Source organism: Avibacterium sp. 21-594 (genome assembly GCF_026226815.1).
Classification (GTDB): Bacteria; Pseudomonadota; Gammaproteobacteria; order Enterobacterales; family Pasteurellaceae; genus Avibacterium; species Avibacterium avium.
Map to the genome: position 1 here is coordinate 2,224,154 of NZ_JAKKOC010000001.1, position 57,671 is coordinate 2,281,824.

At 41.1% G+C, this 57,671-nt stretch carries 50 protein-coding genes, 4 tRNA genes and 2 riboswitches (2 of these 56 running past the window's edge); of the genes, 24 read left to right on the forward strand and 30 right to left on the reverse strand.

Translation table 11 applies throughout. The annotated features are described in order from the left end of the window. The 4 genes from pflB to prfA form a co-directional block, all read left to right on the forward strand. Window positions 1-2,182: the 3' portion of a formate C-acetyltransferase gene (pflB, locus tag L5B76_RS10725; RefSeq protein WP_265755411.1), read on the forward strand. Its footprint begins 131 nt before the window's first position; 2,182 of the gene's 2,313 nt are visible here — the last part of the coding sequence; its start codon lies beyond the left edge, outside the window; it ends in the stop codon at window positions 2,180-2,182. A 136-nt stretch (window positions 2,183-2,318) separates the two neighbouring features. Further along, entirely contained in the window at window positions 2,319-3,131 is an 813-nt protein-coding gene (locus L5B76_RS10730) for a 5'-nucleotidase, lipoprotein e(P4) family (protein ID WP_115249420.1), read from the forward strand. A 153-nt stretch (window positions 3,132-3,284) separates the two neighbouring features. Continuing rightward, on the forward strand, window positions 3,285-4,025 hold the full coding sequence (gene pflA / locus L5B76_RS10735; protein ID WP_115249421.1) for a pyruvate formate lyase 1-activating protein: 741 nt from the start codon (window positions 3,285-3,287) through the stop codon (window positions 4,023-4,025). Between the two features lie 80 nt (window positions 4,026-4,105). Further along, entirely contained in the window at window positions 4,106-5,188 is a 1,083-nt protein-coding gene (gene prfA / locus L5B76_RS10740) for a peptide chain release factor 1 (RefSeq protein WP_115249422.1), read from the forward strand. 122 nt (window positions 5,189-5,310) lie between these two features. Here the strand turns inward: prfA and L5B76_RS10745 are convergent, their stop codons facing one another. From L5B76_RS10745 to L5B76_RS10765, 5 genes are all read right to left on the reverse strand, one after another. Continuing rightward, window positions 5,311-6,684 (reverse strand): Do family serine endopeptidase, encoded by a 1,374-nt coding sequence (locus tag L5B76_RS10745; protein WP_265755412.1) that lies wholly within the window; start codon window positions 6,682-6,684, stop codon window positions 5,311-5,313. 254 nt (window positions 6,685-6,938) lie between these two features. Beyond that, on the reverse strand, window positions 6,939-7,604 hold the full coding sequence (gene thiE / locus L5B76_RS10750; protein ID WP_265755413.1) for a thiamine phosphate synthase: 666 nt from the start codon (window positions 7,602-7,604) through the stop codon (window positions 6,939-6,941). Beyond that, window positions 7,597-8,415, reverse strand: a complete 819-nt coding sequence (thiD, locus tag L5B76_RS10755; RefSeq protein ID WP_265755414.1) for a bifunctional hydroxymethylpyrimidine kinase/phosphomethylpyrimidine kinase — start codon at window positions 8,413-8,415, stop codon at window positions 7,597-7,599. The genes thiE and thiD overlap by 8 nt, the downstream gene beginning before the upstream one ends. A 9-nt stretch (window positions 8,416-8,424) precedes the next feature. Next, on the reverse strand, window positions 8,425-9,225 hold the full coding sequence (gene thiM / locus L5B76_RS10760) for a hydroxyethylthiazole kinase (RefSeq protein WP_265755415.1): 801 nt from the start codon (window positions 9,223-9,225) through the stop codon (window positions 8,425-8,427). A 175-nt stretch (window positions 9,226-9,400) separates the two neighbouring features. After that, window positions 9,401-9,495: riboswitch (TPP riboswitch) on the reverse strand. Between the two features lie 144 nt (window positions 9,496-9,639). Next, a complete protein-coding gene (locus L5B76_RS10765; protein WP_265755416.1) occupies window positions 9,640-9,936 on the reverse strand; it encodes a helix-turn-helix domain-containing protein in 297 nt (98 codons plus the stop codon). Window positions 9,937-10,294: 358 nt separating this feature from the next. Here L5B76_RS10765 and L5B76_RS10770 point away from each other — a divergent pair, with 358 nt between their 5' ends. From L5B76_RS10770 to L5B76_RS10810, 9 genes are all read left to right on the forward strand, one after another. Continuing rightward, the gene (locus L5B76_RS10770; RefSeq protein ID WP_326938264.1) at window positions 10,295-10,813 is read left to right on the forward strand and encodes an REP-associated tyrosine transposase; all 519 of its coding nucleotides are present in this window, start codon (window positions 10,295-10,297) and stop codon (window positions 10,811-10,813) included. A 163-nt stretch (window positions 10,814-10,976) separates the two neighbouring features. Then, window positions 10,977-13,412, forward strand: a complete 2,436-nt coding sequence (locus L5B76_RS10775) for a DNA internalization-related competence protein ComEC/Rec2 (protein ID WP_265755417.1) — start codon at window positions 10,977-10,979, stop codon at window positions 13,410-13,412. A 60-nt stretch (window positions 13,413-13,472) separates the two neighbouring features. Beyond that, a complete protein-coding gene (msbA, locus tag L5B76_RS10780; RefSeq protein WP_265755418.1) occupies window positions 13,473-15,221 on the forward strand; it encodes a lipid A ABC transporter ATP-binding protein/permease MsbA in 1,749 nt (582 codons plus the stop codon). 60 nt (window positions 15,222-15,281) lie between these two features. After that, window positions 15,282-16,292 (forward strand): tetraacyldisaccharide 4'-kinase, encoded by a 1,011-nt coding sequence (lpxK, locus tag L5B76_RS10785; protein ID WP_265755419.1) that lies wholly within the window; start codon window positions 15,282-15,284, stop codon window positions 16,290-16,292. A gap of 71 nt (window positions 16,293-16,363) precedes the next feature. Then, a complete protein-coding gene (locus tag L5B76_RS10790; RefSeq protein WP_265755420.1) occupies window positions 16,364-16,558 on the forward strand; it encodes a Trm112 family protein in 195 nt (64 codons plus the stop codon). Between the two features lie 14 nt (window positions 16,559-16,572). Continuing rightward, window positions 16,573-17,340, forward strand: a complete 768-nt coding sequence (gene kdsB, locus L5B76_RS10795) for a 3-deoxy-manno-octulosonate cytidylyltransferase (protein ID WP_265755421.1) — start codon at window positions 16,573-16,575, stop codon at window positions 17,338-17,340. 69 nt (window positions 17,341-17,409) lie between these two features. Continuing rightward, window positions 17,410-19,242 carry an excinuclease ABC subunit UvrC gene (gene uvrC, locus L5B76_RS10800; RefSeq protein ID WP_265755422.1) on the forward strand — a complete coding sequence of 611 codons (1,833 nt, stop codon included), beginning with the start codon at window positions 17,410-17,412 and terminating at the stop codon, window positions 19,240-19,242. A 75-nt stretch (window positions 19,243-19,317) separates the two neighbouring features. Further along, on the forward strand, window positions 19,318-20,757 hold the full coding sequence (locus L5B76_RS10805; protein ID WP_265755423.1) for a phospholipase D-like domain-containing protein: 1,440 nt from the start codon (window positions 19,318-19,320) through the stop codon (window positions 20,755-20,757). A 60-nt stretch (window positions 20,758-20,817) separates the two neighbouring features. Beyond that, window positions 20,818-22,185 carry a hypothetical protein gene (locus L5B76_RS10810; RefSeq protein WP_265755424.1) on the forward strand — a complete coding sequence of 456 codons (1,368 nt, stop codon included), beginning with the start codon at window positions 20,818-20,820 and terminating at the stop codon, window positions 22,183-22,185. A 63-nt stretch (window positions 22,186-22,248) separates the two neighbouring features. On the opposite strand, the gene L5B76_RS10815 is transcribed toward L5B76_RS10810, so the two are convergent. The 6 genes from L5B76_RS10815 to mltA all read right to left on the reverse strand — a co-directional run bounded on the left by L5B76_RS10815 (window position 22,249) and on the right by mltA (window position 28,283). Beyond that, complete coding sequence (locus L5B76_RS10815) at window positions 22,249-22,653, reverse strand: type II toxin-antitoxin system VapC family toxin (protein ID WP_265755425.1); 405 nt, start codon at window positions 22,651-22,653, stop codon at window positions 22,249-22,251. Next, the gene (locus L5B76_RS10820) at window positions 22,650-22,889 is read right to left on the reverse strand and encodes an antitoxin (RefSeq protein ID WP_265755426.1); all 240 of its coding nucleotides are present in this window, start codon (window positions 22,887-22,889) and stop codon (window positions 22,650-22,652) included. The genes L5B76_RS10815 and L5B76_RS10820 overlap by 4 nt, the downstream gene beginning before the upstream one ends. 101 nt (window positions 22,890-22,990) lie before the next feature. Beyond that, the gene (gene rlmKL / locus L5B76_RS10825) at window positions 22,991-25,132 is read right to left on the reverse strand and encodes a bifunctional 23S rRNA (guanine(2069)-N(7))-methyltransferase RlmK/23S rRNA (guanine(2445)-N(2))-methyltransferase RlmL (RefSeq protein ID WP_265755427.1); all 2,142 of its coding nucleotides are present in this window, start codon (window positions 25,130-25,132) and stop codon (window positions 22,991-22,993) included. A 132-nt stretch (window positions 25,133-25,264) separates the two neighbouring features. Beyond that, on the reverse strand, window positions 25,265-26,290 hold the full coding sequence (gene znuA / locus L5B76_RS10830) for a zinc ABC transporter substrate-binding protein ZnuA (protein WP_265755428.1): 1,026 nt from the start codon (window positions 26,288-26,290) through the stop codon (window positions 25,265-25,267). Window positions 26,291-26,391: 101 nt separating this feature from the next. Then, on the reverse strand, window positions 26,392-27,165 hold the full coding sequence (tcdA, locus tag L5B76_RS10835) for a tRNA cyclic N6-threonylcarbamoyladenosine(37) synthase TcdA (RefSeq protein ID WP_265755429.1): 774 nt from the start codon (window positions 27,163-27,165) through the stop codon (window positions 26,392-26,394). Continuing rightward, complete coding sequence (mltA, locus tag L5B76_RS10840; RefSeq protein ID WP_265755430.1) at window positions 27,165-28,283, reverse strand: murein transglycosylase A; 1,119 nt, start codon at window positions 28,281-28,283, stop codon at window positions 27,165-27,167. The genes tcdA and mltA overlap by 1 nt, the downstream gene beginning before the upstream one ends. Window positions 28,284-28,519: 236 nt before the next feature. On the opposite strand from mltA, the gene L5B76_RS10845 reads away from it, so the two are divergent. Next, a tRNA-Met gene (locus L5B76_RS10845) sits at window positions 28,520-28,596 on the forward strand. 43 nt (window positions 28,597-28,639) lie between these two features. On the opposite strand, the gene L5B76_RS10850 is transcribed toward L5B76_RS10845, so the two are convergent. The 6 genes from L5B76_RS10850 to L5B76_RS10875 all read right to left on the reverse strand — a co-directional run bounded on the left by L5B76_RS10850 (window position 28,640) and on the right by L5B76_RS10875 (window position 34,893). After that, on the reverse strand, window positions 28,640-29,695 hold the full coding sequence (locus L5B76_RS10850; RefSeq protein ID WP_265755431.1) for an ABC transporter substrate-binding protein: 1,056 nt from the start codon (window positions 29,693-29,695) through the stop codon (window positions 28,640-28,642). Window positions 29,696-29,797: 102 nt separating this feature from the next. Beyond that, window positions 29,798-29,900: riboswitch (TPP riboswitch) on the reverse strand. A gap of 220 nt (window positions 29,901-30,120) precedes the next feature. Further along, window positions 30,121-32,727 (reverse strand): bifunctional aconitate hydratase 2/2-methylisocitrate dehydratase, encoded by a 2,607-nt coding sequence (gene acnB / locus L5B76_RS10855; protein WP_265755432.1) that lies wholly within the window; start codon window positions 32,725-32,727, stop codon window positions 30,121-30,123. 114 nt (window positions 32,728-32,841) lie between these two features. Further along, window positions 32,842-33,138: a YciI family protein gene (locus tag L5B76_RS10860; RefSeq protein WP_265755433.1), complete on the reverse strand. Its 297-nt coding sequence runs from the start codon at window positions 33,136-33,138 to the stop codon at window positions 32,842-32,844. Between the two features lie 13 nt (window positions 33,139-33,151). Further along, window positions 33,152-33,610, reverse strand: a complete 459-nt coding sequence (yciA, locus tag L5B76_RS10865; RefSeq protein ID WP_017806408.1) for an acyl-CoA thioester hydrolase YciA — start codon at window positions 33,608-33,610, stop codon at window positions 33,152-33,154. A 9-nt stretch (window positions 33,611-33,619) separates the two neighbouring features. Further along, entirely contained in the window at window positions 33,620-34,165 is a 546-nt protein-coding gene (locus tag L5B76_RS10870) for a septation protein A (protein ID WP_103853027.1), read from the reverse strand. Continuing rightward, window positions 34,165-34,893 (reverse strand): hypothetical protein, encoded by a 729-nt coding sequence (locus tag L5B76_RS10875; protein WP_265755434.1) that lies wholly within the window; start codon window positions 34,891-34,893, stop codon window positions 34,165-34,167. The genes L5B76_RS10870 and L5B76_RS10875 overlap by 1 nt, the downstream gene beginning before the upstream one ends. A gap of 377 nt (window positions 34,894-35,270) precedes the next feature. On the opposite strand from L5B76_RS10875, the gene L5B76_RS10880 reads away from it, so the two are divergent. Together L5B76_RS10880 and dld are read left to right on the forward strand one after the other, a co-directional pair. Next, entirely contained in the window at window positions 35,271-35,918 is a 648-nt protein-coding gene (locus L5B76_RS10880) for an OmpW/AlkL family protein (protein ID WP_265755435.1), read from the forward strand. A 138-nt stretch (window positions 35,919-36,056) separates the two neighbouring features. Beyond that, the gene (dld, locus tag L5B76_RS10885; protein ID WP_265755436.1) at window positions 36,057-37,748 is read left to right on the forward strand and encodes a D-lactate dehydrogenase; all 1,692 of its coding nucleotides are present in this window, start codon (window positions 36,057-36,059) and stop codon (window positions 37,746-37,748) included. A 103-nt stretch (window positions 37,749-37,851) separates the two neighbouring features. Here the strand turns inward: dld and fumC are convergent, their stop codons facing one another. Next, on the reverse strand, window positions 37,852-39,246 hold the full coding sequence (gene fumC / locus L5B76_RS10890) for a class II fumarate hydratase (RefSeq protein ID WP_265755437.1): 1,395 nt from the start codon (window positions 39,244-39,246) through the stop codon (window positions 37,852-37,854). 242 nt (window positions 39,247-39,488) lie between these two features. Here fumC and L5B76_RS10895 point away from each other — a divergent pair, with 242 nt between their 5' ends. The 5 genes from L5B76_RS10895 to pgsA all read left to right on the forward strand — a co-directional run bounded on the left by L5B76_RS10895 (window position 39,489) and on the right by pgsA (window position 44,201). Beyond that, a complete protein-coding gene (locus L5B76_RS10895) occupies window positions 39,489-39,932 on the forward strand; it encodes a DNA polymerase III subunit chi (protein WP_103853164.1) in 444 nt (147 codons plus the stop codon). Then, window positions 39,932-40,366 carry a GNAT family N-acetyltransferase gene (locus tag L5B76_RS10900; RefSeq protein ID WP_265755438.1) on the forward strand — a complete coding sequence of 145 codons (435 nt, stop codon included), beginning with the start codon at window positions 39,932-39,934 and terminating at the stop codon, window positions 40,364-40,366. The genes L5B76_RS10895 and L5B76_RS10900 overlap by 1 nt, the downstream gene beginning before the upstream one ends. Window positions 40,367-40,380: 14 nt before the next feature. Further along, the gene (locus L5B76_RS10905) at window positions 40,381-40,557 is read left to right on the forward strand and encodes a hypothetical protein (protein ID WP_017807246.1); all 177 of its coding nucleotides are present in this window, start codon (window positions 40,381-40,383) and stop codon (window positions 40,555-40,557) included. Between the two features lie 114 nt (window positions 40,558-40,671). Beyond that, on the forward strand, window positions 40,672-43,536 hold the full coding sequence (locus L5B76_RS10910) for a valine--tRNA ligase (protein WP_265755439.1): 2,865 nt from the start codon (window positions 40,672-40,674) through the stop codon (window positions 43,534-43,536). 116 nt (window positions 43,537-43,652) lie between these two features. Next, entirely contained in the window at window positions 43,653-44,201 is a 549-nt protein-coding gene (gene pgsA / locus L5B76_RS10915) for a CDP-diacylglycerol--glycerol-3-phosphate 3-phosphatidyltransferase (RefSeq protein WP_265755440.1), read from the forward strand. Between the two features lie 191 nt (window positions 44,202-44,392). Here pgsA and L5B76_RS10920 read toward each other — a convergent pair. From L5B76_RS10920 to lptF, 8 genes are all read right to left on the reverse strand, one after another. Next, a tRNA-Leu gene (locus L5B76_RS10920) sits at window positions 44,393-44,479 on the reverse strand. 2 nt (window positions 44,480-44,481) lie between these two features. After that, window positions 44,482-44,557, reverse strand: a tRNA-Gly gene (locus tag L5B76_RS10925). A 250-nt stretch (window positions 44,558-44,807) separates the two neighbouring features. Further along, window positions 44,808-44,981 (reverse strand): hypothetical protein, encoded by a 174-nt coding sequence (locus tag L5B76_RS10930; protein ID WP_265755441.1) that lies wholly within the window; start codon window positions 44,979-44,981, stop codon window positions 44,808-44,810. A 501-nt stretch (window positions 44,982-45,482) separates the two neighbouring features. Beyond that, window positions 45,483-45,767 carry a hypothetical protein gene (locus L5B76_RS10935; protein ID WP_265755442.1) on the reverse strand — a complete coding sequence of 95 codons (285 nt, stop codon included), beginning with the start codon at window positions 45,765-45,767 and terminating at the stop codon, window positions 45,483-45,485. A 102-nt stretch (window positions 45,768-45,869) separates the two neighbouring features. After that, window positions 45,870-45,956: transfer RNA gene (locus L5B76_RS10940), tRNA-Leu, on the reverse strand. Between the two features lie 239 nt (window positions 45,957-46,195). Then, complete coding sequence (locus L5B76_RS10945) at window positions 46,196-47,113, reverse strand: mechanosensitive ion channel family protein (RefSeq protein ID WP_265755443.1); 918 nt, start codon at window positions 47,111-47,113, stop codon at window positions 46,196-46,198. 76 nt (window positions 47,114-47,189) lie between these two features. Beyond that, entirely contained in the window at window positions 47,190-48,257 is a 1,068-nt protein-coding gene (gene lptG, locus L5B76_RS10950; RefSeq protein WP_265755444.1) for an LPS export ABC transporter permease LptG, read from the reverse strand. 12 nt (window positions 48,258-48,269) lie between these two features. Beyond that, window positions 48,270-49,367: an LPS export ABC transporter permease LptF gene (lptF, locus tag L5B76_RS10955; RefSeq protein ID WP_265755445.1), complete on the reverse strand. Its 1,098-nt coding sequence runs from the start codon at window positions 49,365-49,367 to the stop codon at window positions 48,270-48,272. Between the two features lie 108 nt (window positions 49,368-49,475). Between lptF and L5B76_RS10960 the strand changes: the two genes are divergently transcribed. Further along, window positions 49,476-50,954 carry a leucyl aminopeptidase gene (locus tag L5B76_RS10960; RefSeq protein ID WP_265755446.1) on the forward strand — a complete coding sequence of 493 codons (1,479 nt, stop codon included), beginning with the start codon at window positions 49,476-49,478 and terminating at the stop codon, window positions 50,952-50,954. A 68-nt stretch (window positions 50,955-51,022) separates the two neighbouring features. On the opposite strand, the gene L5B76_RS10965 is transcribed toward L5B76_RS10960, so the two are convergent. The 3 genes from L5B76_RS10965 to L5B76_RS10975 form a co-directional block, all read right to left on the reverse strand. After that, window positions 51,023-52,510: an aminoacyl-histidine dipeptidase gene (locus L5B76_RS10965; RefSeq protein WP_265755447.1), complete on the reverse strand. Its 1,488-nt coding sequence runs from the start codon at window positions 52,508-52,510 to the stop codon at window positions 51,023-51,025. 62 nt (window positions 52,511-52,572) lie between these two features. Continuing rightward, window positions 52,573-54,036 (reverse strand): peptide MFS transporter, encoded by a 1,464-nt coding sequence (locus L5B76_RS10970; RefSeq protein ID WP_265755448.1) that lies wholly within the window; start codon window positions 54,034-54,036, stop codon window positions 52,573-52,575. Between the two features lie 261 nt (window positions 54,037-54,297). After that, a complete protein-coding gene (locus L5B76_RS10975; RefSeq protein ID WP_265755449.1) occupies window positions 54,298-55,620 on the reverse strand; it encodes a cation:proton antiporter in 1,323 nt (440 codons plus the stop codon). Between the two features lie 162 nt (window positions 55,621-55,782). Here L5B76_RS10975 and L5B76_RS10980 point away from each other — a divergent pair, with 162 nt between their 5' ends. Further along, window positions 55,783-56,673 carry an endonuclease/exonuclease/phosphatase family protein gene (locus L5B76_RS10980; protein WP_265755450.1) on the forward strand — a complete coding sequence of 297 codons (891 nt, stop codon included), beginning with the start codon at window positions 55,783-55,785 and terminating at the stop codon, window positions 56,671-56,673. Here the strand turns inward: L5B76_RS10980 and L5B76_RS10985 are convergent. Further along, a complete protein-coding gene (locus L5B76_RS10985; RefSeq protein ID WP_265755451.1) occupies window positions 56,657-57,007 on the reverse strand; it encodes a RidA family protein in 351 nt (116 codons plus the stop codon). The genes L5B76_RS10980 and L5B76_RS10985 overlap by 17 nt on opposite strands. Before the next feature lie 105 nt (window positions 57,008-57,112). On the opposite strand from L5B76_RS10985, the gene L5B76_RS10990 reads away from it, so the two are divergent. Continuing rightward, on the forward strand, window positions 57,113-57,671 hold the 5' portion of the coding sequence (locus tag L5B76_RS10990; protein WP_265755452.1) for a YwiC-like family protein. 164 nt of this gene lie beyond the right edge of the window; 559 of the gene's 723 nt are visible here — the first part of the coding sequence; it begins with the start codon at window positions 57,113-57,115; the stop codon falls past the right edge of the window.

The following is a 57,671-nucleotide window of genomic DNA, read 5'->3' on the forward strand; positions in this document are numbered from 1 at the left end:
TGCTGGTGCGACTGAAGCAACAACCAAATTATGGAATGAAGTAATGGAAAAAATTAAGGTTGAGAACAAAACTCACGAACCTTATGACATTGATACAGATACTCCATCAACAATTACTTCACATAAACCGGGTTATATCGATCAAAATTTAGAAAAAATTGTGGGTTTACAAACAGATGCCCCATTAAAACGTGCCATTATGCCTTATGGCGGAATTAAAATGGTAAAAGGCTCTTGCCAAGTTTACCGTCGCGAATTAAAACCTGAAATTGAACATATCTTTACGGAATATCGTAAAACCCATAATCAAGGGGTATTTGATGTTTATACACCAGATATTTTACGTTGCCGTAAATCAGGTGTTATCACTGGATTACCAGATGCTTATGGTCGTGGTCGTATTATCGGGGATTATCGTCGCTTAGCACTTTATGGTGCCGATTTCTTGATGAAAGATAAATTTAAACAATTTAATTCATTACAAGAAAAATTAGAACGTGGTGAAGATATTCAAGCTACTATTCAATTACGTGAAGAAATTGCAGAACAACATCGTGCATTAGGTAAAATTAAAGAAATGGCGGCGTCTTACGGTTTTGATGTATCTAACCCAGCAACAAATGCACAAGAAGCCGTACAATGGACCTATTTTGCCTACCTTGCTGCAGTAAAATCACAAAATGGTGCAGCGATGTCTTTCGGTCGTGTATCAAGCTTCTTAGATATTTATATTGAACGTGATCTAAAAGCAGGAAAAATTACTGAACAAGAAGCACAAGAATTAATTGATCATCTTGTTATGAAATTACGTATGGTGCGTTTCTTACGTACACCAGAATACGATCAATTATTCTCTGGCGATCCAATGTGGGCAACCGAAACATTGGCAGGTATGGGCTTAGATGGTCGTACATTAGTAACCAAAAACAGCTTCCGTATCTTGCACACACTTTACACAATGGGACCTTCACCAGAACCAAACTTAACTATTCTTTGGTCTGAACAATTACCAGAAGCATTCAAACGCTATTGTGCTAAAGTGTCTATTGATACTTCTTCTGTCCAATACGAAAATGATGATCTGATGCGTCCAGACTTCAATAGTGATGATTATGCGATTGCTTGTTGTGTAAGCCCAATGGTCGTTGGTAAACAAATGCAATTCTTTGGTGCCCGTGCAAACCTTGCAAAAACCTTATTATACGCAATCAATGGTGGTATTGATGAAAAATCAGGTATGCAAGTTGGCCCTAAAACAGCACCAATTACAGATGAAGTGTTAGATTTCGATACCGTAATGGAACGTATGGACAGCTTTATGGATTGGTTAGCAACGCAATACGTTACCGCATTGAACATTATTCACTTTATGCACGATAAATATGCTTATGAAGCAGCCTTAATGGCGTTCCACGATCGTGATGTATTCCGTACAATGGCTTGTGGTATTGCAGGGCTTTCTGTTGCCGCAGACTCTTTAGCCGCGATTAAATATGCTAAAGTGAAACCTGTGCGTGGGGATATTAAAGATAAAGACGGTAATGTGGTTGCCTCTAATGTGGCGATTGATTTTGAAATTGAAGGCGAATATCCACAATTCGGTAACAACGATAGCCGCGTTGATGACTTAGCGGTTGATCTTGTTGAGCGCTTTATGAAAAAAATTCAAACGCATCATACTTACCGCAATGCAACTCCAACACAATCCGTGCTTACCATTACGTCTAACGTGGTTTATGGTAAGAAAACAGGTAATACACCTGATGGTCGTCGTGCAGGTGCGCCATTTGGACCAGGTGCAAACCCAATGCACGGACGCGATCAAAAAGGTGCAGTAGCGTCATTAACTTCTGTGGCGAAACTTCCATTTGCTTATGCGAAAGATGGTATTTCTTACACCTTCTCAATCGTACCAAATGCATTAGGTAAAGATTACGAAGCACAAAAACGTAATCTTGCAGGCTTAATGGATGGTTACTTCCACCACGAAGCCACTGTTGAAGGGGGACAACATTTAAACGTGAACGTAATGAACCGTGAAATGTTGTTAGACGCAATGGAAAATCCAGAAAAATATCCACAATTAACCATTCGTGTTTCTGGTTACGCCGTGCGTTTCAACTCTTTAACTAAAGAGCAACAACAAGACGTGATTACGCGTACTTTCACGCAAGCAATGTAATTATGTTGTAGCATAAAAAGAAATTAAGGGAACATAGAGGAAATCTATTGTTCCCTTAAATTTATCTGCCATATAATAAGTGCGGTAGTTTTTTACCAAGTTTTTTATCTCATTCCACTTTTCAACAGGAGATGTTATGAAACATACCAAATCCAAATTAGCCGTATTGACGCTTTCCGCTCTTTTTGTACTCACAGCTTGTACCTCAAATCAACAACATGCTGAACAGCAATTACAAGAGCAAGCCGTGCTAGGCTTAAACTGGGTACAACAATCTGGTGAATATCAAGCCTTAGCCTATCAAGCCTTTAATATGGCAAAAATTGCCTTTGACCAAGCGAAAGCTACCAAAGGTAAAAAGAAAGCGGTTGTAGTGGATCTTGATGAAACAATGATGGACAACAGTGCTTATGCGGGTTGGCAAGTGCAAACAGGTCGCAGTTTTAATGGTGATGACTGGACACGTTGGGTGAATGCACGGCAGACCGCGGCTGTACCGGGCGCAGTTGAATTTAATAACTATGTAAACAGCCACAACGGTAAAGTTTTCTATGTTTCTAATCGCAAAGATGCCATAGAGAAAGCGGCTACACTTGATGATTTAAAAACACTGGGTTTTGTTGGCGCAAGTGAAAACACGCTCTATTTGAAAAAAGACCAATCAAATAAATCCCCTCGCTTTGCAGAAATAGAGAAACTTGGCTATGACATCGTCCTTTATGTGGGTGATAATCTCAATGATTTCGGTGATGCGACTTATAAAAAATCCAATGCAGAACGCAGAACATTTGTGCAAGAAAATAACCAATTATTTGGTAAAAAATTTATTATGCTACCAAACCCTAACTATGGTGATTGGGAAGGGGGATTATCACAAGATTATTATAAAAGCGCTGAGCATCGGCTTAATATCCGCCACAACGCAATTAAAGCATGGGATGGAAAATAAATTTTTTCACCAAGATTAAGCGATAATATGAACAATCTGCCTATGTCCCAATAGGCAGATTAATTTCTATTTAATTCTCGCAGGGCGAGCTAAATGCTCAAGAGCATTAAATAGAAATTAACGAATTTACATTTTCTCTAACAAAGGAATATTATGTCGGTTTTAGCACGTTACCATTCTTATGAATCCTGTGGCACCGTTGATGGGCCAGGTATTCGCTTTATTTTATTTTTACAAGGCTGTTTAATGCGTTGTAAATATTGCCATAATCGTGATACTTGGGATTTACACGGTGGCAAAGAAATTTCCGTAGAAGAATTAATGAAAGAAGTGGTAACTTATCGCCATTTTATGAATGCAACTGGTGGTGGCGTAACCGCATCTGGTGGTGAAGCCGTATTGCAAGCAGAGTTCGTGCGTGATTGGTTCCGCGCTTGTAAAAAAGAAGGAATTCACACTTGCTTAGATACTAATGGCTTTGTACGCCATTATGATCATATTATTGATGAACTGCTTGATGTTACTGATTTAGTTTTGCTCGATCTAAAAGAACTCAATGATCGCGTTCACCAAAATTTGATCGGCGTGCCAAATAAACGTACGCTTGAATTTGCTAAATATTTACAAAAACGCAATAAGCCAGTTTGGATTCGTTATGTTGTTGTACCTGGTTGGACGGACAGTGATGAAGATGTGCATTTGCTCGGCCAATTTATTCAGCATATGGATAACATCGAAAAAGTTGAGCTGCTTCCTTACCACCGTTTAGGCGCGCACAAATGGGAAACAATGGGCGAAAAATACGAATTAGAAGATGTTAAACCGCCAACAAAAGAATCCCTTGAGCATATTAAACAGATTTTGGAAGGCTATGGTCAAACTGTAACCTATTAATTTATAAATTTTTGTGTAAACCGTGCTAGAATAGTGCGGTTTTTTTTCAGCAGATTTAACAAATAGAACAAAGGTAATCAATGAAACCCTCTATTATCAGTAAATTAGATAGTTTAAATGAACGCCACGAAGAGCTAGAAGCCTTGCTTGGTGATGCCTCAGTCATTAGCGATCAAGAAAAATTTCGTGCCTATTCAAAAGAATATGCCCAACTTGAAGATGTGGTGAAATGCTTTGCACGCTGGAAACAGTTAAATAGCAATATGGAAGAAGCTGAATTATTGCTCGATGATCCAAGTATGCGTGAAATGGCACAAGAAGAAATTGAAGAATGCAAAACCGAAATTGAGCAAGTAGAAGCGCAATTACAAATTTTATTACTGCCGAAAGATCCTAATGACGAATATAACTGCTATTTAGAAATCCGCGCAGGAACGGGCGGTGATGAAGCAGGGATCTTCGCAGGTGATTTATTCCGTATGTACAGCCGCTATGCGGAAAGTAAGCGTTGGCGTGTGGAAATGCTCAGTGCGAATGAAAGCGAGCAGGGCGGTTATAAAGAAGTGATCGTCAAAATCAGTGGTGAAAATGTGTATGGTCAGTTAAAATTTGAATCAGGCGGACACCGAGTTCAACGCGTGCCAAAAACGGAATCGCAAGGACGAATTCATACTTCCGCTTGTACCGTGGCGGTCATGCCAGAATTGCCAGAAAGCGAATTGCCAGAAATTAACCCAGCGGATTTGCGCATTGATACTTATCGTTCATCAGGTGCAGGCGGTCAGCACGTTAATACTACCGATTCAGCGGTGCGAATCACCCATATTCCAACAGGCATTGTAGTGGAATGTCAAGAAGAGCGTTCACAACATAAAAACAAAGCCAAAGCAATGTCAGTGCTAGCTTCTCGCATTGTGCAAGCAGAGCAAGAGCGCCAAGCCGCGGAGCAAGCCGACACACGCCGCAACTTGTTAGGCTCGGGCGATCGTTCGGATAAAATCCGTACCTATAACTATCCACAAGGCCGTGTTACCGATCACCGCATCAACCTAACAATCTATCGCTTAGATGAAGTGATGAACGGCAAAATGGACGAATTAATCCAACCAATCATCACCGAATACCAAGCTGATCAGCTTGCAGCGTTATCAGATCAAGGATAATTAGCCAGTTAATTCGCTAAGAAAAAAGAAAAGTGCGGTATAAAAACGAGAAAAAATACTGTAACTTAATATAATAAAAAAGGCTTGATTTTCACATCAAGCCTTTTGTTTTACCTTAATTTTTATTGCACCAACAAATAAAAGTTGGTTTTGCCACGCAAAATATTTAACGCGATAGTAGAAGGTTTATCTTTGAGTGATTTACGCAGTTGGTCTAGGCTCTCAACTGGAGAGCGGTTTATGCCGATAATCACATCACCGTCTTTTAAGCCTAAGCGTTGAGCCAGAGAGTTATCCTTAACTTTGCTGATCGCCACGCCTTTTTGCCCTTTTTCGTTGTAGTTACTTAGCTCAGCACCTTCTAAGGCTGGAAGAACATTGTCTGCACTGGCTTTGGCTTGCTCATCGGTTTGTAAGGTAACTTTAGCGGTTTTGCTATCACCATCACGCAAGTAAGTCAGCTCAATTTCTTTGCCTGCGCCAGTGGTTGCGATTTTAGCGCGCAATTCTGCAAAACTTGCTAATTTTTGACCATTCATTGCGGTAATGACATCGCCCGCTTGAATGCCAGCTTTTTCTGCGGCTGAATCAGGCAACACTTCACTCACAAATGCCCCTTGTTGAGTGCTAAGTTTTAAGGCTTTTGCCAGATCTGCATTTAATTCCGCGCCTTTAATACCTAATAAACCACGGCGAACTTCACCAAATTCCAAAATTTGGTTTACTAAGTTATTTGCCATATTACTTGGAATAGCAAAGGCGATCCCTGCATTACCACCACTTGGTGAAATAATTGCAGTATTAATACCAATTAATTCACCGTTTAAGTTGAGCAATGGGCCACCTGAATTACCACGGTTTACGGCGGCATCAGTCTGAATGTAATTTTCATAGCTACCACGTTCGGAACCAGTGGAACGCCCAAGCGCTGAAACAATGCCAGAAGTAACAGTTTGTCCTAATCCGAAAGGATTTCCAATCGCCACAGTAAAATCACCTACGCGTAATTGATCAGAGTTCGCCATCTTAACTGCGGTGAGATTTTTTGGATTTTCTAACTCCAATAATGCCACATCAGAAAGCTCATCTGCACCCACAAGTTTGGCTTTAAATTCACGCCCATCTTCAAGTTTTACGGTGATTTTATCCGCTTGATCAATAACGTGATTATTGGTTAGCACATAGCCTTTTTCCGCATTAATAATCACCCCAGAACCAATACCTTTAAAGTTACGCGGTGAATTATTACTAAAAACATCAGGGCCAAAGAAAAATTTAAATTCTTCTGGAATATCATCATTTTGGAAGCGTGATTTTTGTTTGCCCTCCACCGCAATAGATACTACCGCTGGCAGAACACGTTGCAACATTGGTGCTAAACTTGGTACAGCTTGGCCTTCCACTTGTGTTGGTAAGCTCGCTTGAGCCACCATTGACGTGCTTAATACACTTAAACCTAATGCAATACTGCTCAATAAAAAATGTTTTCTTTTCACTTAATTTCTCCATTTCGTTACTAAGTTGTCATTTTAAGATATGAACAAATTTTCGTTTTTAAAGAGAAAATGGCGCACTTTTGCTGATTATTTTTCGTAAGAAATTTGTTCATTGTTCAGCTTAAGACAAAGGAAATAGAAAATTGTTCGAAAACAAGGTGCAAAATTTTCTTTTTTAACAAAGAAAGATCCTAAGCACTAGATCTTAGCTAATTTGCACCCATCTAGTATTATTTTATGTAAAAAGTGCGGTGTTATTTTGCCAAAATTTTTTGTACCGTAGCGGCGACATCTTCTGCTTGCATAATGGTGGAAATCACCGCGACACCGTCAGCACCTGCTTGTAATAGAGCGGGAACCTGTTCTGTTTTTATTCCACCAATGGCAACCAAAGGCTTATTGATGCCTTGTTGGCGCAAGGTGGAAATAAAGTGAATGCCCACAACAGGGGACGGATCTTCTTTAGAAAATGTGGTAAAAATTGGCCCACAGCCATAGTAATTCACGCCGAGAAAGGCGTTATGGCGTTGAGCTTGTTGCAAGGTATTGACGGATAAGCCAATTAACATTTTGCCTTCAATTTGTTGGGCTAATTGTTCTACAGGCGTATCTTTTTGCCCAACGTGAATGCCGTCTGCGTGCAATTTTTCTGCGAGTTGAACATCATTATTCATAATAAAAGGCACATTATATTGTTTACATAAATCTTGGCATTGGCGGGCAAGTTGCTCAATTTGTTGCGGATCTTGCAAGGAAAATTGCCCTTTTTCACGAAATTGATAACAAGTAATGCCGGCCTTTAACGCCTGTTCTAAACGCTCTAACAGAGTTTGTTGTGGCTGGCTTGCATCATATTGTGGCAGATGACGGCAATCTTGCGTACCTGCCACTAAATAACAGCGTAAAATTGATTTATCCATTTTTTTGCTCCTGTGAATAAGCCCAGTGATTGGTTGGGCCGTGTCCGTGTCCGATATTTAAAGGATGAGTGATCGCACTTGTAATAAAGGCTTTGGCAGTTTTGCAGGCTTGCGCTAATGATTGTCCTTTGGCAAGTTCAGCGGTTAAGCAAGCGGAAAAGGTGCAGCCTGTGCCGTGGGTATGTGGCGTGTTAAAACGTGGGCTTTCCAAGACAAAAGATGTTGTCGGCGTGAAAATAAAATCTTGGCATACCGCACTTTTGCTATTTTGCTGATGGCCACCTTTTATAATCACGGTTTTTGCGCCCATTTGTTGTAAACGTTCAGCAATTTGCGTAATACTGCGCTGATCTTCAGCTTTCAATCCTGTTAAGGCTTCTGCTTCAGGCAGATTTGGCGTTAGTACATCGGCTAAAGGCAATAGTTGCTCACGCATCGCTTGAATTGCCGATTGCTCCAATAAACTCGCGCCCCCTTTGGCGATCATCACAGGATCGATAACCACATTCGTAAATGGGTGCTGACGCAAAAAAGCGGCCACGGTTTGGATAATTTCAGCCGTGCCGAGCATACCAATTTTTACCGCATTGGGCGTGAAATCTGCCACAATTGCCTTGAGTTGCGCTTCAATGGTGCTAAGGGGAATCAAATGAATATCCGTTACGCCTAAGGTGTTTTGTGCGGTAACGGCGGTAATTACGCTCATTCCAAATACATTACGCATTTGAAAGGTTTTCAGATCCGCTTGAATACCCGCACCGCCGCCGCTGTCTGAGCCAGCAATGGTCAGGGCTTGTGCAATATGAGTCATTGTTGATCCTTATTTTTCTATGAGAACCTGTGCGAATTGTGCCACTTGTTGATCACTTAGCTCGCCAAGCTGATCTAAAAGTGCGGTGTAAAATTGCCCATATTTTGTGCTTCCTAAGTCTTTCGCTGCCAGTTGCCCTGCCACCGCATAGGCCGTACTGGCTTGCACTACCGCATTAAAAGGTTGGTTTGGATCGACCGCTGAAAATGCCCCTAACACCGCGCCAAGCAAACAGCCTGACCCCGTGATTTTAGGAAACATTGGCGTGCCGTTATCAATGGCTGCAACTTGCACGCCATCACTGATGTAATCTATCGCACCGCTCACTGCCACAACACATTGATGACGTTGCGCAGCCAGTTTTGCAATTTGTTTTACATCGCCTTCGCCTTGCCCTGCGTCCACGCCTTTCGCCGCCCAATTCACTCCTGCTAGCTGGGCGATTTCCCCGGCATTGCCACGAATGGCGGTGAATTTTACCTTGCTCAGTAATTCGGCCACCACGTCCTTGCGGTATTGCGTTGCCCCCACGCCCACAGGATCAAGCACCACAGGAATACCGGCTTTATTCGCTGCTTTGCCAGCCGCCAACATTGCTTTTACTTTGAAAGGATCGAGCGTACCAATGTTAATTACCAAGGCTGAACTAAATTGGGAAAGATCCGCCATTTCTTCTTCGGCATCCGCCATAATTGGTGATGCACCCAAGGCTAACAACCCATTCGCTACATAGTTTGCCACCACAATGTTGGTGATGTTGTGGATTAAAGGATTGGTTTGGCGAATTTTCGTGATTAAATTAAAGTCCATTTTTTTCTCCTATGAATAAAAATCAAGCGTAAAAAAAGCCCAGTCCCATTGCCTTTATAATAAAAAATCATCTATAAAATCAATGTGATAGGGAATGATGTTGTGGAATGACGATTTGAAAATAGAAAAGGGAAGAATAAAGTGCGGTCAAAAATAGACAGATTTTTTACAAAAAGCGTTTTCATAATAAGTTTCCTACGTCAGTGCTAACTGGATCAGGTTCAACGGGTATTATCTCAGCTACACAAGGCAGCACCCCGACTATTAATGGCTTATAACATCGCAATTTCTCTGTAAGAGTCTAATAGTCTTTTGATAACTCTTGATTGTATCTCCTTGAAGATACTTATATAAAATTTTTTAGTAACTTTTCAAATGTGATTTAGTTATAGCTCTAATTAACTTTCTACTTATTTAAAAATAATTTACTCCATGTAGGATAAAATTTCTTATATCCTTTGATCTTCGTAATAAATCTAATAAACGCCTCTCTTCATTATTTATTGCTATAATCCCTCTTTCTCCAAAAAGTATATAATTAATATCAACTCCCTCTAATCCTAGCTTTATTAAATAGTCGACTCTAGGCATAATTCGATCATGCTCATATTTGAACTGAGCTTGTGATCTAACGCCTCCTAATTTTGCAAATGCTCTTTGAGTTAACCCCATTCTCTGTCTTTCTTCTTTTAAACGATGACCAATACACATAATACATCTCTATTCTATATAAAAACTTTGACAACTTTGATTAGCTGAGAATATATCTATCTAAAATATACTAAGCAATTAATTTACTTTACAAAGAAATAAACAGAAACACAATCTCACCACTCAGAATTTCCGCATTTTGCACAAAGTATTTTTTCGTTTTGCGAGCAAGATCGCAAAAATTGTTTAATAAGATTGCGAAAGTGCGGTGCTTTTTTCATCATATTTTTATTTTTAATTGTAGGCGTAGTAGGTGTAGGGTGGGCTTTAGCCCACCATTTTTATCAAGGTTGTCAATGCCAAAGTTATCCAATCCCAAATGGTGGGCTAAAGCCCACCCTACGTTTCTACGTTTCTTATGAGAGAGTCAGAAATAATGCCAAATTATCGGAGAGATTTTACAAAAGGCGCGTGTTATTTTTTTACATTAACATTGCAAGATCGTACAAAATGTTACCTTACTCAGCATATAGAAAAATTACGGCAAGCCTATCAAGAAACAGTGAGAAGGTATCCCTTTGAAACCATCGCAATTTGTGTGTTACCTGATCATCTGCATTTCATAATGCAATTACCACAGGATGATGATAATTATTCTAAGCGTATTGCTTTTTTTAAAACGATATTTACGAAATTATTACCAACGGCGTATCGCAATGAGAACCAAAGTCGCATAAAAAAGCGAGAAGCCGGAATATGGCAAAGACGATTTTGGGAGCATCGTATCCGTGATGAACGAGATTTGAACAATCATTTAGACTATATCTATTTCAATCCTGTTAAACACGGTTATGTTAATGCCCCCAAAGATTGGCCGTTTTCCTCATTTCGAAGAGATGTTGAAAGAGGATTTTTTCCATTGAATTGGGGTAGTTAATAAAAGGTGTAATCGGAGTGGCATAGAGGGTAGGGTGGGCTTTAGCCCACCGTTTTTTATGAATTGGGGACAAGGTTATTCAATCCAAAATGGTGGGCTGAAGCCCACCCTACGATTTACAACGATTTTTGTTTATAAAGGTAATTTTTAATCTTATATAGGAATGAAATTTTCGCTTAAATTAGATGTGATTTTATGGCTGGTGATTGGCGCAGGCTTGAGCTTGCTTTATGTGCCGAAAGCCTTGTTGCTTGGTGTTGAGTTAATACTTTGCACTGTGGGAATTGGGAGCTTAGCTGTTTTGATAGCTTATCTTTTCGCCTATTACAAAATCGCAAAAGGGCTGGTTTATGGCGTGATTTTTGTATTGAGTCTAGGGTATTTTCATCATCAAGCGCTGCAAATTTTGAGCCAAGCGGAGCAGAGCGCGAGTTTAAACAAGATCAGCATTCCAATTAAGATCGAGAAAATCTTACATCAGCAAGATTATCAAACTGTGATCGCCACTGGGAAATTGACAGAAAATTTACCTAGCCAGCGAATATATTTGCAATGGCAAAAAAACACAGTAGATAAGGAGAAAGAGCAAATTAAAACAGGGCAAGTTTGGCAGGTAGAATTATTGCTCAAACCCTTATCAAGCCGTTTAAATCAAGGGGGCTTTGATCGGCAAAAATGGTATTTTTCACAAGGCATCACGGCGTATGGCAGAGTAAAAAGTGCGGTGCAAATTTCGCAAGATTTTGCGTGGCGAGAGCGATTATTGCAGGCCAGTTTTCAGCAGACTCAAGGCTTACCAATGCAAGGCTTATTGTTGGCATTAGGCTTTGGCGAACGGGCGTGGCTTAATACTGAGCATTGGCAAATTTATCAGAAAACCAACACAGCACATTTAATTGCTATTTCTGGATTGCATATTGGTTTGGCAATGTTGCTTGGCTTTGCTATTACAAGAGCGACACAGTTTTTCTTGCCCACGCATCGAATCGGGGCAATTTTGCCATTATTGTGCGGCGCTTTTATTGCTTTAATTTATGCCCAGTTGGCTGGGTTTTCTATTCCTACATTAAGGGCGTTACTTGCCTTGGGGTTGGTATGTTTGATCCGAGTGCTACGCTGTTATTATACGCCTTGGCAATATTTTCAATGTGTGGTGGCATTGCTTATTTTATGGGATCCGCTGATGTTACTTTCCGTTAGTTTTTGGCTTTCTGCAGGGGCGGTGGCAAGCCTGATTTTGTGGTATCAACTTGTGCCGTTAGATTTAATCCAATGGCAAATTTATCCCATTAAAAATCAGTGGGCGAAAAAAATCCTACGCTGGATTTTTTCCTTGTTTCATCTACAACTCGGTTTGTTATGTTTATTTACCCCGATTCAGCTTTATTTTTTTCACGGAATGTCTTTATCTGGAATGATGACGAACCTGTTAGCCGTGCCAGTGTTCAGTTTATGTCTTGTGCCAATGGTGCTGTTTGCGGTGTTGAGCCAAGGGGCGTTTAATTCGTGGCAAGGGGCGAATTATTTAGCAGAAAAAATCACGGCGTTGCTCAGTCAATGGCAAGGGAATTGGATCGATTTGTCAGAAAATCAATCGCAATGGGTCGTCATTTTGTTGCTCATTTTGGGGCTGGGGTATGTGTTTTATTTGCAAAAATCTTCGCAAAAATTGCCGCAAAGAGTGGCGAAAAATCCGATCTTAGCGGGGAAAAAGACAATCTCACTCAATGCAGAAAAATTGCCTAGTCCGTTATTTTTAAAAAGAATGAAGCCTATTTTTGCTGGGTTGCTTGGAATAATGCTGATGAATTTGGCGTGGCAAGAGATAAATGCACCTAAATGGCGATTGGAAACCCTAGATGTCGGGCAGGGTTTGGCAACATTATTGGTGAAAAATCAGCGTGGCATTTTATATGATACGGGCGCAGCCTGGCCTGGGGGAAGTATGGCGGAGCTAGAGATTTTGCCTTATCTGCAACGACAGGGGATCGTGCTAGATAAGCTGATTTTAAGCCACGATGATAACGATCATTCAGGGGGCGCTAGTGCGATTTTACAGGCGTTCCCACAGGCAGAATTGATCACGCCATCAGAAAAAAATCACACAAAAAACCACCGCATTTTTTGTACTCAGGGGCGACGGTGGCAGTGGCAAGGATTGCACATTACCGCGCTTTCCCCACAAAAGATTCGCAAGCGTGCAGAAAATCCAGATTCTTGCGTGTTGTTGATTGATGATGGGCAGTATAAAGTGCTTTTAACTGGTGATGCTGATAGCCAAACAGAACGGCAATTTGCTGATTTAGCAGGAAAAATAGAGATATTGCAAGTGGGGCATCACGGCAGCAAAACCTCTAGCAGTGAATATTTGCTTAAAACAACGCAGCCTAAGATCGCATTGATTTCGAGTAGCCGTGGTAATCCTTGGCATTTCCCCCATTCCGTGGTGTTGGAACGCCTAAAGGCGCAACAAAGTGCGGTGTATAATACGGCAGATTTTGGGCAGATCAGCCTGTTATTTTTCCCCGAACAGATAAAAATTTATACCGCAAGATCGGAGTTTTCCCCTTGGTATCGGGGATTAAGTATAGGGGATTAATTGGCTTGTCGGCAAAATAAGGGTAAAATGGCAAAGTTTTTTAACTGAAATGAATCAATTATGCAAGATAAAGACTTAACAACGCTGCAAACTTTCAAACGCTTATGGCCGATTATTGCGCCTTTTAAAGCTGGCTTAATTGCCGCAGCAATTACCTTAGTATTCAATGCACTAGCAGATGCAACATTAATACAAATGCTAAAACCGTTGCTTGATGATGGCTTTGGCAAAGCAGACGTGGGTTTTTTACGTTTAATGGCGGTTGTGGTGGTATTGGTCATCATTATGCGCGGCGTAACAAGCTTTGTATCCACTTATTGTTTAGCTTGGGTGTCAGGTAAAGTGGTAATGGCTATGCGACGCCTTATATTTAGGCATTTAATGTATATGCCGGTGCCGTTTTTTGATCAAAATTCAACAGGAAAATTGCTTTCGCGCATTACTTACGATAGCGAACAGGTCGCCAATTCTTCATCAGGATCCTTGGTGACCATTGTGCGCGAGGGGGCTTATATTATCTCTTTACTTGGTGTGATGATTTATACCAGTTGGCAGCTTTCTTTGGTGCTTTTCGTGATTGGGCCGATTATTGCGGTGCTGATTCGTATGGTATCGAAAAAATTCCGTGAGTTAGGTAAAAATATGCAAAACTCAATGGGGGAGCTGACCTCTTCCGCAGAACAAATGCTGAAAGGGCATCGCGTGGTACTTTCTTTTGGTGGACAAAAAATTGAAGAAGAACGCTTTAATAAAGTGAGTAATGATATGCGCCGTAAGGGAATGAAAGTGATGGTAGCAGATGCCATTTCTGATCCTGTGGTGCAAATTATTGCGTCTTTCGCCTTGTCGGCGGTGTTGTATTTGGCAACAGTGCCAGAAATTATGAGCCAAAACTTAACGGCAGGCTCTTTCACGGTGGTGTTTTCTTCAATGTTGGCAATGATGCGACCATTGAAGTCTTTAACGAATGTGAATGCGCAATTCCAGCGTGGTATGGCAGCATGCCAAACCCTGTTTGCTATTTTGGATATGGCAACTGAGAAAGACAACGGCACTTATGAAGTGGAAAAAGCGAAAGGAAATATTGCTTTCAAAGACGTTACCTTTAGCTATTCAGGCAAAGATCATCCTGCGTTAAATCATATTTCCTTTGAAATTCCGCAAGGCAAAACCGTGGCGTTGGTTGGGCGTTCAGGCTCAGGAAAATCGACTATTGCCAATTTGGTTACGCGTTTTTATGAGATTGAACAAGGGGAAATCACCCTTGATGGCGTGAATATTCAAGATTATACGCTGAATAATCTGCGTGAAAACTGCGCGGTGGTATCACAGCAAGTGCATTTGTTTAATGATACCATTGCCAATAATATTGCCTATGCTGCGGCGGATAAATATAGCCGTGAAGATATTATTAAAGCGGCTAAAGCGGCGCACGCAATGGAATTTATTGAAAAATTAGAAGATGGCTTGGACACCGTGATTGGCGAAAATGGCGCAAGTTTATCAGGCGGACAACGTCAGCGCTTGGCGATTGCGCGTGCCTTGTTGCGTAATTCCCCTGTATTGATTTTAGATGAAGCGACCTCTGCGTTGGATACAGAATCTGAACGTGCAATTCAAGCAGCGCTTGAAGAATTGCAAAAAGAGCGTACGGTTTTAGTGATTGCCCATCGTTTATCCACCATTGAAAAAGCCGATGAAATTTTGGTGATTGAACACGGTGAAATTAAAGAACGTGGCACGCATCAAGAGTTGCTTGCATTAAATGGTGCTTACAAACAGCTACATCAAATGCAATTTAATCATTAATCCTATGTTGGTGTACGAATTTTCCGCGTACACCAATCTATCCATTTTGATGAGGTGATAATGAATTTGTGGTATCAATCCAACCTTTTAGCAAAGGCGCTGAAGTGGTTATTATCACCTTTTGCCCTGTTATTTTTACTCATCACCCGCCTGCGCGCGTGGCTATATCAGCGCGGCATTTTGGCTTCTTACAAAGCGCCAGTGCCAGTGGTGATCGTAGGCAATTTATCCGTTGGTGGAAATGGCAAAACCCCTGTGGTCATCTGGCTAGTGCAACAATTACAGCAACGAGGCATTCAGGTTGGCGTGATTTCGCGCGGTTATGGTAGTAAAGCAAAAAGTTATCCCCGTTTGGTGGCAAGCCACGATGATCCAGTGGAAACAGGCGATGAACCCTTATTAATTGCTAAACGCACTAATGCCCCTGTGTGTATTTCACCAAATCGTCAGCAGGCGATAGAACATTTACTCGCGCATTTTCCTTGCCAAGTGATTATTAGCGATGACGGCTTACAGTATTATAAATTGCAACGCGATAAAGAAATTGTGGTGCTTGATGCGCAGCGCCAATTTGGTAATGGTTTTGTGTTGCCCGCAGGGCCACTGCGCGAGCCAATTTGCCGTTTAAAATCTGTCGATTGGATTATCAATAACGGCGCAGAAACACCTTTTAGCCAAACGGTAATGACATTAACACCGCAGGTTGCCATTCATTTGCAAACGGGGGAAAAGCGTCCTTTGCAGGATTTTGCCCAACAAAACATCACCGCTATTGCAGGCATTGGCAACCCACAGCGTTTTTTCTCAATGTTGCAAAAGTTGGCGATAAATGTAGTGGAAAGCCAGGCTTTTCAAGATCATCAAGCTTATGAGCTAGCGCTATTTGAAAAATTTGATAAAAACCAACCGCTCTTTATGACCGAAAAAGATGCGGTTAAATGCCAAGATTTTGCCCAACCCAATTGGTGGTATGTGCCTGTTGAAGCAGAAATTAATGATGAACAAAGTGAACAATTTATTGCTGCGTTGATCCAACAAGTAAAAACTGCACCAAAAAGCACCGCACTTTAATTTATCTGTTTTATGCACCGCCAGATGAAGCGGTTAAACATAGCCTTCTGAAAAGAAGTGGAGAAACTTTAATGAACGAAAAATTACTCGATATTCTTGCTTGCCCGATTTGTCAAGGGCGTTTGAAATATGACAAAGAAAATGAACAGCTGATTTGCACCTTTGAACAACTGGCTTATCCCATTGAGCAGGGCATTCCTGTGTTGTTAGCGGAGCGTGCAATTTCCTTGCAATCAGAAAACCAGAAACAAGAAAAAGCGCAATAAGAAGGAGCAGAATAATGGCAACATTCACGGTAATTATCCCTGCACGTTTTGCTTCAAGCCGCTTACCTGGTAAGCCTTTGGCGGATATTGCAGGCAAACCAATGATCGCCCACGTTTGGCAAAAAGCACAGCAATCAGGCGCAAGCCGCGTGGTGGTGGCAACGGATAACCAAGCGGTGGCGCAAGCTGTGCAAGCCTTTGGCGGCGAAGTTTGTATGACGTCAGAACATCACAATTCAGGCACGGAGCGCTTGGCGGAAGTGGTGGAGAAATTAGCTCTTGCCGATGATGAAATTGTGGTGAATATTCAAGGTGATGAGCCCTTAATTCCCCCAGTGATCGTGCAGCAAGTGGCAGATAATCTAGCAAATAATGGGGTAAAAATGGCAACCCTTGCTGTGCCATTAAATGAGGCGGAAGAGTTGTTTAACCCGAACGTGGTGAAAGCGGTAGCGGATCAATCGGGCAATGTATTATATTTTTCTCGTGCGCCGATCCCTTGGAATCGCGACCAGTTTGCGGGCTTATCGGACGCAAAAAAAACGCAACTAACCTTGCAAACTCCGTATTTACGCCATATTGGGATCTATGCCTACCGAGCAGGGTTTATCAAACAATATACCCAATGGCAGCCTACCGCGTTGGAACATATCGAATCTTTAGAACAACTTCGCGTCTTGTGGTATGGCGAAAAAATTCATATTGATTTAGCCAAAGAAGTGCCTGCAGTAGGCGTGGATACACCAGAAGATTTAGAAAAAGTGCGGGCGATTTTAGCGTAATTTTTCGATTTATTCCTTGGGCGATTTTTCGCCCATTCTTTTTTATCAGCAGATCCTAATATTTTAGAAATGACCTTTGATGCCAAAAAGTTTCTCGCTAACGTAACCCACGATCCTGGTGTTTATCGTATGTATGACGATAAAGATCAGATTATTTATGTGGGCAAAGCCAAAGATTTAAAAAAACGCTTATCTAGTTATTTTCGGGCGAATTTATCCAGTAAAAAAACGGAAGCCTTAGTCGCCAGTATTCATCGCATTGAAACCACCATCACATCAAGCGAAACGGAAGCCTTGCTGTTAGAGCATAATTATATTAAAACCTACCAGCCACGCTATAACGTGCTATTGCGTGATGACAAATCGTACCCCTATATTTTGCTTACCAAAGAACGCCACCCGAGAATCACCGCCTATCGGGGAAGCAAAAAAATTCAAGGCGAATATTTTGGCCCTTATCCTAACGCAGGAGCAGTGCGCGAAACCCTTTCTTTATTGCAAAAATTATTCCCTGTACGGCAATGTGAAAATTCTGTTTATCGCAACCGCTCACGCCCTTGCTTGCAATATCAAATTGGACGCTGTTCCGCCCCTTGTGTGCCGGGCTATATTTCCGATGAAGATTACAATCAACAAGTGAATTTTGCGCGCCTTTTCTTGCAAGGCAAAGATCAGCAAGTGCTAGATCATCTTGTGGCAAAAATGGAGCAAGCGAGCCAAGCGTTGAATTTTGAAGAAGCAGCACGCATACGGGATCAAATCCAAGCGGTGCGTGCGGTGATCGAAAAACAATTTGTCAGCAATGATCGCCTTGATAATATTGATATTATCGCCATAGCCTACCAACTTGGCATTGCTTGCGTGCAGGTGCTGTTTATTCGACAAGGCAAGATTTTGGGCAACCGTAGTTATTTCCCGAAAGTGCCAGCCAATACGGATTTATCCGAACTCACCGCCACGTTTGTAGGGCAATTTTATTTGCAAGCCCACCAAGGGCGAACCGTGCCGAACACCATTATTGTGGATCATAAATTGGCAGAAAAAGCCCAATTAGAAACCTTGCTCGCTGAACAAGCAGGGCGTAAAGTACAAATTCAAGACAGCGCTAAAGGGGATAAAAGTAAATATTTACAGCTCGCACAAATGAATGCGAAAGCCGCGCTGGTTACGCAACTGAAACAATCCACGCTGATCCACGAACGCTACCAAGCGTTGCAAGCGTTGCTCGGCATTGAAAAAATCCAACGAATGGAATGTTTTGACATCAGCCACACAATGGGCGAACAGACCATTGCGTCTTGTGTCGTGTTCAATCAAGATGGGCCGCTGAAATCTGATTATCGCCGTTTTAATATCACAGGCATTACGGGCGGGGATGATTATGCCGCAATGGAGCAAGCCTTATTGAAACGTTACGATAAAGATCTGGACGCGGAAAAAATTCCTGATGTGATCTTTATTGACGGCGGTAAAGGGCAGCTTAACCGCGCCTTGCAAGTGTTCGATCAACTGAACGTAAAATGGGATAAAAAACGACCGCACTTAATCGGCGTAGCAAAAGGCGTCGATCGCCGTGCAGGCTTGGAAACGCTCATCATCAGCAAGCAAGATCGCGAAATCAACTTGCCGTCAGACAGCCTTGCCTTGCACCTAATCCAGCATATCCGTGATGAAAGCCATAACCACGCCATCAGCGGCCACCGCAAAAAACGCCAAAAAGCCTTCACCCAAAGCGGATTAGAAACCATTGAAGGGGTGGGGGCTAAACGCCGCCAAGCTCTATTAAAATACCTTGGTGGAATGCAAGGCGTGAAAAAAGCCACCCTTGATGAAATTGCATCTGTTCCTGGAATCTCTCAATCTCTTGCAGAGAAAATTTTTGAGGCGATGAAGGGGGAGTAGGACAACATCAGGTTAAAAATGGGTAATTTTTTGCTTATAATATTGTCAATTTAACGGAATAACACGGAGAAAAAAGTGGGCGTAAAAGCATATTTTGAAAATATTCATCAGGTGATTTTGCAACAAGTGAAATCAGCGAGCCAAGAAATTAACGTGGCGGTGGCGTGGTTTACCGATCGCCAGTTATTTGATGCCTTATGCGAAAGAGCAATGAAAGGGGTAAAAGTTAGTGTGGCGCTGATTAATGATGAAATCAACTGCGGCACAAACCGATTAAATTTTGCCAAATTGCAGAATTTAAAAGGCACGGTTACTTTTATTGAACCGAAAAAATACGCCCGAATGCACAATAAATTTTGTGTCATTGATAAAAATGTGGTGATCACGGGATCTTATAACTGGACAAGGCAGGCGCGCAGTAATGATGAAAATATTACCGTCATTACAGAATCGCCTGCTGTGGTTGAGGATTTCTTAGAAGTATTTGCCAAGCTCACATCTGCCAATGTTTCCCCTGATGCCTTACAAATTTCTTCTGATACCGTGCGCAGACGTTTAGAAATGATCAAAAATTTTATCTTGCTTGATGAAATTGAAGATATTAGCAGCCAAGTCAAACGCCTTAAACCCGCTGCTGAGGCCTATCAACTCAGCAATATTCTTCATTTGTTGGAACAAGGCAAATACCAACTGGCGATTGAAGAAATCAATGATTTTCTGAAAAAATTCACCGCACTTGTAGTCAGTGAAGATTACGAAGCCGTTGAATTGCGTTTTGAGCTAAAAATTCTCGAATTACGCCTTGAATCCCTAAGTAATGAACAAGCGGATTTAGAGCGTAATATTTTGTTGTTTAATCGTATGCAATATGAAATTTTAGGCGACATCACCCAACAAATTCTTGCATTGAAAAAACGTTATTATGAAGAAAAAGCAAGAAAAATGCGTGAACACCCTGAAATGAATGATGAAGAAGAATTAGCCAGCGCGCAAGAGCAAGCACAAGAAGCCAAGCAAACCTATGAAGACTATTCCGAAGAATTTGAAGAAACCAAACAAACAAAAGTGCAACAGCTCAACAAAGAACAACAGAAAAATTTAAAAAAACTGTTCCGCCAATGTTCTGCCTTGTGCCACCCAGACAAAGTGCCAGAAGCCTTAAAAGAGCAAGCCAGTCAAATGTTTATTGAAGTGAAAAATGCTTATGATAACAATGATATTGAACAGCTCACGCGCTTATATCAAGCGCTAAAAGCAGGTAATTTTTCCCAAACGCGCTCGTCCACCTTGAAGCAGTTAGATGTGTTGCGTTCCAGCGTGGCAGAAATGCGTTACAAAATTGATCAAGTTTTGCAGGAATTACAGGCATTTCAGCAAAACCCTGTGTTAAATGTGTTACAACGCATAGGCTCAGAACAAGCAGATTGGGAAACCTATCTCAACCAACAACGCCCCCATTTAGAAAATGAACGCCAACGTTGGGAAGAGTTGCTTGCCGAATTAATAGAAGCATAAGCAAATAAACAATTCCATTATTTAGTAACAGATAAGTGATAACGGACAGGAACAGCCACAATGAGCAAAAATGACATTATCCTACGCAATCCCAAACAAGGGGCATTAGTCAAAGCCACCCAACAAAGCCAAACCTTTCTCACATTATTGCAACAAAGCGATGAACAGCGTTTAATTGAACTGTTAAAAACTATTGATTTTAGCTCTGCTGCTACTTTGATTAGCAGTTTAGAGCATATAGAATGGACAGTGGAATTTATTGAAAAATATGCAGAGTATTGGGATTGGAAACGGCTTTCTTGGAATAAAGCCTTACTTTGGTCAATGGAATTAATTGAGCGTTTTGAAGATCGTTGGAATTGGGGATGGTTTGGGCTTTCTAATAATAAAGCTTTACCTTGGTCAATGGAATTAATTGAGCGTTTTGAAGAACATTGGGATTGGGAGAAGCTTTCTTGGAATAAAGCCTTACTTTGGTCAATGGAATTAATTGAGCGTTTTGAAGATCGTTGGAATTGGGGAAGGTTTGGGCTTTCTAATAATAAAGCTTTACCTTGGTCAATAGAGTTAATTGAACATTTTGAAGCTCGTTGGAGGTGGGGAGAAAATGGTCTTTCTAGTAATGAAGCTTTACCTTGGTCAATGGAATTAATTGAGCGTTTTGAAGATCGTTGGGATTGGAAGGCTCTTTCTGGAAATGAAGGCTTACCTTGGTCAATGGAGTTAATTGAACGTTTTGAAGAAAGGTGGGTTTGGGATGAGGATGAGTATGAGTTTTGGAATGGTGGGCTTTCTGGTAATGAAGCCTTACCTTGGTCAATCGATTTATTGGACAAATTTAAGCATAAATGGGATTGGAGTTCGCTTTCTAGTAATAAAGCCTTACCTTGGTCAATGGAGTTAATTGAGCGTTTTGAAGAAAGGTGGGTTTGGGATGAGTTTTGGTATGGTGGGCTTTCTGGTAATGAAGGCTTACCTTGGTCAATGGCGTTAATTGAGCGTTTTGAAGAACGTTGGTCTTGGTGGAAGCTTTCTGGTAATAAAGCCTTGCCCTGGTCAATGGAATTAATTGAGCGTTTTGAAGATCGTTGGGATTGGAGTTCGCTTTCTAGTAATAAAGCCTTACCTTGGTCAATGGAATTAATTGAGCGTTTTGAGGATCGTTGGGATTGGAAGGCTCTTTCTGGAAATGAAGCCATACCTTGGTCAATGGAGTTAATTGAACGTTTTGAAGCACGTTGGGATTGGGAAAGGCTTTCTAGTAATAAAGCCTTACCTTGGTCTATTGATTTATTGGACAAATTTAAACATAAATGGGATTGGCGGTGGTTAGCACACAATGAAAAAGCTCAACAAATTTTCACCGCACTTTCTGTGCAGGGCATTGAAGAAGTGATGGATTATCATATTAAAAATGAAAATTCATAGTTAAAAATAACTTAGATGATATTTTATTTTGAGATTCACACAAAAGGCTAACTCAGTTAGCCTTTAATTTACCCAATCTTGCCAATTCAACTCTTCAATTCGTTGGAACTCTTTTACATTATGAGTAACTAGCACTGCATTTACAGCCAGAGCGTGGCAAGCAATCCATAAATCATTATTACCAATTGGCGTGCCTTGCTTTTTTAGCCTATGCGACAACTTACCATAATATTCACAGATTCTTTCTGTGGGGTAAAGCACAGAAATACGCTGAGTGATTTGGCTGATTTTTTCTAATGCTTTTTGTGGGTTTAAACTTCCGTTTGCACCTTTGAGTAACTCGGCATAAGTGATAAAACTCATCACCAGTTGATCGGACGGAAGAAGTTGTCCTACGCGTTCCGCTACGGCAAGCGGTTTATTCTTCATTAAATAAATCAGAATGTTGGTATCGAGCATATAGATCATAATTCTTCTCGTTCTTGTGGCGGTGCAATATCCTGATTTTCTAATGCTTCAATAAAACTTTCATCAAAGCCTGAAAATAATTCAAGAAAGCTTAGATCCGCTTTAGGTTTAAAAGGGCGTAAAATAATATCACCATCTTCACCTTGTAGAATCTCTACGGTATCCACATCTAAACGAAAACTTGAAGGAATCCGTACGGCTTGACTATTTCCACTTTTAAAAACTTTTGTCATCATCTTGACGCTCCTTTTGTATATACATCTTATTTTTCGTAGATACAAGATAACATAGTTGATTTAAAAAGCAATGCTTAGTTTGTCTAATATTTCAATCAATCCTACAACCACCGCACCAACCAGCAATTATGAATATGCTTATTACGTTCAAAATCTAATGGCAAGGTTTTGGCGGAAATTTCTACCGCACTTAGGCCGAGGTTGGCGATGCCGTCAAAATCCATTTTGAATTTTTGTTTATTGTTGGAAAACACAATGGTGCCGTTGGGGCGTAAAATGCGTTTTAAATGGGTGAATAATTGAATATGATCGCGTTGCACATCCCAGCTGTTTTCCATTCGTTTTGAATTAGAAAAAGTAGGTGGATCAACAAAGATTAAATCAAATTGGCGATCACATTTTTCTAGCCATTGTAAGCAATCGCTTTGGATTAATTTGTGCTGTTTGCCTTCGATGTCATTTAAAATTAAATTTTGTTCTGCCCAGTTGAGATAAGTGTTTGACATATCCACGGTGGTGGTGGATTTCGCGCCACCTAGCGCAGCGTGAACGGTGGCAGAGCCAGTGTAAGCAAACAAATTCAGGAAATCTTTGCCTTGTGCCATTTCACCCAACATTTTGCGGGTTAAGCGGTGATCCAAAAATATCCCGGTGTCTAAATAATCGGTTAAATTTACCCAAAGTTTCGCGCCATATTCTTCCACATAGAAATAATCGCCTTTGTTGGCCAATTTTTCATACTGATTTGTGCCTTTTTGTTTTTGGCGAACTTTTAGCACCAATTTATTGGTTTCCACGCCTGTTACGGCAAGGGTGGCGGTTACCGCATCAAGCAAACGCTGACGGGCTTTGTTTTCATCAATATTTTTTGGTGCGGCGTATTCTTGCACCACAATATGATCTAAATAACGATCCACCGCCACGTTATATTCAGGCAAATCCGCATCATAGAGGCGGTACGCATTAATGCCTTGCTGTTTTGCCCATTTTTCGATTTTTTTACTATTTTTTTGCAAGCGGTTAGCGAAATCTTGCGCAACGGGCGGATTTTCTGCGGAAGAAATTTGCGAATTTTGCACCGCACTTTCAATTTGTGCGTGCTTGTTTTCGGCGATCTGATAATTTTTTTGTACGCAATCTAACGGCCCATTTTTCGCCTTAAATTGGCGGTGCGAACGCAATCGCAGGCAGTCTAACAACGCAGGTTCACCACTGAAAATAGACGCATTCCAACCACCGAATTGTTGTTTTAAACGTTGCCCCAACACAGAATAAAGGGCGATTAACGCGGGTGTTGTGCCTAAGCGTTCACCATAAGGCGGATTACAAATTAGCGTGCCTTTTTCTTCCGTTGGATTTTTCAGCGCTGCCACATCGCCTTGTTTCCATTGGATTAAATGGGCAACGCCTGCATTTTGTGCATTGCGTTTGGCTTTTTGTAACACGCGGTGATCTAAATCAACCCCATAAAAATGGGCTTGAAGTTGTGCTGAACCTTGTTTTGCGAGGGAGATAGCTTCCTCTTTCACTTTGTCCCAAGCCTGCGGATTATGCCCTTTCCAGAAATCAAATCCCCAATGTAAGCGGTGTAGCTGTGGTGCGATTCTCGCTTCCATTTGTGCCGCTTCAATCAACAATGTGCCTGAACCACACATAGGATCAACTAACGGTGTGCCTTGTTGCCAGCCAGAACGCAGCACAATGGCCGCCGCCAAGGTTTCACGCAATGGCGCAGCGCCTGTGTCTTCACGATAGCCACGCAAATGCAAAGCATCGCCACTTAAATCAAGGGAAAGAATGAAATCATCACGGTTTAAATAGGCGTGAATGCGAATATCAGGATTGTCTTTATCCACGCTCGGGCGCGCTTTGCCTTGGCGTTCAAAATAATCCACGATGCCGTCTTTTACACGCATTGCACCAAATTGGGTATGACGAATTTCACGGTTTGTGCCGTTAAAATCCACCACAAATTGGCAGCGTTCATCAAAAATATCCAGCCAATTTTGCCCGATGACGGTAGAGTAAAGATCCAAATCGCTATAAATTTTGCTTTGCACTAATGGCAATAAAATTCGTGAACTGAGCCTTGACCAAAGCAAACTGCGATACAAAGTTTCATCATCGGCTAAAAAATGCACTCCACCTTGGGAGATTTGGCATTCTTTCGCACCTAATTCAGTAAGTTCTGTTTTTAATAATTCTTCAAAGCCACGGGAAGTGGTGGCAAATAATTTTTTCATTGGCATCTCTTGTGCTTCATCAAAAAGAATGGCGGGATTATAACAGAGCCGTAAAGTGCGGTCGATTTTAATTCGATTTTTAGGCAAAAGAAAGAGCGAACAGTTAATGTTCGCTCTAAACACAAAACACTATTATTTCAAGCAGTTATAATAACTGTCCGCGGTATATTGTAGAAAGTTGGCGTAAGAATCTTTACCTAAGGCAACGGCATCGCCCATTGGGTCTAAACGCCCTACTTTCACGCCAGTTGATTTATGCAAGGTTTCAATCACTTTTGGGGTGAATTGTGGCTCGGCAAATAAACAACCGACTTTATGTTCCTCAATTTCCTCTTTGATGTGAGCCAATTTTTTCGCTCCTGGGGCAACCAATGGGTTAATGGTAAACGCGCCCACTTGGTTTAATCCATAAGCCTCGTTGAAATAGGTATAGGCATCGTGGAAGACATAGAAGCCTTTTTTCTGCACTGGAGCGAGCTGTTGCTTGATTTTCTCATTTTGTGCGTTCAAAGTGCGGTTAAATTCGGCTAAGTTTTTTTCAATCAGCGCTTTTTTCGCAGGGAATTGTTGAGTGAGCTTATCTGCCACCGCTTCAGCCACCACTTGGCTAATGCGTGGTGAATACCAAACGTGCCAGTTGGTTTCTAATTCATCGTGATCGTGGTCGTGAGCGTCATCTGTTCCGTGATTGTGCTGATGCTCGTGAGCCTCTGATTTTCCGTGATCGTGATGATGCTCGTGATCGTGGTCGTGATCTTCACCATCGTGGTGGTGATGGTCGTGATCGTGGTGGTGATGTTCGCCTTTGGCTAGCATATCAGGTGTGATGCCAGCCAATTTCGCGATCGTAACCACTTTGCTCGCGTCCACATTTTTTTGTAATGATGAGGCAAGAAACGCGTCCGCGTCTTCACCGACCCATAACACCAAATCCGCCGATTTCAATTTTTGCACATCGGAAGGTTTCAGATTATAGTCGTGTGGCGAAGCCCCCGCTGGCACAAGCACTTGCGTGTCCGTAACCCCGTCTGCGATGGAGGAGGCAATAAAACCAAGGGGTTTTATGGAGCTAACCACGCTCGCACTTGCCAAAGTAGAAAAAGAAAACACCGCTGCCGCGACAGCACTGTGCTTAAATAAACGATTTAAGGTTGTCATAAACGCTCCCATTTTTAAGAATGATTCTCAGAAATTGTCGGCTTAGCTTAGATCGTTTTGCAAAAAATTGCTATCTTTTTTTTTATTAAAAAATAAGAAAACTAGGTGGTTGTCATTAATAATTTTTCGATTACACGGGAAACGGCGAAGAAGCCAAAGGTTGCGGTAATCATCGTTGCCGCGCCAAAGCCATTAGCGCAGTTCATTGTGGCGGAAACAGCACAATTTCCTTCTTGCTGTGGGAAAATTAATGGCTGGGTTGAGAACACACAATCCACGCCAAACTTGCGTTTAGGATTTTGGCTAAAATGATAATCTTTGCGTAAAATTGACCGCACTTTAGCAGCCAAGGGATCTTGAATGGTGCGACTTAAATCGGCAATTTGAATTTGACTTGGATCGGTTTGACCGCCCGCCCCGCCCACGGTGATAACCTTTATCTTGTTGCGTTTGCAATAGGCGATCAGCGCAGCTTTGGTTTTGACACTATCAATGGCATCAATCACATAATCATAGCCACGATTGAGGTAATCCGCTAAATTTTCGCTGGAAAGAAAGTCATCAATAATATGCACCTTGCATTCGGGATTGATCAAGGCGATACGCTCTGCCATCACTTCCGTTTTCAACTTGCCCACATTGCCAGAAATGGCGTGGATTTGGCGATTGATGTTGGTTACGCAAATGTCGTCCATATCAATCATTGTAATCTCACCAATGCCAGAACGAGCAAGAGCTTCCACCGCCCAAGATCCCACTCCCCCGATGCCAATCACACAAATATGTGCTTGGTGTAGCCTTGCTAATCCCTCAGCAGAATATAGACGCGCAATGCCTCCAAAGCGCTGTTCATAATTATCAATACGCGCTGTCATTATTTTAACAACCAAACTCGTCCATAATGTTTTGATAAGCCAGCAATATGCCCCGCTTCATCACCAATTCCACGGTATAAATCAAAGTGATGGCCTTTTACCGCACCGCCCACATCTAAGGCAATCATCAAATGCAATTTGTGTTCGCCAGTCCAGTTACCTTTACGGTCAATTTGTGGCACTTCCACTAACACCACCGAGCCAGAAGGGATAAGTGAGCGATCGGAAGCAATCGATGCCATTGGCACGAGCGGCACGCCTGCCGAGCCTTTCACTTTGCCCGTTGGATCATTTTTGAAATACACATAGGACGGGTTGCGTTCAAGCAAGGCTTGCAAGCGAGAAGGGTTCGCCTTTGCCCAATCTTTAATGGCTTGGATAGACATTTTTTCTCTGGCAATTTCGCCATCTTCCACCAATAAACGTCCAACCGCCACATAATCTAAACCGTTTTGCCCTGCGTAGGCGAAATAGTTCAAGTCGCCGTTACCAAAATCCACATAGCCACTGCCTTGCACGCCGAGTAGGAAATTGTCGATCATTGAATCGCTGTAAGCTAGTTCTAAACCTTTGCCACGCAGCGCCCCTGCATAAATTTGCGCACGGCTCACGCGTTTTTGCGATGGGCTTGGCATTGCATAAATGGGTTGATTATATTTGCCTTGTGGCGTACGGCGCGCGTGGATAACTGGAGAATAATAGCCCGTCATCAACACGTTTTGATAGCCATCTTGCCCTTTCATAATCATTGGCTGAATCCCGAAATTGGATAATTCATTGACGTTTGCGCCCGATAAAACCCAGTTAGTGATTTTGCCGTAGCTCACCGCAAATTTATTGGTTAAGCGTGAAGAATATTGACGTACATTAGAAAGCTGGGTTAAAAAATCCCCTTGATTTATTACCGCACTTCGATTTTCTACGCGGGAAACTGGCATTAAGAATTGTTGCTGATAGGTGCGCCCATCATATTTTGCGCCGAAAATTTTGGTATCAGTAGTGGTATTTTTAACGCTCACTTTTTTGGTTGTTTTATGGGTTGAACTAGAGCAAGCAGAAAGCACCGCGATAGCTAAAAGTGCGGTGCAATTTTTGAAAAATTTTGCAGACATCGGCATTTGAAGTTCCTTAATAAAATCATTTGCAATTAAACGGCGTAAAATAACAAAAAACCGCTCAAAGTGATAGCAGTTTTTGCGTTCTTTTATTTTTTAGATCAAGAAAAGTGCGGTGGAAATTTTGTGCATTTTGCCTTGAAACTCAGCAAATTGCCGATTTTTCTATCAGTTAAATCATTTTTTTAGGATTAAGGCTTGCATTAAAAATAAAACAGCGTATAGTACGCCCCCACAGACGCGGGGTGGAGCAGCTTGGTAGCTCGTCGGGCTCATAACCCGAAGGTCGTTGGTTCAAATCCAGCCCCCGCAACCAGATTTCTAACCGCCGATTTTATCGGCGGTTTTTTATTGTCTGCTTAATTTGTCGCATTGAGCTTAATTTCTTCAATCCAACGCTTAATCAAGCGCTTGCCCTCTTCATCTGAACCAAAGCGTTCAAAATCAAAGTCAATGAGTTTTAAGGTTTTTGGATCAGTGGAGTTTGGTGAGGCTTTGGCGTGAATATTGGTTGGAATTTGATACATTTTTTCTTCGCGCCACGCAATTTCTTGCGCTTCAGGCGTTAATGCCCAATCCATAAATAATTTTGCATTTTGTAAATTTCTTGCCCCTTTTAAAATGCTGATGCCGCCAAGGGAATAGCTGTCGCCTTCGCAAGGTAAAATGGCTTCCACAGGCGCACCGTTTTCTTTCTCGGTTTGATAACCATTAATAAAACCAATGGTTACCGCCGCATCACCACGAGAGAGATTGGATTTCTCTGTACCACTTTTAGCATATTGAGAAATATTTTTATCTAAGGCTTTCAAGTAGCGGAAGGCTTCTTCTTCACCGAATAACTGTACTAGCGTTGCGATAAAGGTGTAGCCCGTGCCAGTATTGCGCGGATCAGGCATTTGGATTTGATCTTTAAATTTTGGATCGGTTAAATCTTTCCAGCATTTTGGATAGTCTTTAATGCCTAATTGTTTGAATTTCTCGGTGTTTACGCCAATGCCTAACACAATAATGTAGCCAATGGAGGTAACATCGCCGTGTTTGTCGAGCAGGGCTTTAAATTGTGGCATAGTTTCCGCTTGCAATGGTGAACGATAAGGCTCGAGTAAGCCTAATTGCGCGGCTTGAAAGTGCGGTTCAATTGTGCCGCCGTACCAAATATCCGCTTGAGGCAAGGCTTGCTCAGCTTTGATTTTGGCAAGGGTTGCCCCCGTGCTGTTACGCACAAATTTGGTGTCCACGTTATATTTCTTGGCAAAAACTTGTGCCATTTTTTCGCAGACAGAATGTTGCACACTGCAATAAATATTAAGCCGTCCTTGTGCTTGGGCGTTATGTATAGATAAGCTAGACAGCACAAAAAGGATAAAACCTAATTTTTGCCAAAATGATGAAAGAAAAGTATTAAATTGCATTGTCATTTCCTTATTAACAAAAAGTAAAAAGTGATATTGACGAGCAAGGAAGAAATTAGAAAGGTAAAGCAGAAAATTCCGCAAAATAAAGGCGTTTGCAAGAATATGATCTAATTAGTTTCCTACGTCAGCATTAACTGAATCAGGTTCACGGGTATTATCTCAGCTTGTTTGGATATTCCATCAAGCACCCCGACTAATTCTCGTTTAGTATAGAAAGGGCAGGCTAGGGCTGTCAATGAGAAAAAGGTCAAATGGCATTAATTAATGATGAAAAGATTTAATAAAAATAATGAAAAAAATTACCGCACTTTGCTTTTCATTTAGGAAAGAAAGTAACTGCATTTTTATTTTTAATAAACCGAGAAAAAAGAAAGTGCGGTGAAATTTTTTGAATTTTTCACCGCACTTTGTGATAGGCGTTATTAAGCTGGTGCTTGGAAGATTACTTGATCGGCTTTTTGTGTATATTGATTAAGTTGATCAAAATTCATATAGCGATAAGTGTCGTCTTTGTCTTGCTGTAAATCCGCCACATAGGCTTGGTATTCTTCTGGCGTTGGCAGTTTGCCGAGCAGTGCTGCTACGGCGGCGAGTTCTGCGGAAGCCAAATACACGTTTGCACCTTGTCCTAAGCGGTTCGGGAAGTTACGAGTGGAAGTGGACACCACGGTGGCGTTGTTTGCCACGCGCGCTTGGTTACCCATACAAAGTGAACAGCCTGGGATTTCAATACGCGCGCCACTTTTACCGTAAATGCTGTAATAGCCTTCTTCTGTTAATAGGCTGGCGTCCATTTTAGTTGGAGGCGCAAGCCATAGACGCGTTGGAATCACGTCTTTGAATTTGGCTAATAATTTTCCAGCGGCACGGAAATGCCCAATGTTGGTCATACAAGAGCCGATAAACACTTCGTCAATTTTATCCCCTTGCACTTCAGAAAGTAGGCGAGCATCATCAGGATCATTTGGCGCGCATAAAATCGGTTCTTTGATTTCGTTGAGATCGATTTCGATCACCGCGGCATATTCTGCATCAGGATCAGCGCTGAGCAATTCTGGGTTTTCTAACCATTTTTCCATTGCTTTGATACGGCGTTCAAGGGTGCGTGCATCGCCATAGCCTTCTGCAATCATCCATTTGAGCAACACGATATTGGAATTGAGATATTCAATGATCGGTTCTTTATCTAATTTGATAGTACAAGCCGCCGCGGAGCGTTCAGCAGAGGCATCAGAAAGCTCAAAGGCTTGTTCCACTTTAAGGTGTTCTAGACCTTCAATTTCTAAAATACGGCCTGAGAAAATATTTTTCTTGCCTTGTTTTTCTACGGTGAGTAAGCCTTGTTGGATCGCATAATAAGGAATAGCGTGTACTAAATCACGCAAGGTGATCCCCGGTTGCATTTCCCCTTTGAAACGCACTAGCACGCTTTCAGGCATATCCAACGGCATTACGCCTGTGGCAGCGGCGAACGCCACCAAACCTGACCCCGCAGGGAAAGAGATACCAATCGGGAAACGTGTGTGCGAATCGCCGCCAGTGCCTACGGTATCAGGCAATAACATACGGTTGAGCCAAGAGTGGATCACGCCGTCCCCTGGGCGCAGGGAAACACCGCCACGGTTCATAATAAAATCTGGCAGGGTGTGGTGAGTAACAACGTCCACCGGTTTTGGATAGGCGGCCGTATGACAGAAAGATTGCATCACCAAATCTGATGAAAAACCTAAACAAGCGAGATCTTTTAGCTCATCACGGGTCATTGGGCCGGTGGTATCTTGCGAGCCGACCGAAGTCATTCTTGGTTCGCAATATTGCCCCGGGCGAATGCCCTCTACACCACAAGCGCGGCCGACCATTTTTTGTGCAAGGGTAAAGCCTTTGTGGTTATCCGCCACCGCTTGTGGTTTCGCGAACACATCATTATCAGGTAAGCCAAGGGATTGACGCGCTTTATGGGTTAGCCCACGTCCGATAATTAATGGAATACGTCCGCCTGCGCGTACTTCATCTAATAACACATTGGTTTTTAAGCTAAATTCAGCCAAAACTTCATCGCTATCGTGTTTACAGATTTTGCCTTGGTATGGGTAAATATCAATCACATCGCCCATATTGAGCTTGCTGACATCTACTTCAATTGGCAATGCCCCCGCGTCTTCTAAGGTGTTGAAGAAAATAGGGGCAATTTTTCCGCCTAATACCACGCCACCTGCACGTTTATTCGGAATGTAAGGAATATCTTCCCCCATAAACCACAGCACTGAGTTAGTGGCAGATTTGCGTGATGAACCTGTGCCGACCACATCGCCTACATAAGCAAGCGGATAGCCTTTTTCTTTTAACGCATTAATTTGTTGAATTGGCCCAATATTGCCTACATCATCAGGTTGAATACCTTCTCGTTCATTTTTCAGCATTGCTAAGGCGTGCAAAGGAATATCAGGGCGCGACCACGCATCTTGCGCGGGGGAAAGATCGTCTGTGTTGGTTTCGCCCGACACTTTAAATACGGTAACGGTGATCTTTTCATCTAATTTTGGACGTGATAAATACCAGTCTGCATTCGCCCAAGATTCAAGAATTTGTTGCGCGTAAAGATTGCCTTGTTTGGCACGTTGTTCTACATCGTAAAAATTATCGAACATTAAAAGGGTGGAAGAAAGGGCGCTGACGGCATAAGGGGCAAGGGCTTCATTATCAAGGGCTTGCAGTAACGGTTCAATATTATAACCGCCTTGCATTGTGCCCAAAATTTGCACCGCACTTTCTGGGCTAATCAATGGCGAATGGGCCGTGCCATTGACAATTGCAGCAAGGAAGGACGCTTTGACATAAGCTGCTTCGTCTACTCCTGCTGGCACACGGGTTTTAAAAAGCTCAAGGAGATAATCGGCTTGCTCAGCAGGGGGATTTTTTAATAATTCGATAAGCTGTGCGGTTTGCTCGGCATCTAATGGTTTTGGTACAACACCTTGTGCCGCACGTTCATCAATATGTTTTTGGTAATTTTGTAGAAAGTTTGACATTGTGTTTCCTCTTATTGCTTTTATCGTTAGGGGTAGCACTTTTCTTGTTTTCACTTTCTTGCGTTAAACAAGAAAAGTGCGGTGTTTTTTGAGAGAATTTTTGCGATTTTTTGCTTAGAAAACTTTCTTAAATGGCTTAATAATCACCTCGCCATAAACGCCAGCTTCCACATAAGGATCTTGGCTTGCCCATTGTTGTGCTGCTTCAAGGCTGTCAAATTGGGCGATTACTGTTGAGCCAGTAAATCCAGATTCACCGGGGTTTTCGTCATCAATGGCAGGATTTGGGCCTGCGGTTAAAAGGCGGTTTTCTGCTTGTAATTGTTTTAAACGTGCAAGATGTTGTTCACGCACCGCAAGGCGTTGAGCAAGGGTATTGGGTTTGTCTTGAGCAAAAATAACGTAATACATAGTTTCTCCTTTCTTAGGCTTCATCAATTAACGCAAGGGCTTTTTCTAGCTCAGGGTTATTTTCTCTTGGAACCGCACGCGGTCGTCCGTTGCTATCTACCGCAACAAAGCTGAATACGGCTTCGGTTACGCAATAGCGTTCACCAATGGGTTCACTGGATACTTTTTTCGCCCACACTTCAATTTTAATTTGCAATGAAGTGCGTCCCACTTTCACGCAGCGGCCGTAGCAACATACCACATCGCCCACAGAAATCGGGCGGATAAAGGTCATACTATCCACCGCCACGGTAACCACTCGGCCGTGCGCAATTTCTTTGGCTAAAATTGCACCGCCCATATCCATTTGCGACATAATCCAACCACCGAAAATATCGCCGTTGGCATTGGTATCAGAAGGCATAGCAAGGGTGCGTAATAACAATGTGCCTTGTGATTGGCGGCCCGTTTTGGTTTCAATAAATGCAGACATAATGTTTTCCTATTGTTCTTTATTCTCTGTTTTTGGAAGATAACGATAAATATAAACGCCTGTTGCGACTGTTGCAACAAGGCTAAGCCCAATAATGCCGAAGGTTTTGAAATCTACCCAAAGATCATCGGAAAAATATTGGCTGATGATGATATTTAGGATCATACAAAACAGAAAAAATCCTGCCCAGCCCAGATTTAATTTATTCCAAACGGCATCAGGCAGTTGAATTTCTTTGCCTAATAATTGCTGAATGAGCGGTTTCTTAAAAATCACTTGGCTGATGATTAATGCCAAGGCAAACAAGGCATAAACTACCGTTACTTTCCATTTTAAAAATTCTAATTCGTTGAAATAAGCGGATAAAGCGCCAAAAAAAACCACCGCACTTCCCATAATGAGCTGTTGTTTTTCAATTTTGCCGTATTTCAGTTTCAGCACCACAAGCTGAATGATTGTCGCAATAATCAAGGCGATGGCCGCTTCACGAATACCAACCAGTTTATAAACAGCAAAAAAAACTAAGAGCGGTATAAATTCTAAAATTTGTTTCATTATTGTTGATCCTTGCGCATAAATAAGGTGTAAAAGCGATAAGTGAAAAGTAACGAAAACACGCCAACTGCAGCGCTTAAAAATAACATTACCACATCAAAAACTAGGTTATCACTCAATGATGAAATGCGTCTTACCACAAACGGCAGCACCACATAAATTAATAAACAATAAATAAACAACGGTGCAGCGCGTTTCACGCCACTTAGCCAGCTATTTTTCAACGCTTGCATAATGCCCACGGGCTGAATCAGATATTCTGTAGAAGCGAGGCTTAAGCGTACAAAAATGAAAAAGCCGAGCAACATCGCCACCAAAGAGAGAATTGAAGGGGATTGTCCTTGTAAAATGGCAAACAGACTTTCTACCACGCCAATCATCAAGGGAATAAATCCAATCACACTCACTGCCACCACACCCGCAAAACGTTGCAACGTTAGTACCGCACTTTGGTTTAAGGGATTTTGATTTAACGGATTTTGTTGTTGAGTGCTAATGCGGTGAAAGGTGAGAATCCCCCAAGAAGAAATAAATAGGCTAACTAACTGTTGTGCCACGCCAATTACCAAAAATTCTGCGCTGATATTGCTTGGCAAAGGCAAATTTTGTCCATTTGTTTGGCTGATTTCAGGCATCGGCACGACCGAGCTTAAAAGAAAATAGAAGATTAACGAGCTAATAAAAAAGAAAAAGATAAATTGCTGGGTAATCTTTTTTTGATTACGCATAAAATTCCAACAATCTTGAAAAATTTGAGTAAAATTAATGTTCATTAGTTTGCTTCCAGTTAAAAATCATTGCGACATTATACAATAACTCTGTTTTTGTTGCTTTTGGCTTTGTAAAAATCCTATATCGCAATCCTTCAAATCTTCAATCCTTTGAGATGTTATGGCATTTCGCGCAAACATAGCTTCAATATATGCTATTCAATATGCCCTATTGTTAAACAAAATGAAAAGTGCGGTAAATAAATTTTTCAATTTTTTTAACAATTTTTTAAAAACTTTGAACTTCATCACAAAAATAATAACTATTAAGTGGTATATTTCCGCCGTGCTAAATGCACATAGTTTGTAAGGATATTAACCATAGGGGGATTTTTATGAAAAAAACACTGATTGCATTAGGTTTAGCAAGTCTTTTTGTGGCTACTTCTGCCAATGCGCATCAAGCTGGTGATGTGCTATTAAGAGCGGGGGGCGTGTTTGTGAGTGCAAATTCAGATTCTCACACTAAAACACCAATAGATGTTAATTTGAAAGTAGGCGACAACGCGCAATTAGGGCTAACCGCAACTTATATGTTTACGGATAATCTTGCGGTGGAATTACTTGGTGCAACACCGTTTTCTCATAAAATCAAAGCAGCGGTTCCTGCATTAAATTTGGATTTAGGCAATGCGGTTAAGTTAAAACAGCTTCCACCAAGTTTGTATGTGCAATATTATTTCTTAGATAAAAACGCAAATTCGCGTCCTTATATTGGTGCAGGTTTAAATTACACCAGATTTTTCAGTGCAAAATCCACTCACGCAGCAGTAACTGATTTACAAGTGAAGAAAAATTCTTTTGCACCAGTGGTTAATTTAGGGATTGATATTAAGCTTACGGACAATCTTTATTTCAATACTGCAATGTGGTACACAAAAATCAAAACTACGGCGAAATTCAAAGCCTTAGGCGCAGATCACGAAGTAGATGTTAAACTTAACCCATTTGTATTCTTTATGGGGTTAGGATATAAGTTCTAATTCAGTTGTCTTATTTTTTAGCCTGCATTGAATGCAGGCTTTTTTATCTTTTATTCTTTAATTGAAAGATTGAAATTTTCACCTATCCCCTTTATAGTAAATGTTAAATTATTGTTACGCAGTATAAAGAGGGATCAAATGTCAGCGACTCAATTAATTACGCAATTAGCGCAAATTGTTACACCTAAATACCTTATTACCGATCCGCTAAAAGCGGAAGAATACACCACAGGCTACCGCTTCGGGCAAGGAAAAGTGCTAGCCGTGGTGCGCCCCGGATCATTATTAGAATATTGGCAAGTGTTAGAAGCTTGTGTTGCAGCCGATGTGATCGTGATCTCACAAGCAGCAAATACAGGGCTTACGGGCGGTTCAACCCCAGCGGGAAATGATTATGAACGTGATATTGTGCTTATCAATACAATGCGAATGACGGGTATTCAGCCTATTAATAATGCGGAGCAAGTGGTATGTTTTGCTGGTTCGCGTTTAAACGATTTGGAATTATTGCTGAAAGAATATAAACGTGAGCCGCATTCTGTTATCGGTTCGTCTTGTATCGGCGCTTCGGTGATTGGCGGAATTTGTAACAATTCAGGTGGAGCCTTGGTGCAACGTGGGCCAGCTTATACGGAAATGGCATTGTACGCACAGTTAGATGAGAACGGTGAATTGCACTTAATCAACAATCTTGGTATTGATTTAGGCGATAGCCCTGAAGAAATTCTGACTAACTTGCAAGAAGGGCGTTATCAGCGTAAAGACATTCATCTTGATTGCGGTAAAGGACACGATCACGATTATTGTCATCACGTTCGCCAAATTGATGCAGACACACCTGCACGTTTTAATGCAGATCCGAATCGTCATTATGAAGCGTCAGGCAGTGCAGGAAAATTGGGCGTATTTGCTGTACGTTTGGATACCTTCCCGCAAGATAAAGAAAGTGCGGTGTTTTATATCGGCACAAATGACACCCAAGTTTTAACTGACATTCGCCGTCATATTTTGGCTGAATTTAGCAGTTTGCCTGTATCGGGTGAATATATTCATCGTGATGCTTTTGATATTGCCGCTGAATATGGAAAAGATACTTTCTGGGTGATTAAACGTTTTGGTACACACCGTTTACCAAAATTATTTGCACTCAAAGCCAAAGCCGATCGCCTAATGAAAAAATTCGCTTTTTTACCAAATCATCTCAGCGACAAAGCGTTGCAATTTGTTTCTAAATTATTGCCACAGCATTTGCCACAAAGTTTAAGAGATTATCGTGATCAATATGAACATCACTTAATCTTAAAAATGGGTGGGGAAGGCGTGAAAGAAGCAAGAGAATATTTGCAAAGCCTATTTGCAGATAAATCCAAAGGGGCATATTTTGAATGTAGCCCAGAAGAAACCCAAGCTGCAATGTTGCACCGCTTTGCGGTGGCCTCTGCCGCCATTCGTTATCGTGCCATTCACGAACCTGAAGTGGAAGAAATTGTGGCATTGGATATTGCTTTACGCCGTAACGATCAAGATTGGTTTGAGAAATTGCCTGCCGAGTTAGAAAATAAATTAATTCATAAACTCTACTACGGACATTTTATGTGCTATGTGTTCCACCAAGATTATTTAGTCAAAAAAGGCTACGATTGGGAAGAAATTGAACACGAAATGTTAGCTTTGCTTGATAAACGCGGTGCGCAATATCCAGCGGAACATAACGTAGGGCATTTGTATGAAGCGAAACCAGAATTGAAAGCCTTCTACCAAAAATTAGATCCGACCAATAGCTTTAACCCTGGTATTGGTAAAACTTCTAAAAAGAAACACTGGGCATAATTTAAATTTATAAAAGCACAGCATAATGACAACATAAAATAGCAAGCTCGATATTGAGCTTGCTATTTTTTTAGTGAAAAGAGCGGTCAGTTTTTGACAAATTTTACTTCAAACTGCCCACCATATCTTCAGGGCGAACCCATTCGTCAAATTGCTCTGGGGTAACCAAACCAAGATTAATGGCTTCTTCTCTTAATGTTGTACCATTTTTATGCGCAGTTTTTGCGATTTTCGCTGCATTTTCATAACCGATATGCGTATTTAACGCCGTTACCAACATTAAGGAGTTTTCAAGTTGTTGCTTAATGCGTGGGTGATTTGGTTCAATACCGCTTGCACAATGCTCATCAAATGAGACACAAGCGTCCGCTAATAATTGGGCGGATTGTAAGAAGTTGTACGCCATTACAGGTTTGAATACATTAAGCTGGAAATGCCCTTGCGAGCCTGCAAAGGAAATGGTGGTGTCGTTACCTAACACTTGTGCGCAAACCATTGTGAGCGCTTCGCACTGCGTAGGGTTCACTTTACCTGGCATAATAGAAGATCCCGGTTCGTTTTCAGGAATTAGGATTTCACCAATGCCTGAACGCGGACCAGATGCCAATAAGCGAATATCGTTAGCAATTTTAAATAAGGATACTGCAAGCTGTTTTAATGCACCGTGGGTTTCCACAATGGCATCGTGGGTGGCAAGCGCTTCAAATTTGTTTTCTGCGGTAATAAATGGCAAGCCAGTGAATTTCGCGATGTATTCAGCCACTTTCACATCATAGCCTTTTGGCGTATTTAACCCTGTTCCTACCGCTGTTCCACCTAAAGCCAGTTGCGCAAGGTGTGGCAGGGTGTTTTTCAATGCACGCAAACCGAAATCTAATTGTGCGGCATAGGCAGAAAATTCTTGTCCAAGAGTGAGTGGCGTGGCGTCCATTAAGTGAGTACGCCCGATTTTCACCACATCTTTAAAGGCTTCTGCTTTTGCTGCGAAGGTTTTTTGTAAGCGTTCAATGCAAGGAATGGTTACTTCCACCACTTTTTTATAGGCGGCAATGTGCATTGCGGTTGGATAAGTATCATTCGATGATTGTGATTTATTGACATCATCATTTGGATGAATAATTGATTTTTCACCTAATTTTCCACCATTGATAACGTGCGCACGGTTTGCAATCACTTCATTTAAATTCATATTAGATTGCGTACCTGAACCGGTTTGCCAAATGACTAATGGGAATTGATCGTCAAGTTTATGGGCTAAAATTTCATCGCAAGCTTGGGCGATTAAATCACGTTTTTCAACGGGCAAAACGCCTAGCTCATTATTTGCGTAAGCAGCAGCTTTTTTCAAATAACCAAACGCCTCAATAATTTCCTGTGGCATTGATGCCGATGGCCCAATTTTGAAGTTATTGCGGGAACGTTCTGTTTGTGCCGCCCAGTATTTATCTGCTGGTACTTTCACTTCGCCCATCGTGTCTTTTTCAATACGAAATTCCATTCTAGTTACCTCAAATGATTGAATTAATAATAAGAAAACGTTTTGAGTTTACCACTTTAGAAGTATGAATGGAATCTGAGGAAAGTTGGCAAAGTTGGGTTTTGTGATGTAGATCATAAAGTGCGGTAAGATTTTGTTGAATTTTTTGATAGCGCAAAAATTAATGTTTTCTATTTCGCTGATTTTTCGTTAAAATTATGCGTTTAAAAATTTGATTTCATATAGGCAAAAGACGCACTTTTATGGCAAAGCAAGCACAGTTTTACATTTTACAAAAAACACAACCCAAAGCGCCATTGTCCGCAATGGAAACCTTGGCTTGTGATTTGGCTGCGCAAGCTTGGCGATTAGGCAAAAAAGTGTTAATTAGTTGCGAAAGTGAAGAACAGGCTTTTCGCCTTGACGAAGCCCTATGGGCGAGAGAGCCAGAAGAATTTGTGCCACATAATTTATCGGGCGAAATCACTCAATATGCCACGCCCATTGAAATTAGCTGGGCAGGAAAACGTAACGCACAACGCCGTGAGCTGTTAATTAATTTACAAGCTCAAGTGCCTGATTTTGTTGCAAGTTTTACCCAAGTGATCGATTTTGTTCCGAGTGATGAAGCACAAAAAGCCATTGCCCGTGAACGTTATAAACAATACCGCCAATTAGGCTGGCAACTTAGCACGGAACAAGCCTGATGACGTGGAATGCAAAAACCTTTGCTGAACTCAGCACGGCAGAATTATTCGCCATTTACCAAGTTCGCACTGCCGTGTTTGTGGTGGAGCAACAATGTGCTTATCAAGAAGTAGATCATTGGGATCAAAGTGCGGTGCATTTTTGGCAAGAATTTGACGGCAAAATTTGTGCTTATTGTCGCATTATTCCGCAGACTGACGGTATTCACATTGGCAGAGTGCTAGTAGCACAACAGGCTCGAGGCAAAGGCTTAGCCAAAGAATTAGTGCAACAAGCATTGGCTTATTGCCAACAACATTGGGCGGCTGAACCTGTGCTAATCCAAGCACAAACTTATTTGCAAAATTTCTACCGCACTTTTGGTTTCAAGCCCACTTCAGCAGAATATTTAGAAGACGGCATACCGCATTTGGATATGGAATTGGTGCGTTGAGTTGGGGAGATAAGATGAAACCGATGACCAAAGAAGAAATTATCGAACAACAACGGCAATTAGCCATTCGCTTTAAACCTTGGATGGAAGATAAGAAAAAACGTGAAATTCTCACCTTCCAGCGTCCTAATGGGAATATTGTGCGCCATTATCCTGATGGACGCGAAGAAGTGATTGAGTATGCAAAATAAATCAAAAATGATTACGTAATTTGAACAAGTATTACCTAATTGGTGTGAAAATTTATTAGCAGAATTATTACAATCAAATTTTAATTTAGTTTAGTTAGAAACAGAGAAAAACCAATGACACAAAAATTTGAAATGGCAGATCGTTTTGATCCTTCTGCCGTAGAACAAGCACTTTATAAACACTGGGAAGAAGCGGGCTATTTTAAGCCGAATGAAAACCCGAATGCGCCGAGTTATTGTATTGCGATTCCACCGCCGAATGTAACAGGCTCGTTGCATATGGGACACGCTTTCCAGCAAACCTTAATGGATACCCTGATCCGTTTCCACCGTATGGAGGGGGATAACACCCTTTGGCAGGCGGGGACAGACCACGCGGGGATCGCCACACAAATGGTGGTGGAGCGTAAAATTGCAGCGGAAGAGGGCAAAACTCGCCACGATTACGGCCGTGAAGCTTTTATCGAAAAAATCTGGGATTGGAAAGCCTATTCAGGTGGCACAATCAGCCAGCAAATGCGTCGTTTGGGTAATTCGATTGACTGGGAGCGTGAGCGTTTCACGATGGACGATGGGCTTTCTGATGCGGTGAAAGAAGTGTTTGTACGCCTGCACGAGCAAGGCTTGATTTATCGCGGTAAACGCCTAGTGAACTGGGATCCAAAATTGCACACTGCAATTTCCGATCTTGAAGTAGAAAATAAAGAGAGCAAAGGCTCGCTTTGGCATTTCCGCTACCCATTAGCCAATGGCGAAAAAACGGCAGACGGCAAAGATTATTTAGTGGTTGCCACTACTCGTCCTGAAACAATGTTGGGCGATACCGCGGTGGCAGTTCACCCAGAAGATGAGCGCTATCAATCTCTTATCGGAAAAACCGTGATTTTACCGTTAGCCAACCGTGAAATTCCGATTATTGCTGATGATTATGTGGATCGTGAATTTGGTACTGGTGTGGTAAAAATCACTCCAGCACACGATTTTAACGACTACGAAGTGGGTAGACGTCATCAATTACCAATGGTAAATGTAATGACGTTAAATGCGGATATTCGTGATGAACCTGAAATCATCGGTGTGGACAACAAACCCTTAGCGGATTATGTGGCGGAAATTCCAGAAAAATATCGTGGAATGGAGCGTTTTGCCGCACGTAAACAAATCGTGGCGGATTTCGATGCCTTAGGCTTATTGGAAGAAATCAAACCGCACGATCTCAAAGTGCCTTATGGCGATCGTGGTGGCGTGCCGATTGAGCCAATGCTTACGGATCAATGGTATGTGAGCGTAAAACCGTTGGCCGAAGTGGCGACCAAAGCGGTGGAAGATGGCGAAATTCAATTCGTACCAAAACAATATGAAAACCTCTATTTCTCTTGGATGCGTGATATTCAAGACTGGTGTATTTCTCGCCAACTTTGGTGGGGACACCGGATTCCAGCTTGGTATGACGCAGAGGGCAACATTTATGTGGCTCGCAGTGAAGAAGAAGTGCGGTCAAAATATCACTTAAATTCTGATGTGAAACTCAAACAAGATGAAGATGTGCTAGACACTTGGTTCTCATCGGCGTTATGGACATTCTCTACCCTTGGCTGGCCGCAGCAAACAAAAGAACTGAAAATGTTCCACCCAACAGATGTGTTAATCACCGGATTTGACATCATTTTCTTCTGGGTGGCACGAATGATTATGTTTACGATGCACTTCATCAAAGATGAAAATGGTAAACCGCAAGTTCCATTCAAAACAGTCTATGTAACAGGACTGATTCGTGATGAACAAGGGCAAAAAATGTCAAAATCAAAAGGGAATGTCCTTGATCCGATCGATATGATTGACGGTATTAGCCTTGAAGATTTACTCGAGAAACGTACGGGCAATATGATGCAACCGCAATTAGCGGAAAAAATTGCGAAAGCGACCCGCAAAGAGTTCGCTAATGGCATCGCTGCACACGGTACAGATGCATTGCGTTTTACCTTGGCCGCCCTTGCAAGTAATGGGCGTGATATTAACTGGGATATGAAACGCTTAGAGGGATATCGTAATTTCTGTAATAAACTGTGGAATGCAAGCCGTTTCGTGCTGACCAATGATAAATTGGATCTATCAGAGGGCGAAGTGGAGTATAGCCTAGCGGATCGCTGGATCAATTCAGAGTTTAATCGTGCGGTGGAAGCGGTGCGTTCTGCGTTCGCACAATATCGTTTTGACTTGGCGGCGAATGCTATTTACGAGTTCACTTGGGATCAGTTCTGCGACTGGTATTTGGAGCTGACTAAGCCAGTATTTGCACAAGGTAGTGCTGCACAAAAACGTGGTGCAAGCCGCACTTTAGTGCGTGTATTGGAAAGATTATTGTGTTTAGCGCACCCAATTATTCCTTTTATCACCGAAGAAATTTGGCAAAAAGTGAAAGGTTTTGCGGGCGTAAGTGGCGACACAATTATGCTACAACCTTATCCACAGTATGAAGCAAGCCAAATTGATGAGCAAGCAGAGCTACAAATGAGTTGGTTGAAAGAGATCATCGTCGCAGTGCGTAATATCCGTGCGGAATGCAATATTGCGCCAAGTAAAGGCTTAGACGCATTATTACGTCATTTAACGCCAGAACAGCAACAAATTCTTGCCAATAACAGTGCATTATTAGCAAGTATAGCAAAACTAGATAGCGTTGAACTGTTAAAGGATGGGGGAGAAGCGCCATTCTCGGTAACCAAATTGGTTGGCAACACAGAGCTTCTTATTCCAATGGCAGGCTTTATTGACAAAGCTACCGAGTTAGCACGCTTAACTAAAGAGCTAGAAAAACTCAACGGTGAAATTGCTCGCATTGAAAACAAATTGAGCAATGAAGCCTTTGTGGCAAAAGCGCCAGAGCAAGTCATTGCGAAAGAACGTGAAAAAATGCAAGGTTATCAAGAGGCCATTGCAAAAGTTCAAGCGCAATATCAGGCGATTGAGGCACTTTAATTCATTACATCATATCCCTCTTTTTAGAGGGATATTTTTTAAATAGTATTTTCTAATTAGAAAAATATGCTTTAAAATAATTGACGATTATCTATTTTCTGTGACTGTTACGCCCTATGAAATTAAATTTCCCTACAATTCTAACCTTATTCCGTGTCATTTTAATTCCATTTTTTATTATGGCATTTTATTTACCATTCTCTTGGGCGCCTTTCTTGACAACAGCCATTTTTTTTGTCGCCGCGATTACAGATTGGTTTGATGGATATTTAGCCAGAAAATGGAATCAAAGCACACCTTTTGGGGCGTTTTTAGATCCCGTGGCTGATAAAGTTATGGTTGCGGCCGCATTGGTGTTAGTCGTGGAGTATCAACATAGTTTTTGGGTAACCTTACCTGCGATTGTGATGATCTCAAGGGAAATTATCGTTTCAGCCCTACGCGAATGGATGGCTGAAATCGGTAGCCGCAGTAAAGTGGCGGTATCTTGGCTCGGTAAAGTAAAAACCGCTTCCCAAATGCTTGCTTTAGGCGGGTTATTATGGCGTTATAATGTATTAATGGAAATTGCAGGAATCGTATTCTTATATATCGCCGCGATTTTAACCGTTTGGTCAATGCTACAATATCTCAAAGCCGCAAAAGATAATTTATTAGAAGAATAAAATTCTCAAAAATTACACCGCACTTGGGTTGAATAGATAACTAAGTGCGGTGTTTTTTTATCAATTTTTTGTGGAAGAGATAAGCTAAAAATAGTCACCAAATGGACAGTAAAAGAAAAAGTGCGGTAAAAATGAGATATAAAAAAAGCCGCTCTTGGCGACTATCTTATTGATTTATTTGAATTTTCAAATGGTGCCCGAGGGCGGACTTGAACCGCCACGACTCGAAAGTCGAGGGATTTTAAATCCCTTGTGTCTACCGATTTCACCACTCGGGCGTTGGAGCGGGAAACGAGGCTCGAACTCGCGACCCCGACCTTGGCAAGGTCGTGCTCTACCAACTGAGCTATTCCCGCAAATTTAGCTGACTATTCTGTCTCGCTAAACAACGAGATGCATTTTACGGATTTACACTGATTAGTCAAATAGAAATTTCTTACTTTGTGTTTGATTGACTAAAAAAAATTCATTTTCTATCAATTCGTTTATTTTGAAAGCAAAATTTGGAGATCTCATTTTGGTAGTAACATTATTTTTATTAATCCTTTATAAAACATAGCCGTTGATAGTTTTATTACTCGATCATCGATAGAGAATAATTGTAGGTTACTTTTTTGAGATTAATGCTTTCCAACTTGCTTTAAATTCAGCTTTGGATTTTTCATAGTCTGCTTTTTGCTCATCGGGAACAGGCACGAACCACATTAATGCCAAGAATGCAATGATAGGCACTAATACCCAAACTAGCCAATCTTCTAAATATAGTACTGGAAATAGCATTATTAACATTGCTATGAATAGAAGGTACCAAAATCGAATAGCTAAAATTATTATCGTAACAATAATAAAGCCCGTGGCTACAAGTGTGACCAATCCTAGCCCTAATGCTATTCCAATAATGGTAGGGACCACAATTAAGAAAAGTAGAAGCTCCATATCTCTTACTCACTCATTCTAATCTTTATTGTCTATGTTTGATGAACGTTCTTTCGCAAGCCTTTTTTTGATTGTTTCGGTATCATCGCCAACAAACCAAATTAATGTAAAAATTGCGGTAAAAATATAGAAAGAAATTAATAGGTTTTCCGAAATCAATCAAAGCACTAAAGTAGTTACAAAAAAATAAAGCAATAACTACTGTAGCACTAAGCATAAAAGGCAAAAGCCATACAATTAATGGCAACAAAAGAATTCCAACAGCAACGATGATAGAGATCGTAATGCTAATAAAATATAAGACGGCAATGAATGCCAGAATGATTCCGATCATATTAAAATACCTTAATCTATTTCTTTATCACCCCAAATTATATGAATTAGAGTAGGAATGATAAGGAAGGATAGCGCAGCTTGCCATAAAGAATCATTAATGAGATTGTAATAAATAAATGGAGTGGCCATAGTTAGAGGCAAGCATAGTGCATTAATTTTTTCTGCTGTATTAGTGGCGAAATCATAACTATTTTTTACGACGATAATACTAGAAAAAATAATTGCTAGGGGAATGCCTATAACAAATCCAGCTAATATAAATATAAAAAGAATGATAGTTACAAATTCAATCATATTGCCTCCCTTAGCTACATTATTTTGGTATCAAAAAAGGAGAATTGTCAATAAAAATTGGGTAGTTTAAGAAAAAACAGGAAATTTATACGATTTGTTAAATGGTGCCAGTGGCCGGACTCGAACCGGCACGCTTTTAAGGGCGGCGGATTTTGAATCCGCTACGTCTACCAATTTCGTCACACTGGCTAAGGAGTTTGAGAAAACAACCTAATGTGTTGTCGATGTGGTGAATTATACGGAGTTGATTTTTGCTTGCAAGTAAAATTTACGAATTTGATGATGAGTGAAGTAATTTTAGTCAATTTTAAAGTGCGGTAAAAATTTTGTGATTTTTCACCGCACTTGATAAGTGAAAATAAAGAAAAATACCTTTACTCGACATAAAAAAGCCTATCGTTACAGATAGGCTAATGCGTTATTTTGTCTTATTGTGTTTTTGTTGCTGAGCCATTATCCTTGATTTGAATGGCTTTATCGAACAAGTTCACACCGCCTTTTACGCCGAAATCGAGCGTAGTTACATTGTAAGCAATGCTGATATTTTCTTGTTCAAAGCGTTTTTTCAATGCCATAATGGCTTTACTTTTGGATTCTAAATAATCTTCATAAGTAACAAAATCAACCCAGAAACGAATAATAAAATCAAAGGTTGAGCTGCCAATATCAGTGAAGTAGAAGTTGATGTCATTTTTATCGATCACGAAATCCCATTCTTGCATTAAGTCAAGGGTTACTTGACGAACCTTGTCAAGGTCATCGCCATAAGAAACGCCCGTAGACAAAATTACGCGACGTTTTTTCAGCTTGGAGTAGTTAAAAAACTCATCGCTATAAATCATTTGATTTGGGATCAGCGCGGTTTCGCCTTCAATGGTCATTAATTCTACTGTTACCAAGCCGATATTCACTACTTTACCAATAGAATTATTAATATTGACCCAATCACCAATTTCAAACGGCTGTTCTGATTTAATCAATAAGCCAGAAAAGGCATTAGACGCAATATCTTTAAAGGCAAAGCCAGCGATGATGCCCACAATCCCCGCACCGGCGAGAAGATGAGTGAGAAAAGAGGCGAGATGTAGCACTTCTAAGGCAAGAATGATTCCAAAGAACCAAATAAGAATTTTTACGCCAATTTCTATTCCTTTTGCCGCTCGCGGATTTGCAGGGAAAAGGCGACGATAAATGCGTAATGCTGCCTTACTTAAGATTTTTGCTAAAAAATAGAACAGGGTAAGTAAAATAATGGCAGAGAGGATATTGGGAATAAAGCCAATTAGCCAGTCTTTCCATTGTGTAATGGTGTGAGTTACCAAGGTTAATGAATTGTTTTCTGTCATAAAATTTCCTGTCATAAATAATCAAAAGAAAAGCCATTTATAAAAAATGGCTCTTTTTTACACCGCACTTGAGTTGCTAGCGTTTGCGCGCCAGTAGCCACCAAGTGATGAGAATAAATAATCCGCTCGGCATTAATGCCCCTGCGATGGGCGGCACATTATAAACTAAACTCAGCGGGCCGAAAATCTCATTGACCACATAAAATAAAAAGCCAAAGCAAATTCCTGTGATCATTCTTGCGCCCATCGTTACGCTACGCAATGGCCCAAAGATGAAAGAGAGCGCCAGCAACATCATTACGCCTACGGAAATCGGTTGAAAGATTTTCCGCCAGTAAGTGAGTTCAAAACGCTTGGCGTCTTGCCCTGTTTCTTTCATAAAGGCAATGTAATCTGCTAGCCCTGAAATAGAAAGTGAAGTCGGACGTAAAGACACAATGCCTAATTTATCGGGCGTTAAGGTGGTTTGCCACGCTTCGTTGAGATAATTGGCTGTGGTGATTTTGTCCGCTGAAATGTGTGATTTATTCACTTGCATTAATTGCCAGTTACCGTCTTTAAATTCTGCTTGATTGGCGTGGCTGACTTGCTCTAACTGACGTTTATCATTGAAATGATAAATATAAATATCATTGAGTTTGACATTATCCGTGATACGTCTGACATAAATAAAATCATTGCCGTCTTTTGCCCACACGCCATTTTTAACGGAAAGCATTTCACCGCCTGAAATGGCTTTAGCACGCATATCACGGGCAAATTGTTCCGTTTGCGGAATGCCCCATTCGCCAATGATCATCGTCATAATCACCAAAGGAATGGCGGTTTTCATTACTGCAAAACCAATTTTTAAACGTGAAAATCCAGACGCTTGCATTACCACTAATTCGCTACGGCTGGCTAAGTTACCAAGGGCGATCAGCGCACCTAATAAAGCCGCCATCGGGAAGAAAGTTTCAACATCTTTAGGAATGGTTAAAACGGTGAAAATCCCTGCTTGCAACACATCATAAGTGCCTCGCCCCACATTGCGAAATTGTTCCACAAATTTAATGATGGCAGAAAGCCCCACCAAGGTGAGCAGAGTGGCAAAAATCGCCCCTAAAATGGATTTTCCGATGTAACGGTCTAGTGTATTCATCATTCTTGTTATTCCTTAGGCACGTTTTTTGAGAAGGTGGTAACGAATTTTATACATAAACGCACTGTTCCAGCTGTTTAACACAATACCTAATACTAAAAAGGCAACATTGACGGCCGGCATTAAGATGCTCGCATCTAATTTGCCTGCAGCACCAGCAGATTTGAACGAACTTTGTAATAAAAAATAAATTAAGTAGAGCAAAAGTGCGGGTAAAATTTTGGCAAATCTTCCTTGACGCGGATTTGCTCGGCTCAATGGCACGGCGATTAATGCCATAATTGGCACGGCGAGAATTAAGGTAATGCGCCAATGAAGTTCCGTTTTTCCCGCTGGCGTGGTGCTAGTTAGCAGTTGGTTTAACGGCAGGGTTTCCGCATCATCGCTATCATTTTCTGTGGCTTTATAACCTAAATAGGCTTGATATTGCTCAAAATCCGTAATCCGAAAATCGGGCAACATTGCGCTACCTTCAATGCGTTGGCTATGGGTAAGATTTAACACCTGATCGCCATTTGGCAAAGCGGTGAGTTCACCTGAATCCGCCACAATCACAGAAGGTTTTTCATTTTTTTTATTTTGCATTTGGAAAACATAGACGCCTTGAATGGTATTATTTTGCACTTTATCAATAAACAGCACTAAATCACTGCTGTTTGCAGAAATAAATTGACCAGCAGCTAGCGCGCCCATTGTAGGATTAGCTTTGGCGTCTTTAACAATTTGGCTTTGTTTTTGTAATGCCCAAGGGGAAAGCACTAAAGCATTATAACCCGCTAAGCCTGCGGTAGCGAAGGATAACAATAAGGCGACCTTAACCAGCAAGCGTTGCCCCACACCACAAGCACGCATTACGGTGATTTCACTTTCAGCATAAAGTCGTCCAAATGTAAGCAGAATGGCAATAAATAAGCATAATGGCAGCATCAATTGCGCCATTGTTGGCATTCCTAATCCAAGTAAGGAAAATACAAGATCGGCGGGTACTTTACCATTTGCTGCGGAACCTAACACTCGTACAAGTTGTTGGCAAAAAAAGATGAGGAGCAAAATGAAGAGGATCGCCGTTTGGCTTTTTAATACTTCTTTAGTTATATATCTGGTTAAAATCACAGCATTGCCTATATTATTTACTTGCAATTTTTATGAAAGTCATTTCAAATGGAATGGCATATAATACCGTATTTTTTAACATATAGCAGTAAAATTAGTGAGGAACAAATGAAATATACTGTAAAAAACACCGCACTTTCAGCACTAACGGGCAATGTCATTGTTGCTGTTTTTGAAGAAGGAAAACTTTCACCTTCGGCTCAAGCACTAGATCAAGTGACCAATGGCGCACTTGGTCAACTTATTGCAAGTGGTGATATTAAAGGAAAACAAGGCGAAGTGGTAACCTTGCGCAATATAAACGAACATTTAACGCGTGTTTTTGTCGTGGGTTGTGGTAAGCAAGGGGAACTCAGTGTTCGTCAATATAAACAATTAATCAAAAACACGATTCAAGCAGTAAAAGCCACCAATGCTACGCAAGTGCATAACTTTTTAACGGAAGTGCAAATCAGCGAACGTGATCTTTATTGGAATGTGCGATTTGCCGTTGAAAGCATTGAAGAAAGTCTTTATCAATTCGATCAATTCAAAAGCAAAAAATCAGACCAGCATTCAGCCTTGCAAGAAATAGTGTTTGTCGTTGAGCCAGCACAGCAAGCAGAAAAAGCGGTTCAACAAGGACAGGCTGTTGCCTTAGGCGTACGCTTAGCTAAGGATGTGGCAAATTGCCCGCCAAATGTGTGTAACCCTGCTTATCTTGCGGAACAAGCAAAAAAACTCGCCGAAAAATCACCGCACTTTAAAGTGAGCGTACTTGGTGAAAAAGAAATGACTGAGCTTGGAATGAACGCCTACCTTGCCGTTTCACAAGGTAGCCAAAATGAAGCGCAACTTTCTATTATTGAATACCGTAATCACCCAAATCCGCAAGCAAAACCTATCGTGTTAGTGGGTAAAGGCTTAACCTTTGACGCAGGCGGTATTTCCTTAAAACCAGCAGATAGTATGGACGAAATGAAATACGATATGGGCGGTGCGGCTTCGGTTTATGGTGTAATGAATGCCTTGGCAGAATTACAACTACCGCTAAATGTGATTGGCGTGCTAGCAGGTTGTGAAAACTTGCCAGACGGTAATGCCTATCGCCCGGGAGATATTTTAACCACAATGAGCGGTTTAACTGTGGAAGTGCTTAACACCGATGCAGAAGGACGTTTAGTGCTGTGCGATACGCTTACTTATGTAGAACGTTTTGAACCTGAGTTAGTGATTGATGTTGCCACGCTAACAGGGGCTTGCGTAGTGGCACTCGGACAACACAACAGCGGTTTAATGTCGCCAAATGATCGCCTTGCAGAACAGCTACTCAATGCTGCACAACAAAGCGCGGATAAAGCTTGGCGTTTACCACTAAGCGAAGAATACCAAGAACAACTTAAATCCCCATTTGCAGATCTTGCTAACATTGGCGGGCGCTGGGGCGGCGCAATTACCGCAGGCGAGTTTTTATCCAACTTTACCAAAAACTACACTTGGGCACACTTAGACATCGCTGGCACAGCCTGGCTACAAGGTGCCAACAAAGGCGCAACCGGACGCCCTGTGAATTTACTCACGCAGTTTTTGATTGAGCGGGTAGGATAATAGGCTATTCACCATTTATAAGCCCCTTGAAACGATTTGTTTGAGGGGGCTTAAGGTTTGTAATAAGGTTAATCTATAAGTTCATTTTTTCTTATGCTATTATCCTTTTGGGGGGCTTGTTTAAGAATTTGAGTAAGCAATTTCCAATAAATATTCACTGCTGGAATATGTACTTTTTCATCAGGGGAATGGGCATTACGGATCGTTGGCCCAATAGAAACAATATCAATATTTGGGTAAGCTTTTTTTATTAAACCACATTCTAACCCTGCGTGAATGACTTTAATTTCAGCTTTAAAGCCCAAAATTTCATCATAAATCTGCTTGGTTAGTGAGGTAAAAGAGGAGCTTGGGGACGGAACCCAACCAGGTGTATTACCCGAAAAAGTAATATTAGCATCTACTAATTCAGCTAATGAGAGTAGTATTGTTCTCACTGCTTGTTTACCATTCTCAATGAGTGAGCGAATTAGAATATTTAATGTAATATGATTATTGTCGGTAACCAGTACTCCTGTACTAAGAGAGGTTTCTACGACATCTTTTAATTCATCACTATAACGAATTACGCCATTAGGCAAAACATTAAGGCATTGAATTATTTTTTTTGTTGTTTTGAGATCGAAAACTTTATTATTAATACTCTGATTTTCTAAGATAAAATGGAGTTCTGGCTCGGAAAGAGATAGCTCTGCTTTTAACTGCTGGCTAATTTTCTCAAGACAAGATATCAAATTTGTCTTGTCTTCAGAGTAAAAAGAGAATGTTGCACTAGCTTCACGAGGAATTGCATTATTGACTGAACCGCCACGAATATGACTTAGTTGAAAATTAAAGTTGGTGTTGAGCTCCGCTAATAAACGGGCAAGTAACTTAATTGCATTAACTCTATTGGTGTGAATGTCTCCTCCTGAATGTCCACCTTGTAATCCTTGAATGCTAACTTTTATGCTGCAATCAAAAGGATTATTTTCAAAATAAATGGGTAATTCAAAAGTAACATCTTCGCCACCAGCACAACCAATATAGATTTCGCCATTCTCCTCAGCATCTGTATTAATCATCAGCTGAGATGTTAGCCAATTTTCACGTAATTTTAACGCACCTATCATTCCTGACTCTTCAGTCATTGTGAGTAATACTTCCAAGTCAGGATGAGAAATATCGTTAGAGTCTAATATCGCTAAGCAAGATGCAACTCCAATACCATTATCTGCTCCTAAAGTTGTTCTTTTAGCTTTAACCCATTCACCATCAATATAAGGTTGGATCGGATCTTCCTGAAAGTTATGAAAATATCCTTCTTTGGATTGAGGCACCATATCAAGATGAGCTTGAAGAGCGATGCCTTTTCGATTTTCCATACCTTTAGTAGCCGGTTTTCGAATTAAAATATTACCGATCTCATCACGTTCAACAAAAAGTTGCTTTTCTTTTGCCCACTTGACAATAAATTCTGCAATTTCATTTTCGTGAAAAGAAGGATGAGGTATAGTACAAATTTTATCAAACCATCCCCATAAAGATATTGGTTGAATATAGCTGATTTCAGACATAATGACACCATTGGATTAAGTAAATTATAAAAAATTAAATAAATATTTAGTAGAAGGGCAAATTAATTTAATCCTTCTTTGATTTTACGATTAGTCCATGGAGATAATGCAAGTAATATTATAGTGAAAATTGCTCCGACACTTGCAAAAAAGATAAAGTTATTCGCCATACTGAGTTTTACGTTCGCAAATACAATACCTGCAACCGCTTGACCAAAAGCACTTGCCATTAACCATAACGCTAAACCTTGTGACTTAAATGCTTTAGGTGAAAGCAATGTAGCGGCAGAATAACCTACTGGTGATGAGCAAAGCTCGCCAATTGTCATAATAATATAAGCTACAAATAATACCCACCAAGGTGCCAACATATTTTTTTCAGCATAGGATTGAGCTGTAAAACCTAGATAATAAAAAGCAATAACAACTAAACCTAAACCAATAGCCAATTTCATAGGTATAGATGGTTTTCCATTCAATTTTACCCATAAATAAGCAAATGCCCCAGTTAATAAAATAATCGCGAGTGGATTCACTGAGTTATACCATTCAGGACTAATTTGCATAAAACCAAGATCTAATTGAGTACCATGAACAGCAAATTCAATTAATGACGAACCACCTTGCTCAAATAGCATAGAATAAGCCGCTGTTGTCATAAAAATAGGTATTAAAGCTAATAAACGAGAGCGTTCAGCTTTTGTAACCTGGGTTGATCTAAACATCATAATGAAGTAGCCAACAGGCACAATTAAAGAGAGTAAATTTAAGGTATTTGTTATAGATGCCACTAAGGTATTATTAAAACCATAGCGGAATGTTCCCCAAAATAGAATAAGTACAATAAGTAATAATCCTATTCTTTTTAGTAACTTGGTTCTTTCTGCCGCAGTGATTGGATTCGGTACTTTATCTGATTCCTTGCTAAATCCACCTTTTCCTTTAAGATAAAAGTACAAGGCAATAGCCATACCTATTGCAGCTACAATAAATCCTGCGTGATAACCTCCCACATTACGGAAATAAGACACAACGAGTGGAGCAAGTAATGCACCGATGTTAATTCCCATATAAAATATTGAAAAGCCTGCATCACGCCGTTTGTCATTATCTTCATATAGACTGCCTACCATTGTTGCAATATTGGGTTTTAACATTCCTGTACCAATAGCGATAAGAATAATTCCAAGATAAGCAGTTTCAGAAATTGGGATTGAAAGAACTATATGCCCAGAAATAATGATAAATCCACCGTATAATGTTGCTCTCAAAGGCCCCCATAGTCTATCTGCAGCCCAACCACCAAGAATGGATAGCATAAATGCAGATGCAGAATAGGTCGCAACTATTGCTTTAGCCGATTGCATATCTAATCCCATTCCTTGATTAATAATTGAATCTGCAAGGAATAGTAATAAGATTGCTCGCATACCATAATAACTAAAACGTTCCCATAATTCGGTTTGAAATAGTGTAAATAAACCTCTAGGGTGTCCCCAAATAGAATGTGTTTTTGGATTAGACATAAAATAATTCTCCTTATATTAAGTGGAAAATATACTGCTTAAATGATTGTTATCAATCTAGCAAAAACAAATCTAAAAGGTTATTTAGATATTTGGTTTTCTTATAATGTTTTTTGGTTTTTTAGATATAGTTCACATTTTCATCGAATTAAGGTAGTAATTATTTAGGGTGTTAATTTATTTCAAGCAATAAAAAAACTGCATAGAGAACAGTGCAGTTTTTATTATTTAAATACAGGTCAGATTTAGCTTGATTTGTGTTTATGTTTCTTCCTTCTGCTCTGGCTTTAACCCCACATATCCTCTTGCTTGCAAGGTGGCTTCTTTGGATTTTCTCACCATCGTTTCAATGGTGGTGCCTTGTATAAGAATGGAGAACATTACCACGGCGTAGGTCATTACCAAAAGTAAATCACGCACGTTCATACCGATTTTCGGGATATACAGGCTGCCTACGGGAATGGAAAGCGCCATTGCGAGTGAAAGTCCGCCGCGCAAGCCGCCCCAAGTGAGAATGCGTAAGGTGTATGGATTGTAAGTGGTTTTCATACTTAAGAATTTAAACGGTGTCCACACGCTGATATAACGGCAGATTAGGCAAAGTGGAATGGCGAGTAGGCTTAAAATAATTCCTTGATAGGTGAAGTTTACCAGCAACATTGCCGCGCCGATGAGTAGGAATAATAAAGAGTTTAGGAAATGGTCGATCATCTCCCAAAAATGATCTAAATAGTGCTGGCTTTGTTTGGAGAAGCCAGTGTGTCTTGTCCAGTTGCCGATGATAATGCCCGAAACTACCATTGCCAATGCGCCTGAAACTTCGAGCAAATTAGCTACCATAAAGCCAGCGGTTGGAATGGTGAGCGTGAGCAAAATTTCTAAACTTCCGTCATCGGTAGCGGAGATCAGGAAATGCGCCACTAAGCCGAGTATCAAGCCAAACAGCAAACCGCCGCCTGCTTCCATCAAGAAAAGTTCGCTTACATCAGCCAAGGTAGGCTGTTTGCCGCCGAATGCTACGGCAAAGATAGTGGTGAAAATCACTAATCCCACACCGTCATTAAATAAGGATTCCCCTTCCACTTTCATCGAAAGTTTTTTCGGCGCTTTTAGATTTTTGATGATGGCTAACACGGCGATAGGGTCGGTAGGGGAAATCAAGGCACCGAACAGCATACAATAAATAAAATCTACTTCCCAGCCTAGGGCATAAGTTAAAAGATAAAAAGTTGAACCGATAAGGAAAGTAGAAGCGAAGGTAGAAAATAAGGCGAGAATGGTGATTTCACATTTTTGGCTTTTCATTACGGGAAGTTTTATCCCCAACGCGCCGGCAAAAAGTAGGAAACCTAAAATCCCGTTGAGCAAGAAACTTTTAAAATCAATCTGTTCCATTACGCCTTTGGCGAGTAAATCAACGTGTAATAAATTGAAATGCCCCATTATCAATAACACGAGCGAGGCTACCATTGAAGTGGCGGTAATGGCGATGGTGTATTGAATTTTGTCGTTAATTTTTTGCGTAACAAAGCCGATCAGAATGGAAATGGCTGAGAGAAAGCAAATATAGGTATAAACGTTCATTGAAATGCCTTAATCAAAATAATAAAGAATTTTGCTAAGAAATGTGGCTGGTTTTGCTCCATTTGGTGATTTAGACGGGAAAGGAACGCAAGCCAAATTAATTGGCGTAGTATAAGTAAACTGCTATTATTTAGAAAGCACAAAATTTCAAAATACATCAAAATGAGTAAACTAAAATCCTTTTTTATTGTCCTACTAGGATTAATTCTACTGGGCGTTGGCTATTTGTGGTATAGCCTAGAAATTTATCCTGTTCCAAAAATTCAATTTCGCACAGAAAGTTCATTACATTATGAGCGTAAAGCTTTAGCCAACACCGTGGCTTGTTTTTATGCACAACAATCTGTAAAACCCATTGAACAGCAGGATTTTCGCCTGTTGGTATGGAATATGCACAAAGGGCAAGATCAAGGTTGGCAACAACAATTAACGAGCTTGTCGCAAGGGCAAGATTTTCTTTTGTTACAAGAAGTGTCAAGTCAGCAAAAGTTGGCGGAACAACATTCTTCCCAAAATTTTTCCAAATTTTCCACCGCACTTTATACCAGCAGTTTTGCCTATTTGGGCAATCAATCAGGCGTCGCACTGATGAGCCGTTTTGCACCACAATATTATTGTGCAGGATCTTCCATTGAGCCTTGGATTCGTATTCCTAAAGTGGGCAATGCAATGGCGTTTCCGTTGAGCAATGGGCAATCGCTATTGACAATTAATTTGCATTTGGTGAATTTTGAGCTGAATCCAAGTCATTATCAACAGCAGTTAGAAGCGATGTTTAAGCTGATTGAACAGCATCAGGGGCCAATTATTCTGGCGGGCGATTTCAATGCGTGGAATAAAGAGCGGATAAATTTAATCAAAAAACTCACCGCACTTTATGGTTTGGCAACCCTATCATTTCAGCCTGATGATAGGCTACGTTTTTTGGATAATCCGCTTGATTGGGTATTTGTGCGCGGTTTTAGCGTGAAATCTGCGCGTACGGTGCAGACCACCAGTTCTGATCATAATCCGTTACTGGTGGAATTAACTTTGGCTACACCGCAGCGGTAATTACGATCTCCACTTTCCACTCAGGCACGGCAAGTTTGGCCTCTACGGTCGCGCGGCTTGGCGGATTGTGGCGATCAACCCACTCGTCCCAAGCGCGGTTCATCTCTGCATAATCTTGCATATCGGCCAAGAAAATTTGTGCATTTAAGATTTTGCGTTTATCTGATCCCGCTTCAGACAGTAAGTTATCAATTAAACCAAGCACTTCCTTGGTTTGCTCATACGCATTGCCTTGTGTATTTTCTGGCACTTGTCCCGCCAAATAAGCCACGCCATTATAAACGCACATTTCAGCAAGGCGTTCATTGGCGTGAAAACGTTGGATTGTTGTCATTGTTTCCCCTTCATATGAAATAAAAATAATTCGCAAGGATTATAGCGATTATGCGCAAAAATAGCTAAAATTCTTGTTAATTTTTCACCGCACTTATTCGTTATTATGAAATTGCTTATTTCCAATCAACACGGTGCTATCGTGATGGCACTGATGCCGTTTTTATACGGAATGTTGCTTTCCACACCGATCACGCAGCATTTATTTCTGTTATTGGCGTGGTTCGCCCTTTATTTGATGACTTATCCCTTTTTAAATTTATTCAAAGGCAGAAATCTTGAGCTTTATCGCAAATGGACGCTGATTTACGCTACCGCCAGCTTACTTTTCGCTTTGCCTGCCTTATGGCATAACTGGCATATTTTATATTTCTTGCTAGCAATGTTGCCTTTTGTCGCAGTGAATATTTACTATGTAAAACAAAAAGATGAGCGCGCATTGCTGAACGATTTTGCCGGCATTATCATTTTCGCCACCGCAGGAATGGCTGCGTATTATTTTGCTAATTCACAATTCGATCACAAAATCTACTGGGTTGCGCTCTACCCAAGCTTATTTTTTGTCGGCGTAACGCTGTATGTTAAATCCGTAATGCGTGAACGCAAAAATCCACGCTATCTGCACGCGTCCATCGCATTCCATTTACTCTGCATTCTCGGTTTCG

Bases quoted from the DNA above. Each gene is read 5' to 3' on its own strand.
- L5B76_RS10945 (WP_265755443.1), bottom strand. From the start codon at position 47,113: ATGACAGAAAACAATTCATTAACCTTGGTAACTCACACCATTACACAA.
- L5B76_RS10875 (WP_265755434.1), bottom strand. From the start codon at position 34,893: ATGCGTAATCAAAAAAAGATTACCCAGCAATTTATCTTTTTCTTTTTT.
- L5B76_RS10900 (WP_265755438.1), top strand. From the start codon at position 39,932: ATGACGTGGAATGCAAAAACCTTTGCTGAACTCAGCACGGCAGAATTA.
- uvrC (WP_265755422.1), top strand. From the start codon at position 17,410: ATGACCTTTGATGCCAAAAAGTTTCTCGCTAACGTAACCCACGATCCT.
- L5B76_RS10770 (WP_326938264.1), top strand. From the start codon at position 10,295: ATGAGAGAGTCAGAAATAATGCCAAATTATCGGAGAGATTTTACAAAA.
- L5B76_RS10960 (WP_265755446.1), top strand. From the start codon at position 49,476: ATGAAATATACTGTAAAAAACACCGCACTTTCAGCACTAACGGGCAAT.
- L5B76_RS10965 (WP_265755447.1), bottom strand. From the start codon at position 52,510: ATGTCTGAAATCAGCTATATTCAACCAATATCTTTATGGGGATGGTTT.
- L5B76_RS10880 (WP_265755435.1), top strand. From the start codon at position 35,271: ATGAAAAAAACACTGATTGCATTAGGTTTAGCAAGTCTTTTTGTGGCT.
- L5B76_RS10815 (WP_265755425.1), bottom strand. From the start codon at position 22,653: ATGATCTATATGCTCGATACCAACATTCTGATTTATTTAATGAAGAAT.
- L5B76_RS10970 (WP_265755448.1), bottom strand. From the start codon at position 54,036: ATGTCTAATCCAAAAACACATTCTATTTGGGGACACCCTAGAGGTTTA.
- lpxK (WP_265755419.1), top strand. From the start codon at position 15,282: ATGAATTTGTGGTATCAATCCAACCTTTTAGCAAAGGCGCTGAAGTGG.
- thiD (WP_265755414.1), bottom strand. From the start codon at position 8,415: ATGACTCATATTGCACAAGCCCTGACCATTGCTGGCTCAGACAGCGGC.
- L5B76_RS10765 (WP_265755416.1), bottom strand. From the start codon at position 9,936: ATGTGTATTGGTCATCGTTTAAAAGAAGAAAGACAGAGAATGGGGTTA.
- pflA (WP_115249421.1), top strand. From the start codon at position 3,285: ATGTCGGTTTTAGCACGTTACCATTCTTATGAATCCTGTGGCACCGTT.
- msbA (WP_265755418.1), top strand. From the start codon at position 13,473: ATGCAAGATAAAGACTTAACAACGCTGCAAACTTTCAAACGCTTATGG.
- L5B76_RS10810 (WP_265755424.1), top strand. From the start codon at position 20,818: ATGAGCAAAAATGACATTATCCTACGCAATCCCAAACAAGGGGCATTA.
- pgsA (WP_265755440.1), top strand. From the start codon at position 43,653: ATGAAATTAAATTTCCCTACAATTCTAACCTTATTCCGTGTCATTTTA.
- tcdA (WP_265755429.1), bottom strand. From the start codon at position 27,165: ATGACAGCGCGTATTGATAATTATGAACAGCGCTTTGGAGGCATTGCG.
- L5B76_RS10935 (WP_265755442.1), bottom strand. From the start codon at position 45,767: ATGATTGAATTTGTAACTATCATTCTTTTTATATTTATATTAGCTGGA.
- L5B76_RS10870 (WP_103853027.1), bottom strand. From the start codon at position 34,165: ATGAAACAAATTTTAGAATTTATACCGCTCTTAGTTTTTTTTGCTGTT.
- dld (WP_265755436.1), top strand. From the start codon at position 36,057: ATGTCAGCGACTCAATTAATTACGCAATTAGCGCAAATTGTTACACCT.
- kdsB (WP_265755421.1), top strand. From the start codon at position 16,573: ATGGCAACATTCACGGTAATTATCCCTGCACGTTTTGCTTCAAGCCGC.
- L5B76_RS10730 (WP_115249420.1), top strand. From the start codon at position 2,319: ATGAAACATACCAAATCCAAATTAGCCGTATTGACGCTTTCCGCTCTT.
- mltA (WP_265755430.1), bottom strand. From the start codon at position 28,283: ATGCCGATGTCTGCAAAATTTTTCAAAAATTGCACCGCACTTTTAGCT.
- rlmKL (WP_265755427.1), bottom strand. From the start codon at position 25,132: ATGAAAAAATTATTTGCCACCACTTCCCGTGGCTTTGAAGAATTATTA.
- L5B76_RS10860 (WP_265755433.1), bottom strand. From the start codon at position 33,138: ATGTATTACGTTATTTTTGCTCAAGACAAACCCAATACCCTTGCTCAA.
- yciA (WP_017806408.1), bottom strand. From the start codon at position 33,610: ATGTCTGCATTTATTGAAACCAAAACGGGCCGCCAATCACAAGGCACA.
- prfA (WP_115249422.1), top strand. From the start codon at position 4,106: ATGAAACCCTCTATTATCAGTAAATTAGATAGTTTAAATGAACGCCAC.
- L5B76_RS10910 (WP_265755439.1), top strand. From the start codon at position 40,672: ATGACACAAAAATTTGAAATGGCAGATCGTTTTGATCCTTCTGCCGTA.
- L5B76_RS10790 (WP_265755420.1), top strand. From the start codon at position 16,364: ATGAACGAAAAATTACTCGATATTCTTGCTTGCCCGATTTGTCAAGGG.
- L5B76_RS10985 (WP_265755451.1), bottom strand. From the start codon at position 57,007: ATGACAACAATCCAACGTTTTCACGCCAATGAACGCCTTGCTGAAATG.
- L5B76_RS10975 (WP_265755449.1), bottom strand. From the start codon at position 55,620: ATGAACGTTTATACCTATATTTGCTTTCTCTCAGCCATTTCCATTCTG.
- acnB (WP_265755432.1), bottom strand. From the start codon at position 32,727: ATGTCAAACTTTCTACAAAATTACCAAAAACATATTGATGAACGTGCG.
- L5B76_RS10820 (WP_265755426.1), bottom strand. From the start codon at position 22,889: ATGATGACAAAAGTTTTTAAAAGTGGAAATAGTCAAGCCGTACGGATT.
- L5B76_RS10980 (WP_265755450.1), top strand. From the start codon at position 55,783: ATGAGTAAACTAAAATCCTTTTTTATTGTCCTACTAGGATTAATTCTA.
- fumC (WP_265755437.1), bottom strand. From the start codon at position 39,246: ATGGAATTTCGTATTGAAAAAGACACGATGGGCGAAGTGAAAGTACCA.
- lptG (WP_265755444.1), bottom strand. From the start codon at position 48,257: ATGATGAATACACTAGACCGTTACATCGGAAAATCCATTTTAGGGGCG.
- L5B76_RS10930 (WP_265755441.1), bottom strand. From the start codon at position 44,981: ATGCTATTTCCAGTACTATATTTAGAAGATTGGCTAGTTTGGGTATTA.
- L5B76_RS10775 (WP_265755417.1), top strand. From the start codon at position 10,977: ATGAAATTTTCGCTTAAATTAGATGTGATTTTATGGCTGGTGATTGGC.
- thiM (WP_265755415.1), bottom strand. From the start codon at position 9,225: ATGGACTTTAATTTAATCACGAAAATTCGCCAAACCAATCCTTTAATC.
- znuA (WP_265755428.1), bottom strand. From the start codon at position 26,290: ATGACAACCTTAAATCGTTTATTTAAGCACAGTGCTGTCGCGGCAGCG.
- L5B76_RS10895 (WP_103853164.1), top strand. From the start codon at position 39,489: ATGGCAAAGCAAGCACAGTTTTACATTTTACAAAAAACACAACCCAAA.
- thiE (WP_265755413.1), bottom strand. From the start codon at position 7,604: ATGGATAAATCAATTTTACGCTGTTATTTAGTGGCAGGTACGCAAGAT.
- L5B76_RS10905 (WP_017807246.1), top strand. From the start codon at position 40,381: ATGAAACCGATGACCAAAGAAGAAATTATCGAACAACAACGGCAATTA.
- L5B76_RS10850 (WP_265755431.1), bottom strand. From the start codon at position 29,695: ATGCAATTTAATACTTTTCTTTCATCATTTTGGCAAAAATTAGGTTTT.